Origin of the sequence: Methylobacterium isbiliense (assembly GCF_022179325.1) — a bacterium.
GTDB classification, from domain to species: Bacteria; Pseudomonadota; Alphaproteobacteria; order Rhizobiales; family Beijerinckiaceae; genus Methylobacterium; species Methylobacterium isbiliense.
Genome location: NZ_BPQQ01000081.1, coordinates 1 through 52139 on the forward strand (window position 1 = coordinate 1; position 52139 = coordinate 52139).

Here is a 52139-nt window from a genome sequence, read left to right on the forward strand (position 1 = left end):
ACCGCGGCCAACTTCACCTTCGCCTGATCGTGCGGTCTGGCCCGGAGGCGCAAGCCTTCGGGCCAGAGGCCGGGGTGAACAAGGGTCCCGGCTGTCACCCGGGCGACATGCACTCGTCCCAGAAGCGCGCCGTACGGTTCGTGAGGACATCCATGACGACCTGCCGCCTGCCGCTCATCGCCCTCCTGCTCGCTGCCGCCCCGGCGGCGGTCGCTCAGCAGCCATCCCTGACCTTCCCGGCGGTCCTGGCGGGCCACGCCGTGCTCCCCGCCCAGAGCTTCATCCCGGCGCCGAGCGACGCGCCCGCGGACCTGACGGTCTCCGGCAAGTTCACCTCGGGCCGCCGGGTCGAGGCGCCCGGGACGGTGGAGGCGCAGTCGATGGGCCGGCCGACCTCGCTCAAGCTTCCCTTCCGCGGCCAGCCGCTCCAGGGCCATTCCGGCATCAAGCGTCTGCCCGACGGCACCTTCTGGGTGCTGACCGACAACGGCTTCGGCGCGAAGGCCAACTCGCCCGACGCGATGCTCTATCTCGACCGCTACCGCATCGACTTCGGGAACGGCGGCGTCGAACGGCTGGAGACGGTCTTCCTGCGCGATCCCGACAAGCGCGTGCCGTTCCGCATCGCCAACGAGGGCACGGAGACCCGCTACCTCACCGGCAGCGACTTCGATCCCGAGAGCATCCAGATCGTCGGCGACAGCTTCTGGATCGGCGACGAATTCGGCCCCTACCTGATCCGCGCCGACCGCACCGGGCGGATCCAGGCCGTGGTGGAGACCAGCGTCGGCGGCAAGCCGGCCCGCTCGCCCGACCACATGGCCGTGACCACGCCCGCGACGCCGGCCGGCTCGGTGAGCTTCAACGTTCGCCGCTCCAAGGGCTTCGAGGGCATGGCGGCCTCGCCCGACGGAAGCCGGCTCTACCCGCTGCTCGAAGGCCCGCTCTGGGACGCCGAGGCGAAGGATTGGGAGAAGCGCGACGGCCGCGAGGTGCTCCGCATCCTCGAATTCGACGTGGCCTCCCAGAGCTGGACCGGACGGTTCTGGACCTATCCGCTGGAGGCGAACGGTCACGCCATCGGCGACTTCAACATGATCGATGCCACGACCGGCCTCGTGATCGAGCGTGACGACGGCGAGGGCACCGCCGACAAGGCCTGCCCGGAGGGCCAGAAGCGGCCGGATTGCTTCGCCACGCCGGCCAAGTTCAAGCGCGTTTTCAAGATCGAACTCACGGAGGCCAACCAGGGCGGTCCCGTGCGCAAGATCGGCTCGATCGACCTGATGCGCATCGCCGACCCGAATAAGCGCGCCCGCAAGCCGCTCACCGACGGGGCGCTGGCCTTCCCGTTCTTCACGATCGAGAACGTCGAGGTGGTCGACGACCGGCACATCGTGGTGGGCAACGACAACAACCTGCCGTTCTCCGCCAGCCGCGAGCCGAACACGGTGGACGACAACGAGTTCGTGCTGCTCGACGTCGGCGAGTTCCTGACGGCCAAGTAGCGCCGAACGCCCACCAGGGCGGGCCTGCCGGATCCACGGCGGATGGAGCCGGCGCGCCCGCGCGTCGGTTGCGCGGCGGGGCGCCTTGAGCGATGACCGCGCGTGCCCCGCCGCCCCGGCCGCGATGCGGGGCGGCCACCCTGCGAGCGCTCATGCCCGATCCGCTGAAGCCCGACCCGATCGCCGTCCGCGACCGCCTGATCGTCGCCCTCGACATGGCGAGTCCCGGCGAGGCCGAGCGCCTGATCGAGCGCCTGGGCGATTCCGCCTCGTTCTACAAGATCGGCTATCGGCTGGGCTATGCGGGCGGGCTCGCGCTCGCCGAGCGGCTGGTCGCGGGCGGGGCCAAGGTCTTTCTCGACCTCAAGCTCCACGACATCGGCAACACCGTCGAGGAGGGCGTGCAGTCGCTGGCGCGGCTCGGCGCCCACCTGCTCACCGTCCACGCCTACCCGCAGACCATGCGGGCCGCGGTGCGGGGGCGCGACGCGGTGGCGGGGAGCGCGCTGCGCCTGCTCGCCGTGACGGTGCTCACCTCCTACGACGACGCGGATGCCCGGGAGGCGGGCTACGCGCTGCCGGTCTCCGACCTCGTGGCGGTGCGCACGCTCGCGGCGCGCGAGATCGGCATCGACGGCATCGTCTGCGCGGCGACCGAGGCGGCGCAGGTGCGCGACCTCGTCGGTCCCGACCGCCTCATCGTGACGCCGGGCATCCGCCCGGCAGGGTCGGACACCGGCGACCAGAAGCGCGTGGTGACGCCGGCCGCGGCGATCCGCGCCGGGGTCGACCACATCGTGGTCGGCCGCCCCATCACCGCCGCGTCCGACCCGCGCGGCGTGGCCCAGCGCATCGTCGCCGAGATGGCGGACGCGCTCTGACCGCTCAGGGAGAATGACAATGCCCAAGGGATACTGGATCGGCCGCGTCGACGTGACGAATCCCGACACCTACAAGAACTACGTGGCGGCGAACGGAGCCGCCTTCGCCAAGTTCGGCGGGCGCTTCCTCGTGCGCGGCGGGCCGTTCGAGGCGGTGAGCGGCAGCAGCCGCGCCCGCAACGTGGTGATCGAATTTCCGAGCTACGCCGACGCGATGGCCTGCTGGAACTCGCCCGAATACCAGGCCGCGCGGGCCAAGCAGGAGGGCGGCGCCGAGATCGACCTCATCGTGATCGAGGGCTACGACGGCCCGCAGCCGACCACCTCCGCGCCGCCCCAGCCGGCGAACCCAGCCTCGGAGTAGAGCGATCGGGGCCGGGCGCGCGCGGAGGACGGCCGGGCGCTGACAGCGCGAGGGCCCGCCTCCCGCGCAGGAGCCGGACTCTCGCGATGGAGGCGACGCCGCCCGGCGGCTACGCCACCGCCTTCAGCGGGCCGGTCCGGTCGTGGAAGTCCGGGCCGTTGATGGTCTTGGCCACGTAGCCGGCGCGGATCACGAAGTCGCCGAAGCGCTCGCCCGGCTGCCGGTCCCGCCCGTAGGCGGCGAAGAGCGGGTCGAGCCTGTTGCGGATCTCGCCGGCCGTGACGTCCTCGGCATAGAGCTTCGAGAGGCGCGACCCGTCGAAGGCGGCGCCGAGATAGAGGTTGTAGCGCTCGGGCCCGCGCCCCACGAGGCCGATCTCGGCGATGAAGGGCCGCGCGCAGCCGTTCGGGCAGCCGGTCATCCGGATGGTGATGTCCTCCTCGGCCAAGCCGTGCGCCGCGAGGCTCTCCTCCAGCTCGGTGACGAGGTCGGGCAGGTAGCGCTCGCTCTCCGCGAGCGCGAGGCCGCAGGTCGGCAGGGCCACGCAGGCGAGGCTGTTGCGCCGCAAGGCGGTCGCCCCGGTGGTGAGGCCGTACTCGGCGACCAGCGCGTCGATCTCCGCCTTCCGGTCGGCCGGCACGTTGGCGATGATGACGTTCTGGTTGCCGGTGAGGCGGAAGTCGCCCTGGTGCACCTCGGCGATCCGGCGCAGGCCCGACAGGTATTGCGGCCCGCCCTCGTTGTCGCGGATGCGGCCGGAGGGCACGTAGAGGGTGAGGTGGTGGCGCCCGTCCTCGCCCTCGACCCAGCCGTAACGGTCGCCGTTCGACTCGAACCGGAAGGGCTTGGGGTCCTGGAGCGGCTTGCCGACCCGCCGCTCGACCTCGGCCCGGAAGGCGGCGAGGCCGTAGCGCTCGATCGTGTACTTCAGCCGGGCGTTCTTGCGCACCTTGCGATTGCCCCAGTCGCGCTGGACGGTCATCACCGCCTCCGCGACCTTGAGGGCGTCCTGCGGCTCGCAGAACAGCATCACGTCGGCGGTGCGCGGGAAGGTGTCGGTCTCGCCGTGGGTCATGCCCATGCCGCCGCCGACCGTGACGTTCCAGCCCTTCAGCTTGTTCTTCTTGTCAAGGATGGCGATGAAGCCGAGGTCGTGGGCGAAGATGTCGACCTCGTTGGAGGGCGGCACCGCCACGACGGTCTTGAACTTCCGCGGCAGGTAGGTCTTGCCGTAGATCGGCTCCACCGCGTCGTCCTCGCCCCCGACCACGCGCTCGCCGTCGAGCCAGATCTCGCGCCACGCATTGGTCTTCGGCAGCAGCGAATCCGAGATGTCCTTGGCGAGCGCGTAGGCGGCCTTGTGCGCGCCCGTCTGGGCCGGGTTCGTCGCCGCCATCACGTTGCGGTTGACGTCGCCGCAGGCCGCGATGGTGTCGAGCAGCGCCGAGTCGATCGCCGCCATCGTGCGCTTGAGGTTCGACTTGATGACGCCGTGATACTGGAAGGTCTGGCGCGTCGTCGCCCGCAGCGACCCGTTGGCGTAGGTGCGCGCGATGTCGTCGAGAACGAGCCACTGCCGGGGCGTCACGACCCCGCCCGCGATGCGCAGGCGGATCATGAAGGAGTAGGCCTTTTCCAGCTTCTTCTTGGTGCGCTCGGCCCTCAGGTCGCGGTCGTCCTGCAGGTACATCCCGTGGAATTTCACGAGCTGCCCGTCATCCTCGGAGATCGCGCCGGTGGCGTGCTTGAGCAGGCCGTCGGCGAGCGTGCCGCGCAGGTAGCCGCTGGCGATCTTGATGTGCTCGTTGGCCGAGAGCGCGGCGGCGCGGGCCGCCTCGGCCTCGGTGATCGGGCCTTCCGCCGGCGGGGTCTCGTAGATGCGCTCGCGGGGGGCGGCGGGAGTCTTGTGATCGTCCATGGCGGTGATCCGTGCCAGACGCGAAACCCCTCCCCGCGCGGGAGAGGGGCAGGGATGAGGATGGCGCGCCTCCACCATATGGCGTGAGGCGCCGAGACGGGCAGGGGACGGTTCAGGCCTTCCGGCGGCCCGTCCCCCACCCTCATGCGGGCTCTCCGAGCTCATGCGTGCTCTTGGAGCCCGTGCGGGATCGGAGATCCCGCGCCATCGTGGGAAAGGCGGGTCTCAGTAAACGTCCTGCTGGTAGCGCTTGGCCCGTTCCAGCCCCGCCACCGCGGCCTCGGCGGCCTCGGGCGAGAGGGCCTTCACGTCCGCATAGGCCCGCACCAGCGCGGCCCGCACGTCCTTGGCCATCGCCTTGGCGTCGCCGCAGACGTAGAAGTGGGCGCCGTTCTCCAGCCACTCCACCACCTCGCGGCGCTGGGCATAGAGGCGGTCCTGCACGTAGATCTTCTCCGGCTGGTCGCGCGAGAAGGCGACGTCGATGCGGTGGAGCGAGCCGTCCTCCAGGGCGTCCTGCCATTCGAGCTGGTACAGGAAGTCGTGGGTGAAGTGCCGGTCGCCGAAGAACAGCCAGTTGCGGCCCGGGGCCTCGGCGGCGCGGCGCTCCTGCACGAAGGCCCGGAAGGGCGCGACGCCGGTGCCGGGCCCCACCATGATGATGTCGGTGGCCGGGTCGGCCGGCAGGCGGAAATGCTTGTTGGGCTTCACCCGCACCTTCAGCTTGGCGCCGGTGCGGATCCGGTCGGCCACGTGGACCGAGGCGACGCCGGTGCGCGCGCGGCCGTGGCTGGCGTAGCGCACCGCCGCGATGGTGAGGTGCGCCTCGTCTCCCACTTCCTTGCGCGAGGAGGCGATGGAATAGGCCCGCGGCGGCAGCGGCCGGGTGATCTCGGTGAGATGCGCGGCCGAGAGCTTGGCCGGGTAGGTCTCGATCAGGTCGATGAGGTGGCGGCCCTCGATCCAGGCCCTGGCCTCGCCGCTGTCGAGGAGCCGGCGCGCCTCCGCGTGGCCGGTGGCCTTCACGAAGCGCTCGATCGCGGCTGAGGACAGCGTGGTGATGTCCCGCTCGGCGATGAGGGCTTGGCGCAGCGCCGCGTCGCCCGCGAGGCCCGCCGCCTTCAGGATCTCGTCGACGAGTGCCGGGTCGTTCTCCGGATAGAGTTCGAGCGAGTCGCCGGGCTCGTAGGCCGGCGCCCCGTCCTCGAAGGCGAGCGCGAGGTGGATCGTCTCCTTGTCGGAGCGCGAGGAGTTCAGGTTGACGTGCTCGACCACCTCGACGGTGACCGGCTCGCGGCTGACCTCGGCCTCCTCCGCCTCGCCGCCGGTCGTGCGGGCGAAATCCACCGCCACGACGTTGCCGGCGGGCTCGGCCGGCGCGAGCGCCTTGAGCGCGTCCTTGATCCAGGCCGCGGCCGGCTTGTCGAAGTCGAGGTCGCAATCGACCCGGTCGACCACCCGCTTGGCGCCGAGCGCCTCGAAGCGCGCGTCGAGGCGCTTTCCGATGGCGCAGAACTCCGCGTAGGACGTGTCGCCGAGCGCCAGCACGCCGAACTCGACCCCGTCGAGGCGCGGGGCGCCCTCGCCCATCAGGTCGCCGTAGGCCCGCACCGCGCGGGCCGGCGGCTCGCCCTCGCCCCAGGTCGCCGCCACCACGAGGACGCGCTTCTCCTTCGGCAGCGCCGCGAGGTCGAGGTCGGCGAAGTCGACGACCTTCGGCTTGAAGCCGGTCTTGCGCGCCTGCTTGGCGATGTCGCCCGCGAGCTTTTCCGAGTTGCCCGACTCGCTCGCGAACAGGATCGTCAGCGGCTCGGCCGCCCGCGGCGGGGCGGCGGCCTGCGGCTGTTCGCCGGCGGGCGCGCCGGAGGCCGCGTCGAGACCGGCCAGGAAGCCGGCGAGCCACGCGCGCTGGATCGGGGTCGCCGCACCGAGGGCGGCGTCGAGATGGGCCCGCTCGGCATCGCCGAAGGGGGCCGTGCGGGGGAGCAGGGCGGGACGAGACATTGCGCGCACCATGTGTGCCGCGGAGAGCCGCGAGTCAATGGGGATGTTCTGTTTAAAGAACGGGCCTGAGGGAGATCAACGCTATCGCGGCGCCGCGTTGCGGGAGAATTTTATTTTCCACTCGCGGCGACCAGCACGGGGGTGAAGGGGGCGGTCGGCAGCGGCAGCGCGGTGGTGCTCTTCACCTTCTCCATCGCGAAGCGCGAGGTGACGTTCTTGAGCGGCAGGGAGTCGATCAGGCGCTTGTAGAACGCGTCGTAGGCCTGCATGTCGGAGACCACCACCCGCAGCATGTAGTCGACGTCGCCGGCCATGCGGTAGAATTCGAGCACCTCCGGCATCGCCGCGACCGCCGAGGCGAAGCGGTCCAGCCATTCGCGGGAATGGTCGCTGGTCTCCACCGACACGAACACGGTGAGGCCGAGGCCGAGCTTCACCGGATCGAGCACCGCCACCCGTCGGTCGATCACCCCATCGGCCTCCAGGCGCTGGATGCGCTTCCAGCAGGGCGTCTGCGACAGGCCGACGCGCTCTCCGATCTGGGCGATCGACAGGGTGGCATCCTGCTGGAGCAGGGCCAGAATCTTCAGATCGATGGCATCCAACGGTTAATCTCCGGATTCGGTAGATGGTTTTCCGGCAGTGATGGCCCGGCCATAGAAGAACCTTCTATCTCGGGCGGTGTCCATCCATGACGATCGGTCGTTCGCGGCCACAGATCGACGCTGCGGCGCGAAATTTCCCGCCTGCGCAAGGCTGCCATGCCTTGACAGCGTTCGGTATAGCGAACACCTACCGGGTCGGACAAGCAGCGTTCCCCACGGTCATCGTTCTGTCAGGCCCCATGACGCAGTCACTCGAACGCGCGGCGCAGGCGCTTGCCTCGGCGCTCGCCCCCCTCGACGTCGCGGCGCGCCTCGCCCTCGTCGACCGCTCGGTCGCGGGCCGGCTCGTCTTCACGACGAGCTTCGGCCTGGAGGATCAGGCCCTGACGCATTTCCTGCGCATGGCAAAGTCGCGGGCCGAGATTGTCACCCTCGACACCGGCCGGCTCTTCCCGGAGACCTACGACGTCTGGGCCGAGACCGAGGCGGCCTACGGTTTCCGCATCCGCGCCTACGTGCCCGACCGCGAGGCCGAGGAACGCTTCGTGGCGGAGGCTGGCATCAACGGGTTCCGGCACTCGGTGGAGGCCCGCCAGGCCTGCTGCGGCTTCCGCAAGGTGGTGCCGCTCGGCCGTGCCCTCGAAGGGGCGTCGGCCTGGATCACCGGCCTGCGCGCCGGGCAATCGGCCAACCGCGCCGCGACGCCCCTCGCGGAAGCCGATCCGGCCCGCGGCCTCATCAAGATCAACCCCCTGGCGGATTGGTCGCGCGAGGACGTGGCCCAGGCCGTCCACGACAACTTCGTCCCCTACAACGTGCTGCACGACCGCGGCTTCCCGTCGATCGGCTGCGCCCCCTGCACGCGCGCCGTGAAGGTGGGCGAGCCCGAGCGCGCCGGACGCTGGTGGTGGGAGCAGGCCTCCAAGAAGGAATGCGGCCTGCACGTGGCGGGCGCCCCCGGGGCCCCCGCCACCGCCCCGGCACAATCGGCCGGCAGCCTGTCGCAACCATCCAACCCGGAGCTGGCCGCATGAGCGCCGCCTTGATGTCCATCGCGGAGGCCGCACCGCGCCTGACGCACCTGCAGCGGCTGGAGGCGGAGAGCATCCACATCATGCGGGAGACGGTCGCCGAGACCGAGAACCCGGTGATGCTCTATTCCATCGGCAAGGATTCCTCGGTCCTGCTGCACCTCGCCCTCAAGGCCTTCGCGCCCGGAAGGCTGCCGTTCCCGCTCCTGCACGTCGACACGACGTGGAAGTTCCGGGACATGATCGCCTTCCGCGACCGGCGGGTGAAGGAACTCGGCCTCGACCTCATCGTCCACACCAACCAGGACGGGCTGGCGCGCGGCATCGGGCCGATCAGCCACGGCTCCGAGGTCCACACGGACGTGATGAAGACCCAGGCCCTGCGCCAGGCGCTCGACCAGCACAGGTTCGACGCGGCGTTCGGCGGGGCGCGCCGCGACGAGGAGGCCTCGCGCGCCAAGGAGCGCATCGTCTCGCTGCGCACCGCCCAGCATCGCTGGGACCCCAAGCGCCAGCGTGCCGAGCCCTGGCATCTCTACAACATGCGCAAGAAGCGTGGCGAGAGCTTGCGCGTCTTCCCGCTGTCGAACTGGACCGAACTCGATATCTGGCTCTACATCGAGCAGGAGAAGATCCCGATCGTCCCGCTCTACTACGCGGCCGAGCGCCCCGTGGTGCGGCGCGAGGGGCAGCTCATCATGGTGGACGACGCGCGGTTGCCGCTGGAGCCCGGCGAGACGCCGGAAGTGCGGACGGTCCGGTTCCGGACCCTCGGCTGCTACCCGCTGACCGGCGCGGTGGAGAGCAACGCGGCGACGCTGCCCGAGATCATCGGCGAGACCCTGGCGGCGCGCACATCCGAGCGCCAGGGCCGGGTCATCGACAAGGACGGGGCCGGCGCCATGGAGCGCAAGAAGCAGGAAGGCTACTTCTGATGACGGTGCATCAGTCCACCCGCGCATTCGGCTACGAGGCATTTCTCGCGGTCCACCAGCGCAAGGAGGTGCTGCGCTTCATCGCCTGCGGCTCGGTCGACGACGGCAAGTCGACCCTGATCGGGCGCCTGCTGCACGACACCAAGCAGATCTTCGACGATCAGGTGAGCGCGCTGGAGCGCGACTCGCGCCGCCACGGCACGCGCGGGGGCGAGATCGACCTCGCGCTCCTCGTCGACGGCCTGCAGGCCGAGCGCGAGCAGGGCATCACCATCGACGTCGCCTACCGGTTCTTCTCGACCGAGCGGCGCTCCTTCATCGTCGCCGACACCCCCGGCCACGAGCAGTACACCCGCAACATGGCGACCGGCGCCTCGACGGCCGACGTCGCGGTGCTGCTGGTCGATGCCCGCAAGGGCCTGAGCCGACAGACGCGGCGCCACGCGCTGCTCGTCTCGATGCTGGGCATCCGGCGCGTGCTGCTCGCCGTCAACAAGATGGACCTGATCGGCTGGTCGCAGGACCGGTTCGAGGCGATCGCCGCCGCCTTCTCGGATTTCGCGCAGCCGCTCGGCTTCACCGACGTCACGGCGATCCCGCTCTCGGCGGCCAACGGCGACAACGTCGTGCTGCCCGGCGCGGCCGCGCCCTGGTATGCCGGCCCGCCGCTGCTGCAATACCTCGAAGAGGTGCCGACCCATGTCGAGGAGGAGGCCGCGCCCTTCCGCATGGCGGTGCAGTGGGTGAACCGGCCGAACCCGGATTTCCGCGGCTTCTCCGGGCGGATCGCCTCCGGGCGGGTGGCGCCGGGCGACCCCGTGACGGTGCTCCCCTCCGGCCGCTCCTCCAGCATCGCCCGCATCGTCACGGCGGATGGCGACCTCGACGGCGCGATCGCCGGCCAGTCGGTGACGCTGGTGCTCGCCGACGAGGTCGACGCCTCGCGCGGCAGCGTGATCGCGGCGGCCGGCGCGCCGCCGCGCGTGACCGAGCGGCTCGCCGTGCGCCTGTTCTGGGTGCGCGAGGGCGACCTGACGCCCGGCGCGACGCTGCTCGCCAAGGTCGGCACCGTGACGGCGAACGCCGTCGTCGAGAGCATCCGCAGCCGCATCGATCCCGAGACCGGGCAGTCGGAGGCGGCCGACCGGCTCGCCGTCAACGACATCGGCGAGGTCACGCTCAGCCTCGACCGGGCGGTCGCGGTCGATCCCTACCGCGAGAACCGGGACACCGGCAGCCTGATCCTGATCGACCGGGAGACCACCGACACGGCGGCCCTCGGCCTCGTCCAGGCCCCTGCGGTGAATGCGCCTGCGGCAAGGTCGTCCGACGCCCCGGCGGCCGAGGCGGCGCGTTCCGAGCCGCAGCGCGGCGGCCTCTTGTCCGGGATCCGCCGGCTGTTCGGCGCCAGGAGCCTCGCGCTGCTGGCCGGGGCGGCGCTGCTGGCCGGCGCGGCGCCGTCGCCGGTCCAGGCCCAGAAGGTCCTGCTCAACGTCTCGTACGATCCCACGCGCGAGCTCTACCGGGCCATCGACGCCGCCTTCGCGGCCGAGTGGAAGCAGAAGACCGGCGAGACGCTGACGGTGCGCGCCTCGCACGGCGGCTCGGGCGCGCAGGCCCGCGCGGTGATCGACGGGCTCCCCGCCGACGTCGTGACCCTGGCGCTCGCCAGCGACATCGACGCCATCGCCGCCCGCTCCAAGAAGATCCCGGCCGACTGGCAGACGCGCCTGCCCTACAACTCGACGCCCTACACCTCGACCATCGTCTTCCTGGTCCGCCAGGGCAACCCGAAGGGCATCAAGGACTGGGACGACCTCGTGAAGCCGGGGATCCAGGTGATCACGCCGAACCCGAAGACCTCGGGCGGCGCGCGCTGGAACTACCTCGCGGCCTATGCCTACGGCCTCGCGCAGAACGGCAACGACGACGAGAAGGCGCGCGCCTTCGTGGGCGCCCTGTTCAAGAACGTGCCGGTGCTCGACACCGGCGCGCGCGGCTCGACGACGACGTTCGTCCAGCGCGGCATCGGCGACGTGCTGATCGCCTGGGAGAACGAGGCCTTCCTGGCCGACGAGGAATTCGGCAAGGGCAAGTTCGACATCGTCGTGCCCTCGCTCTCGATCCTGGCCGAGCCGCCGGTGACGATCGTGGACGGCAACGTCGACCAGAAGGGCACCCGCGCGGCCGCCGAGGCCTACCTGCAGTTCCTCTACACGCCGCGCGCTCAGGCGATCATCGCCAAGCACTTCTACCGCCCGCGCGACGAATCGGCCGCCGCCAAGGAGGACCTCGCGCGCTTCCCGAAGCTGAAGCTCGTCACCATCGACGGCGCGTTCGGCGGCTGGGCCAAGGCGCAGAAGACGCATTTCGACGACGGCGGCGTCTTCGATTCGCTCCTGAAGGCACGTCAATGAGCGGGGCCGCGGCCCTCGGCCTGCCGGTCCGGGCCGCCTCGCGCCGGCGCTTCCGCCGGCCGAGCGCCATGCCCGGCTTCCGTCTCACCTTCGGCTTCGCCGTCGCCTATCTCAGCCTCATCGTGCTGATCCCGCTCGCGGTGCTGCTCCTGCGGGCCTCGGCGCTCGGGCCGTCCGGCCTGTGGGACCTCGTCACCGACAGCCGCAACCTCGCGGCGCTCAAGACCTCCTTCGGCCTGTCGCTCGCGGCCGCGGCCATCGACGCGGTGTTCGGCCTGCTGATCGCCTGGGTGCTCACCCGCTACACCTTCCCCGGGCGCCGGCTGATCGACGCGCTGGTCGACCTGCCCTTCGCCCTGCCCACCGCCGTGGCGGGCATCTGCCTCGCCACCCTGTATTCGGGCAACGGCTGGCTCGGCGCGCCGCTGGAGGCGCTCGGCCTCAAGGTCGCCTACACGCCGCTCGGCATCCTGGTGGCGCTGGTCTTCGTCGGCCTGCCCTTCTGCGTGCGCACGGTGCAGCCCCTCATCGCCGAGATCGACCGGTCGAGCGAGGAGGCGGCTGCGATCCTGGGCGCCTCCCGCGCCCGGGCGCTCGCCACCGTGATCCTGCCGCCGCTGATCCCGGCGGTGCTCACGGGCTTCGCGCTCGCCTTCGCGCGCGCGGTCGGCGAGTACGGCTCGGTGATCTTCGTCGCCGGCAACCTGCCCTACGTCTCGGAGATCGCGCCGCTCCTGATCGTGATCAAGCTGGAGGAGTTCAACTACACGGGCGCCACCGCCATCGCGGCCGTGATGCTGCTGATGTCCTTCGGGGCGCTGCTCGCGATCAACCTGATCCAGGATTTCAGCCGCCGCAGGTTCGGCCATGTCTAGTCCGGCCATGTCCAGCCCGTCCCTCCCGGCCGCGCCGCACGCCGCCCTCACGGAGCCGAAGGGGGTGCGCGTCCTGCTCATCGCCACCGCCATCGGCTTCCTGGCGCTCTTCCTGCTGCTGCCGCTCGCGGTGGTGTTCGCGGAGGCGCTAAGCAAGGGCCTCGGCAATTACCTCGCGACCTTCGCGGAGCCCGACGCGCAGGCGGCCATCCGCCTGACGCTCCTCGTGGCCCTAATCTCGGTGCCGCTCAACGTGGTGTTCGGCATCGCGGCCTCCTGGGCCATCGCCAAGTTCGACTTCCGCGGCCGCAACCTCCTCATCACGCTGATCGACCTGCCCTTCTCGGTCTCGCCGGTGGTGGCCGGGCTGATCTACGTGCTGATCTTCGGCTCGCAGGGCGTGCTCGGGCCGTTCCTGCAGCGCCACGGCATCGAGATCATCTTCGCGGTGCCGGGCATCGTGCTGGCGACGGTGTTCGTCACCTTCCCGTTCGTGGCGCGCGAGTTGATCCCCCTGATGCAGGATCAGGGCACCACGGACGAGGAGGCCGCGTTAACCCTCGGGGCGAGCCCCTGGCGGGTCTTCCTCACCGTGACGCTGCCCAACATCAAGTGGGCGCTTCTGTACGGCGTACTCCTGTGCAACGCCCGGGCGATGGGCGAGTTCGGCGCTGTCTCCGTGGTCTCGGGCCGGATCCGGGGCCTCACCAACACCATGCCGCTTCACGTCGAGATTTTGTACAATGAATACAACTACGTCGCGGCTTTCGGGATCGCCTCTCTCCTGGCGCTCCTGGCCCTCGTCACCCTGGCGGGCAAGACCTTCCTCGAATGGCGCCACGCCGACGCCCTCGCCGGGCGGGGCGCGCACTGAGATGGTGGCGGGCTTCGCGCCCTCTGACGCCCTCGCGGCCCCGCGCGGGCGCGCGGAGGCCGAGCCGGTCGCCGCCCGCACGGTGCGTAAGCCCGGCTCCGAGGTGCGGGTCGACGGCATCGTCAAGACCTTCAGCGGCGACGGTCCGGCGGCGCTGGAGGGCGTGAGCCTCGCCATCGCGCCGGGCGAGCTCCTGGCGCTGCTCGGCCCCTCGGGCTCGGGCAAGACCACGCTGCTGCGCGTGATCGCCGGGCTTGAGATCCCGGATGCCGGCCGGGTCTTCTTCGGAGCCACCGACACCACCGACGTGCCGGTGCAGCGCCGCGGCGTCGGCTTCGTGTTCCAGCACTACGCCCTGTTCCGCCATCTGACGGTGTTCGAGAACATCGCCTACGGCCTGCGCTCGCGCGAGCGCAGCCGCCGTCCGGGCGAGGCCGAGATCCGCCGCCGCGTCGGCCAGCTCCTCGACCTCGTGCAGCTGCCGACCCTCGCGTCGCGCTATCCGGGGCAGCTCTCGGGCGGCCAGCGCCAGCGCGTCGCGCTCGCCCGGGCACTCGCCGTCGAGCCCTCGGTCCTCCTCCTCGACGAGCCCTTCGGGGCGCTCGATGCGCAGGTGCGCAAGGACCTGCGCCGCTGGCTGCGCGAGATCCACCGCGAGACCGGCCAGACCACGGTCTTCGTCACCCACGACCAGGACGAGGCGCTCGAACTCGCCGACCGCATCGCGATCCTCAACCGCGGCCGCATCGAGCAGGTGGGTGCGCCGCACGAGGTCCAGGACGATCCGGCCTCGCGCTTCGTGATGTCCTTCGTCGGCGAGACCGCCCGCGTGGCCGCCGACATCGCGGGCGGCCAGGTCTGGGTCGACGGCCGCGCGGCCCTGCGCGCCCGCGAGGACTGGCCCGAGGGGCCGGTCGATCTCTGCCTGCGGCCCTGGCACCTGACGGTGGGCGGCGACGAGGCCGCGCTGCTCGGCACGGTCCGAGAATGGCGCCGCACCGCCCGCGGCACCGTGGCGGAGATCCTGCTCGACGGCTCGGACTCCCCCGTCGAGGTCAAGGTCACGGACGTCCACCGCAAGGGCGACCGCGTCGCCCTGCAGGCGAGCGAGGCGCGGGTCTTCCCGCGCGGCTGAGCGCGCTGCCGGAAGGCCCGCCCCAGGCCGCGTGTCGCCCGGTCAGGCGGCCTCGGCCGCCCAGCGGCCGGCATCCGGCTGCCGGCCGATCAGCGCGAGGCCGTGCGCGATCGACTCGAACTGGTCCGAGGTCGCGACGCGCCCGGCGCCGAAGCGGTCCACGAACAGGGCGCGGATCGCCGGGACGAAGGATGTCCCGCCGGTGAGGAAGACCTGATCGATGGCCCCGGGGGCGAGGCCGGCGGCGGCCAGCGCCTGATCCACCGCCGCTGCGATCCGGGCGATGTCCGGGGCGATCAGGGCGTCGAACGTCGCCCGGGTGAGGGTGCCGGTCACCTCGACGTCGGTCCCCGCGCCCCGGAACGACAGCTCGGCGCTCGGCGCCCCCGAGAGCGCGACCTTGGTGGCCGAGACCGCCTGGTAGAGCGCGAAGCCGAGATCGTGCTCGATCAGCGTGATGAAGCGCTCCAGCGGCGCCGGGTCGAGGGCCACGCCCGCGAGGTCCTGCAGCTCTTTGAGGTCGCCCGACCACTTCATCAGGGCGAGCTGGTGCCAGCGCGACAGGCTGGCGAAGTAATGCGCCGGCAGCGGCAGGATCTTGTCGCCCATCGAGCGGTAGCTGCCGCCCTTGCCGAGATGCGGCGCGACGAGGTGGTCGACGATGCGCGCATCGAAGGTGTCGCCCGCGATCCCGAGGCCGCTATGGCCGAGCGGCGTCGCGCCGAGGCGCCCGTCGGCGCCGCGCGCGAAGCGCATCACCGAGAAATCGCTGGTGCCGCCGCCGAAATCCGCGATCAGCACCGTGGCCTCGGCCTCCAGGCGCCGGGCGTAGAAGAAGGCGGCGCCGACCGGCTCGTAGGCGTAGAGCGCGTCGCGCACGCCGAGCCGCGCGAGGGCCCCGGCGTAGCGGCGCATCGCCAGCGCGTCGTCGGGAGTGCGGCCGACGAACCGCACCGGGCGGCCGACCACCACCCGGCTTCCCGCGAGGTCGAGCCCGCCGGCATCCTGCACCAGCGTGCGCAGGAAGGCGGCGAGCAGGTCCTCGAAGGCGAAGCGGTCGCGGAAGATGCGGGTCTCGCGAAAGGCGCCGCTCGCCGCGAAGCTCTTGAAGGACTGGATGAAGCGCAGCCCGGGATGCCCTTCGAGGAAGGCCTCGACCGCGAAGGGGCCGCCCGCCATGCGGGTGCGGGCGCTCAGGCCCCGGCCCTCCTGCCAGAAGGCGAGGGCCGACAGGTAGACGGCGTGCTGCGCGTCGCGGTGGCGGAACCGCACGGCCTCGACGCGGCCCTCGGCGTCGGCGAGCGCCACCACGGTGTTGGTCGTGCCGAAATCGATCCCGATCGACACGGGAGAGGTCTGCGGGCCGGGCATCGTGACCTTGGCTGTCGGGGAGAGGGAGGGGGCGCTGCTCCTCGGGCCGGAGCGCCGCGCCGTCAAGCCGCCGGGGCCGGTCCGTCGCCGACCACGCGTGCGACCTCCCAGCGCAGCACCGGCAGCAGCTCCGCCTCGAACCAGGGGTGGCGCCGCAGCCAGCCGCCGTTTCGCCAGGACGGGTGGGGCAGCGGCAGCACCCGGGGGCGGCGCGGCTCCGCCAGCAGCGTGCGCCAGCGCGCCACCGTCCCGGTGAGCCCGTCGGGCGAGCGCCCGAGATGCCAGTGCTGCGCGTAGAGGCCGATGACGAGGATCAGGTCCAGGTCCGGCAGCCCGGCGAGGAGCCGCGCCCGCCACGTCTCGGCGCATTCCCGCCGCGGCGGCAGATCCCCGCCCGTGGCATGGTGGCCGGGAAAGCAGGCGCCCATCGGCAGGATGGCGATCCGGGTGGAATCGTAGAAGGTCGCCGCGTCGAGGCCGAGCCATGCGCGCAGCCGGTGGCCGGACGGATCCTGGAACGGGATGCCGCTGCGCCACGCGCGGTGGCCGGGCGCTTGGCTCGCGATGCACAGCCGTGCGGTGGCGCTGCCCTGCACGATCGGCCGCGGCGCGACCGGCAGGGGAGGGCCGTGCCGCGGCGCCTCGGCGCACAGGCGGCAGGCACGGATCGCCGCCGCGCTCTCCGCGAAGTCGCTCATCGCGGCGACCGCATAAAAAAAGAAGCGCGGCGGGGGCCGCGCTCTCGAAGGTGTCGAAACGTCTGGAGTGCCATCGGTGTCGCACGGACCCGGAAGCGTGGCGGTGCGCTGTCACACACCGCGCAGCGCCGCGAGATCGAGCGGCAGCGAGCGCAGCCGCTGGCCGGTCGCCGCGAAGATCGCGTTGGAGATCGCGGGTGCCAGCACCGGCACGCCCGGCTCGCCGATGCCGGTCGGGGCCGCGGTCGAGGGGACGATGTGCACTTCGACCACCGGCATCTCGCTCATCCGGGTCGGCTCGTAGGCGTCGAAGTTCGTCTCCTGCACCGCGCCGTCCTTGAAGGTGATGCGGTTGCGCAGCACCGCCGAGAGGGCGAAGCCGACCGCTCCCTCGACCTGCGCCCGGATCACGTCCGGGTTGACCGCCACGCCGACATCCACCGCCGCGACGATGCGGCTGACCGTCACCTTGCCGGCCTCGGCCGTCACGTCGGCCACCATCGCCACGTAGGAGCCGAAGCTTTCGTGCGCGGCCACGCCGAGCCCCTGCCCGGGCTTGGCCTGCCGCCCGGCCCAGCCCGCCTTGTCGGCCGCCAGCCGCAGGGCCGCCGAGAGCCGCGGCGCCTTCTGCAGCAGGGAGAGCCGGTACTCCACCGGATCCCGGCCGGCCGCGTGGGCGATCTCGTCGATGAACACCTCCATCGCCTGCGCGGTGTGCGAGTGGCCGACCGAGCGCCACCACAGCACCGGCACCGCGTCGCGCACGTTGTGCACCTCGAAGCGATAGACCGGCAGCGCGTAGGGCGTGTCCGCCGCGCCCTCGACGGTGGTCGCGTCGACCCCGTTCCTGACCATCATCGCCTCCATCGGCGTGCCGATCAGGATCGACTTGCCGACGATGCTGTGCTCCCAGCCGGTGATCCCGCCCTGGGCGTCAAGCCCGGCGCGGATGCGGTGGTAGGCCGCCGGCCGGTAGTAGCCGCCGGTGATGTCGTCCTCGCGGGTCCAGACGAGGTGGATCGGGTTCTTCTCCCCCGTGGCCTTCAGCACCGCGGCGGCCTCCGCGATGTAGTCGGCCGAGGAGGTCGCCCGCCGCCCGAAGGAGCCGCCGGCCCACAGGGTGTTGATGCGGATCCTGTCCGGCGTGGTGCCGAGGATCTGCGCCGTCACCGCCTGCTCGATGGTCTGGAACTGCGAGCCGGCATGGATCAGGTAGCCGTCGCCGCTCTTCTCGATCGTGGCGTTGAGGGGCTCCATCGGGGCGTGGGCCAGGAACGGGAAGCTGAACTCGGCCTCCAGCACCTTCGCGGCGTTCTTGATGCCGGCCGCGGCATCGCCCTGGCGGGACGCGACGAGGCCGGGCTTTGCGGCGAGCGCCCTGTAGGCGGCGAGCTGCGCGTCCGAGGAGCGCCTGTCGGCGCCCGCCTCGTCCCAGGCGAGCACCAGCGCCTCGCGGCCCTTCATGGCCGACCACGTGTCGCGGGCGACGACGGCGACGCCGCTCGGGATCCGCACAACGTCGACCACGCCCCGGACCTTGCGGGCCGCCGCGTCGTCCACGCTCCTGAGCGTTGCGCCGAAGCGCGGCGCGCGCGCCACCACGGCGGTGAGCTGGTTCGGCCGGCGCACGTCGAGGGCATAGACGGCGCGGCCCGTGGTCTTGGCTTCTGAGTCGAGACGCGGCAGCGTGGTGCCGATCAGCCGCCACTCGCCCGGCTCCTTCAGGCGCGGATTCTCCGGCACCGGCTGGGCGGCGGCCGCCGCCGCGAAGGGGCCGAAGCGGGATTCCCGGCCCGTCCGGGCGTGGCGCAGCACGCCCTTCTCCACCGTGATCTCGCCGGCCGGCACCGTCCACTCGGCGGCGGCGGCCGCGACCAGCATGGCGCGGGCGGCCGCACCCGCCTTGCGCAGCTGGATCCAGGAATTGGCCACGGCGGTCGAGCCGCCGGTGCCCTGGATCGGCCCGAAGGCGAGGTTCGCGTAGAGCGAGGCGTCGGCGGGCGCGAAGGCGGCGCGCATCTGGCTCCAGTCGGCGTCGAGTTCCTCGGCCACGATGGTGGCGAGCCCGGTCGTGTTGCCCTGGCCCATGTCGAGATGCTTGATCAGCACCGTGACGCTGTCGTCCGGGGCGATGCGCACGAAGGCGTTGGGCTGGGTCGGAACCTTCGAGAAGTCGGGCGCCCCGGCGGCGCGGGCCTTCGTGCCGGGCAGGTCGAGGTGGAAGCCGACCACCAGGGCGCCGCCGACGGTGGCGGCCCCGGCCAGGAAGGCGCGGCGGGAGGGCACGGGCGCAGGCGCGCGCAGGGCGTGGAACATGGGCGGCCTCCGGCTCAGGCGAGAGAACGGGCGGCGTCGTGGACGGCCGCCTTGATGCGTTGATAGGTGCCGCAGCGGCAGATGTTGCCGTCGAGCGCGCCCGCGATGTCGGCGTCGCTCGGCGCCTTGTTTTCGGACAGGAGCCCGATCGCCGACATGATCTGGCCGGACTGGCAATAGCCGCACTGCACCACGTCGAGCTTGCGCCACGCGGCCTGGACCGCCTCCGCGACCCGGCCCGAGACGCCCTCGATGGTGGTGATCTTGGCCTCGGCCACGTCGCCGATGCGCGTCTGGCAGGCGCGGGCGGGCTGGCCGTCGACATGCACCGTGCAGGCGCCGCATTGCGCGATGCCGCAGCCGTACTTGGTGCCGGTCAGGTTGAGGTGATCTCGGATCGCCCAGAGGAGCGGCATGTCGGGGTCGGCATCGACCTCGTGGGTCGTGCCATTGACGGTCAGCTTCGGCATCGCGGTCTCCGACGAGAGGCGGGGCGACAGGCTGGCGCCGCTCCAGCCTGCCAGGGTGTGGCGCCACACCTGCCATCCGCGCAAGCCGGGCCGGTGTGCGCTGCCGCACATCCGGGGCGCGCCCGCCGCGGCTTCGGGGGAGGGCGGGGCGATCGCGCGCAATTCGCGCCTTCGGGGCAGGGCAACCTTAACAATTTTCCGCAACGCTCCGGCTTCCATCCGCCTGTTCAGGCCGCGCGAGACCCGTGCCGGCGTCCAGGGAGCGGCACGACCTCACCCCATGTCCGAACTCACGGCGCAGATGGTGCAGCGGGGGCGTGGCCCGACCGCCGAGGAGGCGGCCCGGCGCCGGCAGCGGGCGCGCGACGTGCGCTCGGCGCGCGAGCGGCTGACCTCCTCGATCGGGCTGGAGCGGGCCTTCGACTACGAACTCCTGCGCACCTTCGCGCAGTACCGCGTCGGCGCGCTCCTGCCGCTCGTCCTCCTGGCGCTGTGCATCGGGGCGGCCTCGGTGTTCTGGTCGCCGGTCCTGTGGAGCGCCCTGTGGTGCGGCGGCGTCATCCTGGCCACCGGCGTGGGGACGGCGCTCTCGCGCGGGTTCCTGCGCCAGGAGCCGGAGGCGGTCTCGCTGCCGGCCGCCCGGCGGCGGGCGGTGGCCGGCGAGGTCCTGCGCAGCGTCGCCTGGGCGATGCTGGTGCTGGTGCTCGTCTCAGTCGACGCGGCGAACGCGCGCGCCTTCGTGCTGTTCGTGCTGGTCATCGTGGCGGCCGTCACCACGATGCTCGCCGCCACGGTGCCGCTCGCGGCCCTGGCCGGCCTCCTGCCGCTCACCCTCGCCACGCTCTGCCTCCTCGTCGAGACGCGGGCGATGGAATCGGTGCTGCTGATCCTGATGGCGGTGGGCGCGCAGCTGTTCTTCCTCGTCCTGTCCCGCCACCTCTTCGCCTCGACGGTGGCCGCCCTGCAGTCGCGGGCGGAGAAGGATGCGATCTTCGGCGAGCTGGAGCAGGCCAAGGCCAATTCCGACGAGGCGCGGCGGCGGGCCGAGGAGGCGAACCTCGCCAAGTCCCGCTTCCTCGCCACCATGAGCCACGAGCTGCGCACGCCGCTCAACGCCATCCTGGGCTTCTCGGAGGTGATGAAGAACGAGGTCTTCGGCCCGCACGCCGCCCCGTCCTACCAGGAATACTCCACCGACATCCACGATAGCGGCCTGCACCTGCTCAACCTCATCAACGAGATCCTCGATCTCTCGCGCATCGAGGCGGGCCGCTACGAGCTGAAAGAGGAGGCGGTGGCGCTCGCCTACGTGGTGGAGGAGTGCCGCCACATGATGGCCCTGCGCGCGCGGGCCAAGAACCAGACCTTCCGGGAGATGGTCGATCCCTCGCTGCCGCGGCTGTGGGCGGACGAGCGGGCGATGCGGCAGGTGGTGCTCAACATCCTGTCGAACGCCATCAAGTTCACGCCGCCGGGGGGCGAGATCACCATCAAGGTCGGCTGGACCTCGTCGGGCGGGCAGTACGTGAGCATCCGCGACACCGGGCCGGGCATCCCGGAGGACGAGATCCCCACCGTGATGTCGTCCTTCGGCCGCGGCTCGCTGGCGATCAAGACCGCCGAGCAGGGCTCGGGGCTGGGGCTGCCGATCGTCAAGGGCCTCGTCGACCTGCACGGCGGCGGCTTCCAGCTCAAGTCGAGGCCCCGCGAGGGCACCGAGGTGATCGTCACCTTCCCGGCCACGCGGGTCATGGATGCGCTGCCGGCCGTCGAGATGGCGGGCGAGGACAAGCCGCCGGGCCGCTCCGTGCGCGCCGCCTGAGCGCCGCGCCCGGCGATCGCCTGCGTTCTCCTGCGGGCCGCTTGCCCGGCCCCGTGCCCGGGACTAGGGTCCGCGCCGCTTGACGAACCGGCCGGCGTCGATCCCGGCCGTCCTGCCGTGCGGCAGGATCATCCTGAAGGTGGAGTGTCCCATGGGCTTTCTGGCCGACGCCCTCTCGCGCGTGAAGCCGTCCGCGACCATCATGATGACCCAGAAGGCGCGGGACCTCAAAGCGCAGGGGCGCGACGTCATCAGCCTGTCGGTGGGCGAGCCGGATTTCGACACGCCCGACCACATCAAGCGGGCGGCCGTGGAGGCGATCGGGCGCGGCGAGACCAAGTATCCGCCGGTCTCCGGCATCGTGCCGCTGCGCGAGGCGATCGCCCGCAAGTTCAAGCGCGAGAACGGCCTCGACTACAAGCCGGCGCAGACCATCGTCGGGACGGGCGGCAAGCAGGTCATCTACAACGCGCTCCTGGCCACCCTGAACCCGGGGGACGAGGTGGTGATCCCGCGGCCCTACTGGGTGTCCTACCCGGAGATGGTGGGCCTGTGCGGCGGCACGCCGGTCTTTGCCGACACCACCATGGAGAACGACTTCAAGCTGCAGCCCGAGGATCTGGAGCGCGCGATCACGCCGCGGACCAAGTGGCTGATCCTGAACTCGCCCTCGAACCCCTCGGGCGCCGCCTACGCGCATGCCGAGATGAAGAAGCTCACCGACGTGCTGATGCGTCATCCGCACGTCTGGGTGCTCACCGACGACATGTACGAGCACCTCTGCTACGGCGACTTCAGCTTCGTGACGCCGGCCCAGGTCGAGCCCGGCCTCTACGAGCGCACGCTGACCATGAACGGCGTGTCGAAGGCCTACGCGATGACGGGCTGGCGCATCGGCTACGCGGCCGGCCCGGAGCCTCTGATCAAGGCGATGGACTTCGTCCAGGGCCAGCAGACCTCGGGCGCCGCGACGATCTCGCAATGGGCGGCGGTGGCGGCCCTCGACGGTCCGCAGGAGCACCTGGCGCGCTTCCGCGCCGCCTTCCAGACCCGTCGCGACCTCGTGGTCTCGATGCTCAACCAGACCAACGGCCTGCGCTGCCCGATGCCCGAGGGCGCCTTCTACGTCTACCCGTCCTGCGCCGAGCTGATCGGGCGCCGCACGCCCGACGGCAAGGTGATCGAGACCGACGAGGACTTCGTCACCGCGCTCCTGGAGAGCGAGGGCGTGGCGGCCGTCCACGGCTCCGCCTTCGGCCTCGGTCCCAACCTGCGCATCTCCTACGCCACCTCGAACCAAGTGCTGGAGGAGGCCTGCACCCGCATCCAGCGCTTCTGCGGCGCCCTGCGCTGAACGCGGACGACCCCGGGCCTCGGCCCTCAAGGAATCCCTTGACCGCCCCGGGGAACCGTCCTATCTGCACCGCACCCGAGCCGACCGCATCACGGTCAGCCCGCCGGTCGGGTCGCCTGCGCGAGCGCGGCGTCCTGGTGGGGGATAGTTTAACGGTAGAACAGCGGACTCTGACTCCGTTAGTCGTGGTTCGAATCCACGTCCCCCAGCCAAATCAGATCAAGCAGCAACTTGAGACCGACGCCGATCCCGTGATTGCCCGGGCGGCGATCTGGATGCCCTGCTGCAGGAGGGCGTCCTGAGAGGCGCTGATGCCGTCGGCTTGGCCGATCCGGCAGCCGGCCCGCACGCGGTCGCGAAGCGCCTCGCCCTCGTCGATGCCGTCCTGGTAAGCCCGAACGCAACCGAGTTCCTGGCGCTGAAGGGCAGATTGCAGCGCAGCAGCGGACGGTACTCCGAGCGGCGCTCGCGGGTCCCGCCTCACCCGAGGGCGATGGGGCCGGCCGCTTCAGGCCTCCAGCCGCCCGCCGCGGTGATTGGCGAACAGATCGCCGATCATGAAGGTCGGCACCGTGGTGTCGGCGCTCGGCAGACTCGACATCACAGAGGCGTCCGCGACGGTGAGCCCCCTTGTCGTCGGTCACCCGCCCGGTCGGATCGACCACCGCCCCGGCCTCGTCCTGGCGGGCGAGGCAGGCCGCGGCCGCGCCCGATGCCGGTTCGGGGGCGTGCGTCCCCTGTGCCCGGGCCAGGGCAGGGCGTGCGGGATTCACGCAGGCGAATGAACCCCGGCCGCCGTGCTGGCAGACCATCGCGATGAGACAGGCGGCCCCTCCCGCGTCCCTGAACGGTCTCGACAGAGCCAATGCCGAGACCCGGTCGCTGATCGTCCAGAACTGGGTGCTGGTTCAGCTCACGCGGGCGTGCCTGAGCCGGTCGCTGGAAGCTCTGGCGATCTCGCGCGAACTGCTGCGCCAGCCCCTCTACGAGGCCCGGACGGGACGGATCCGACCGCGCGCCGGGGCGCCCGATCCGCCGCCGTGAGCGGCCGCATTAGGCTTGGCTGAGTGGCCTGAGGTAGGCTCCGCCATCGTTGGCAGTTCCGAATCCGTAGGCGCCAGCGGCAGAGAGACGCGTGTGCTCCCGCTTACAGCATGCAGGAGCGCCGCCATGGCCAAGCTCGATGGCCGCAATCTGCCTTATCTGCTGTGGTCCGAGAAGGCGCTGGCACACAGCCGGAGGATGATCGACCGCTCGTACGAGGTTCTCAGGCGATCATCCATCGTCCTGAATTCGCTGTCGTACCAGCGCCCCGAGGCGAAGGCGCGGTCGGACGACAAGGCCGATCGCGGCTGATCGCACCTCCGGCGCCTGGAGCAGGAGCCGATCGCGCTGCACGTGCGTCCGGACCCCTTTGCGCGGGGGCCTGCCGCTCGACCACGGGGCGTGGCCCTTCGCCGTGCCGGTCGTCGGGATCGACGCCCGCCGTCGCCTTCAGGGCATCGTAGGGCGGGATGGCCGCCCCTGCAGGTGCTGCTCACGCAGGAACAGGCAGAGGCCGCTGATGACGATGATGGCGGCTCCGGTCAGGGTGAGCGGTCCCACCACTTCGCCGAAGAAGACATAGCCGAAGAGCATGCCCCACAGGATCAGCGTGTATTGGTAGGGGACGACGGCCGTGGCCGGCGCCAGGCGAAGCGAGTGGTTGACGCAGAGATTGCCGGCGAGAGAGCCGATGCCGAGGAGGAGCATGAGCGCGAGATCCACGGCACCGGGCGGCGTCCACCCGTACGCCAGCACCAGCGCGCCGCCGAAGACGAGCGAGGTCAGGAGCTGACCGCTCATCAGGACGGTTCCCGGCACGCCCGCAAGTTTGCGGGTGGTGACCAGGAAGAGCGCGTAGACGAGGCTGCCGCTGAGGGCGCAGAGGGCCCCCGGCGAGAGCGTGCCCGGGGACGGATGCAGGGCGAGCACGACCCCGCCGAAGCCCGCCACGACGGCCGTCCAGCGGCGCCAGCCGACCCGCTCCCCGAGCAGCAGCGGGGAGAGGGCGGTGACGTAGATCGGGCCGGCCATGTAGTAGGTGATGACCTCGGCCAGCGGCAGCGTGCTGACGCCCCAGAAGAACAGCGACGCTTCGAGCGTGGAGAACGCCGCCCGCAGCAGTTGCAGCCGCGGGTGCGGCGCCCGGCGGAACGCCTCGGGTCCGGCACGCCGGATGGCCGGGGCCAGGACGCAGAGGCCGGCGATGCTGCGCACCAGCATCAGCTGACCGACCGTGTAGGCGCCCAGCAGCCACTTGCCGACGGTGTCGTTCATGGCGAACAGCAGCGTGCCGAGCAGCATCATGGCGATGCCGCCGACGGCGCCCGCCGGCAGCACGGCCCGGCTCGCGAGCGCGGGTTCGATCGTCACGCCGCATCCTCCCCCGGCTCTTCACCGCACCGGGGACGAGGCCGTTGCCCGGCGATAGCGCGGGGTGAGCGCTTTGCAAACCGGTCGGATCGCGGCCGCGGGGCGTCCGCACCGCACGGCGCTTGCCTGGGCGGACCGCCTGTCGGACGGTGGCCGGACGCGTGCCGGAGAGCCGAGAGACCATGAGCCGAGACGATGCCGTCGCCCGCGCCACCGCCCTGTTCGATGGCGGCGCCTTCCTGGCAAACCTGCGGGACAAGGTGGCGCTGCGCACCGAGAGCCAGGTCGCGGACCAGGGGCCGGCCCTGCGGGCCTACCTTACGGACGGGCTCGGCCCCGACCTCGCGCGCCTCGGCTTCTCGTCCGGCATCCTCGACAACCCGGATGGTTGCCACGGCCCCTTCCTGATCGCCGAGCGGCGCGAGGATCCGGCGCTGCCCACCGTGCTGATCTACGGCCACGGCGACACCGTGCAGGGCTATCCGGCGCAGTGGCGCGCCGGCCTCGATCCCTGGCGGGTCGTGGTCGAGGGCGAGCGCTGGTACGGGCGGGGCACCGCCGACAACAAGGGCCAGCACCTCGTCAATCTCGCGGCCCTGGAGGCGGTTGCGGCGGCCCGCGGCGGGCGCCTCGGCTTCAACGTGCGGCTGCTGATCGAGACCGGGGAGGAGGTGGGCTCGCCGGGCCTGCGGGCGCTCTGCGCCGCGCAGCGCGCCGCGCTTGCGGCGGACCTCCTGATCGCCTCGGACGGGCCGCGCCTGAGCGCGGAGCGCCCGACACTCTTTCTCGGCTCGCGCGGCGGCATCACAGTCGATCTCGTGGTGGCGCTGCGCGAGGGCGCACACCACTCGGGCAACTGGGGCGGCCTGCTGCGCAATCCCGGCACCATCCTGGCCAACGCCATCGCCTGCCTCGTCGACGGCAACGGGCGCCTGCTGGTCGAGGGGCTGCGCCCGCCGCCGATCCCCGAGGGCGTGCGGGCGGCCCTGCGCGGGATCGCGCCCGCCGGCGGGCCGACCGATCCGGACATCGACCCGGACTGGGGCGAGCCCGGCCTCACCCCGGCCGAGCGCGTCTTCGCCTGAAACACCCTGGAGGTGCTGGCCTTCCTGACCGGCAATCCGGAGGGGCCGCTCAACGCCGTGCCGGCGCACGCCACGGCGACGCTGCAGCTGCGCTTCGTGGTCGGGACCGACTGGGAGAACGCGCCCGCGATCCTGCGTGCGCATCTCGACCGGCACGGCTTCCCGATGGTGGAGGTGCGGCCAGCCCGCGGCGAGGTGTTTCGCGCGACCCGGCTCGCCGTGGACGACCCGTGGGTCGCCTGGGCGATGGACTCGCTCGCCCGCACCACCGGCAAGGCGCCGGCGCTGCTGCCGAACATCGGCGGGTCGCTGCCGAACGACGCCTTCTCGGACATCCTCGGCATGCCGACCCTGTGGGTGCCCCATTCCTACCCGGCCTGCTCGCAGCATGCCCCCGACGAGCACCTGCTCGCGCCGGTGGTGCGGGAGGGGCTCGCCATGATGGCCGGGCTGTTCTGGGACCTCGGCGAGGCCGGGCCGGCCATCCGCGCGGCGCGGCGGCCGGCCGCCGCGTGAGCCGCGGCTCAGCGGCGCGGGCGGGCCGTGCCGGTGTAGCGGGTGGCCGCGCCCGGGGCGACCGCGGGTGCCGCCGCCGGGCCGTTGGCCAGCCCGGCGCGCCGCTCGGCATCCTCGGCCATGAAGCGGTACATCTCCCACTTCGTCGTGCCCTCGCTGAACATGCCGGAGGGCGCCTTGTAGCTGTAGTTCTCCTTGGCGGTCTGGGCGGACGCGGCCGTCGCGGCGAGCGTCATCGCGCCGGCAAGGAGCAGGATCGACTTGGTCATATTGTCACCCATGAAGGTCCATCACAGCGCGTCGTGTCCGCGCCGTCGATGAGCCTCGATTTAGGTGTCTCGCCTGCGATCGCATGTGCGCTGGCGCACATGGGTTGGCCGCAAATCAGTCGAACGGGCGGATGAGTACTGCAAGACCCTTAAAATAGACTTTTGGTGCATGGCTGATCTCCGTCTGACGCATAACGAAAGTGCTGCAGGAAAGAAGGTTTTCTTTCGCTGCAGATCGAGAGAAGGTCCTGCTCCGCCGGAGCGGACAGGCGGCTGCCGCGTGGCGATGGCGCGCGGCCTGCCCCGCAGGCGCCTGCCGCCGCGACGGTGGGCGCCATCGGCCGGCACCCTATGTCCGGGCGCAACGGGAGGCTCACATGAACGCAGTCAGGATCGGCGCCGCGGGCGGACTGGATGGGCTGGAACGCGTCGACCTGCCCGACCCGGGTGCGCCGGGGCCGGGCGACATCCGGGTGCGGATCCACGCCAGCTCCCTCAATTATCACGATTACGGCGTGGTCCGGTCGGGCGACCCGAAGTTCCGCGGTCGTATTCCGATGTCCGATGGAGCGGGCGTCGTCGAAGCCGTCGGCGAGGGCGTGACGGAGTTCGCGGCCGGCGACGCGGTCGTGTCCTGTTTCTTCCCTCTCTGGCTCGATGGTCCCGCGACCACGGGCGACTTCGCGACCGTGCCGGGCGACGGCGTGGACGGCTATGCGCGGGAGATCGTCGTCCGGCCGGCCACGTGGTTCACGCGGGCGCCGCAGCGCTACAGCCACGCGCAGGCCGCGACCCTGACCACCGCCGGCCTGACCGCGTGGCGCGCGCTGGTGGCGGATGGCGGCCTGAAGGCCGGCGACAGCGTCCTGACGCTGGGCACCGGCGGCGTCTCGATCTTCGCCCTGCAGATCGCCAAGGCGATGGGCGCGACCGTGATCGCCACCTCCTCGTCGGAGGCCAAGCTGGAGAAGGCGAAGGCGCTCGGCGCTGACCACACCATCAACTACAAGGCCGAGCCGAACTGGGGTGAGGCCGTGCGGCGCTGGACGGGCGGACGCGGCGTCGACCACGTGGTCGAAGTCGGCGGCCCGGGAACGCTGCCGCAATCCATCACCGCCGTCCGTAACGGCGGCCACATCTCGCTGATCGGGGTGCTGACGGGGCGGGGCGGCGAGGTGCCCACCGCGGCGATGATGGTGAAGCAGGTGCGGCTGCAGGGATTGGTGGTCGGCAGTCGCCGGCAGCAACAGGACTTCGTGCGCGGCCTCGAAGCCACGGGGATCGAGCCGGTCATCGACCGCAGCTTCGGTCTCGACGCGCTCGCTGAAGCGTTCCGCCACGAGGAATCCGGCGCGCATTTCGGAAAGATCTGCGTCGAATTCTAAAGCGGTCTCTTGGCGCGCAGGCCAGCCACAGCGCTCCGCGCCGTCCTGCTCGTCGGTCTCGGAGCGATGACGGGCGCGCTCGTCGGCATCGCGCGGGAGGAGAGTTCGGGTTTCGAGGACTCAGCCGGCCTCCTCGTGGTCTTCACCGTCGGCCCGGTCGAGGCGCTTCCCGGCGCATGGACCGGATGGCACGGCGCCCCGCCATCATGACCAGACCGGGCGAAGTCGCACCGGCCGGGTCGTCACGGAATCGACCGGACGTGCGCTACCGCACGCGTCGTGCGTGCGCGCAGGTCCAAATCGCGTTGCGGCCGCCGCTGCCCCTTCACTTGCGGAAGACTGAGCCGCACCTTCGCATGGTCTGACGGCGCGAAGGGTGCAGATCCCGATGTCCCGCTGGCTTCGATCCGCGGCCCTTGTGGCGATCATCCTGCTGGCGGGCGCGGCGAGCCCTGCCGGTGCGCAATGGGGCAACTGCCCGCCCGGCTACAAGAGTGCGGCGGGCGCTTGCGTCCGCTCGTGCCCGGGAGGGTACGAGGACCGGGGCTCCTACTGCGCCTATCGGAACGAAGGCAATTGATTCGCCCTCCGCTTGGCCAAGGCGGCCCGCCGATTGGCAAGTCCGCGCGGCGAACCTGAAATCTACCATCCCGACGGGATCGACCGACCGATCAGGAGGTCACGTCTCCCCTGGCCGGGAGGCGGACGGGCGGCATCCTTGTGCATGGTCTCGGGAGCCGCTTAGGGCTGGTTCGTGGCCTTGACCTCCTCTCGGACGCCTGGATCCGAAGGCCGATGGCGCCTCGCCTTCGACGTGCGTGCGACCGTTGGTGATGGCGGTCTTGATGAAGACAATAATCCTAAATCTCACCAGCAACATAGGTTAAATGGGAGCTTTATCCCGCGCATCTAAGTAGAACATCTTTATTTCATCAAAAAATTTGAGATCCGTCGGGTTGAAACATCAGGAACAAAGGCAGAGGCGTGTGGTTAGTCGTGGCTCGCAAGGGAGAACGCCATGGCTCAGATCGACGGCACGCAGGGTCCTGATCGCTTCATCGGCACGCCAGTGGCCGATGTGATCAACGGGTTCGCAGGAGACGACATCCTTCTCGGAAATCTCGGCGACGACCAGATCTTTGGTGGCGAGGGCTTCGATCGCATCGATGCGCAGGACGGCAACGACATCATCGATGCCGGCGACGGTACGGATTACGCAGCCGGCGGGCCGGGCAACGACGTGATCTACGGGCGCGGCGGCTTCGATCAGCTGATCGGCGAGGCCGGTGACGATCTGATTTACGGCAATGAAGGCAACGACTACGCCGCCGGCAACCCGGGCAACGACAGCATCTTCGGCGGCAACGGAGACGACTTCTTCGTCGGTGAGGCGGGCAACGATGTCGTCCGAGGCGAGGCGGGGAACGACTTCGTGGCCGGCGGCGACGACAATGACGACGTCTCCGGCGGCGACGGCGACGATCTCGTCGACGGCGACCTCGGCAACGATACGCTCAGCGGCGATGCCGGGCAGGACGTGCTCTACGGCGATGCCGGCGACGACCGTCTGCTGGCCGGCAGCGACAACGACATCGCCGCCGGCGGCCTCGGCAACGACATCATCTTCGGAGAGTTCGGCGACGACCAAGTGCTCGGAGAGGATGGAGCCGACTTCATCGGCGCCGGGGCCGGCAACGATTACGCGTCCGGAGGGGCCGGCGACGACTGGCTTTTCGGAGAGGACGGCTCCGATCTGCTGTTCGGCAACGCCGGCAACGATCGCCTGACGGGCGGCGCCGGCCCCGACACGTTCGCCTTCGGCGCCGGTGACGGGGCGGATTTCGTGGTCGACTTCGTGGTCGGTGGCTCCGAGCGGGACGTGATCGCGTTCAACAACGGCGCCTTCTCGTCGTTCGCCCAGGTCCAGGCCGCGAGCCGGCAGGTCGGAGCCGACACGGTGATCAACTACGGGAACGGCGACAGCATCACCCTCGCCAACACGACCGCGACCAGCCTGACCGCCGACAACTTCACGTTCAGCTGAGCGGCCCGCTCTCCGCAGGCTGGCACCGGGCGGGATCGCGATCCCGCCCGGTGCCGACCCACGCCCAAAAGCCACCCGCCGAAAGCGGTTGCGCACCGATGCAGGGTCCACGACAATGCAGCACGGCCGCGTTCCGAGAACGGGAGTGCACCGGCTGATGGCTGAGAGTTCGCCCGAACTGAAGGCCTTCCTGGTCGAGACACCGTTCTTCGGTGGCCTGTCGGACGCGAGCCTCGATCTCCTGATCGCCATGCTGGTCGAACGCCGCTTCGAGGCCGGCGCCGTCATCATCGCGGAGGGAGAGCCGGGGCGCTCGATGTACATCGTGCACTCCGGAGCGCTTGCGGTGAGCAAGCGCGGAGCGTCCGGGCGCGTCATCGATCTGAACCGCCTCGGACCCGGTGACTTCTTCGGCGAGATGACGCTCATCGCGGTGCAGAACCGCTCGGCCACCCTGGTGGCGGAAGGCCCGGTCATCCTGTACGAGCTCACGGCTCGCAACCTCTACACGTATTACAAGACCGATATTCACGCCTACGTCATGGTGCTGCAGAACATCAACCGCGAGCTGTGCCGTCGTCTCCGCCAAGCCGATATCCGCATCGCCGAACTGGTCAACACGGCCGGCGGCGCGCGTGCATCGTGAGCGCCGGCGCGACAAGCGGAGCGGTCGCGGCCCGCCGATGTGCTCCGTCACACCGTCCGATCGATCCGTCTGCGTAAGCTCTCCCGACCTGCGGAGTGGCTGAGATGAGCGATGACGTTCGGCTGAGATGGGCCTCGTTGGCCTTCGCGGTCCTGTGGACGGGGGGAATGCTGTGGTGGTCGGCCCCGCTCGATGCGGTCGCCGTCGTCATCTGGCTGGCGGCCGGCGCGGTGGCGGGCTGTCTCTGGTACGGGCTGATGAGCCGATGGCAGCGTTGGTCTGGCGGTCCCCGGAAAAATTCGTGATCACGTCGGGCTCGGCGAGCCCGTGCTCTGGCGGTTGCGGCGCGTGTCCCGCCGAAGACGGCCCGTCCTTTCTCCAATCCGAGCCCATGACGGCCGCGGAACTGGAGATGTGAAAGTCGAGGCGGAACAGGACGAGGCCGGTCTCGTTCGTGACCTCCATGCTCCAGTCCTCGCCGAGCTTCACCTGCCGGGCGGTGTCGGCGATGATGGTTCCGGCGCGGCGAACGGCCTCGACCTGCGCCTCGCGCCAGTCGGACAGCTCCGTGCCCTGCGTATCCGGATAATCGGCGCCGTCGTGGATGCGGAAGAAGAAGCGAGGCATGCGCCTGTCCAGCTTGGGAGGCGGGAGCGGGAACGCTCTCACTTGCGGGCATGCCCAGGGGTTGTGACCCGTAATTCCTCTCAGGAATGCGCGTGTGCGGCTCAAGCCGCCCTAACATGGATTAACGCCGCCTCGTAAAACGGCCGCTGGTCCCCGCCGCACAGGCATTCGGACGGACGTCGCGCCGCCGCGGCGCAGGGCAGGGGCGCTTCGCGCTGGCGCGGCGCGAACCAGGAAGGGGGGCGCACCGCTCCGGCCGGTCCGTGCTCCCTGGCGATGCGCGAGGGGAGGGGGCTTCGGGCAGGGACGCAGGCGAGCCCTCCCCGGCCAAGGGCCGCACCGCCTGCACCCTCAGGCGGGCAGGAACCCGGTCTCAGCCCACGCCCGTGGGGCCATCGAGGATCCGCCGCACGCGCCGGGCCAGGTCCATGCGCTTGTAGGGCTTGTTGATGACCTCGTACTCGGTGCCGCCCGCATCCGTGCGCTCCAGCGAGGCCTCCGCGTAGCCCGTGGTCAGCAGCACCTTGATCTTCGGCTGGCGCTCGCGTGCCGCGCGGGCGAGCATCACCCCGTTCATGCCGCCGGGCATGATCAGGTCGGTGAACAGCAGGTCGATGCGCGCCTCCCCGTCCAGCACTGCGAGCGCGGCCTTCGGGCCGTCGACCACCGTGACCCTGTAGCCGAAATCCTCCAGGATGATGCCTGCCGTCGCCGCCACGTCCGGCCGGTCGTCGACGACCAGCACCGACTCAGTCCCGTGCCGGTCCGCGGCCCGCGGCGGCGCCTTGCGGTCGTCCTCCAGCTTCGACTCGCTCGCCGGGAACAGAAGCCGCACCGTGGTGCCCCGGCCGATGCCGGACGAGATCCTGACCGCCCCACCGGACTGCTTGGCGAAGCCGTAGACCATCGCGAGGCCGAGCCCCGTCCCCTTGCCCTCGTCCTTCGTGGTGAAGAACGGTTCCATCACCCGCGCCAGGACCTCGGGCGCCATGCCGGTGCCGGTATCCATCACCGACACGACCGCGTAGGCGCCGGGGCTCACCATTCGGGAGAGCGCCGCGTCCTCGTTCGCGATCAGGAGGTTCTCGGTCTTCACCGTCACCGTGCCCCCGCCCGGCATGGCGTCGCGCGCATTGAGGAGCACGTTGAGCAGCGCCACCTCCGCCTGGGTCGGGTCGATGCGCGTGTTCCAGAGCTCCGGGGCGAGGTCCTGGTTCAGCACCACGTGGTCCCCGAGCGTCCGCTCGGCCATCTCGCTCATGCCCTGGACGAGGCCGTTGAGATTGAGGAGCCGGCCCTCCAGCCGCTGCTTGCGCGAGAAGGCGAGAAGCTGATGCGTCAGCTTGGCGGCCCGGTCGCCGGCCTCGCGCACCGCCTCGCCGGCGCGGCGCATGCGCCCGACATCGAGGGTGGGATGGTCGAGCAGCGCGAGCATCACCTCGTTGTGGCCGCAGATGACCTGCAGCAGGTTGTTGAAGTCGTGCGCGATGCCGCCGGTGAGCTGGCCGAGGCTCTCCATCTTCTGCGCTTGGTGCAGGCTTTCCTCGGCGTCGCGGCGGCGGGAGACGTCGAGCTGCGAGCCGAAGAAATAGACGAGGTCGCCCTGACGGTTGAACACCGGACTGACGAACAGGGCGTTCCAGAACGTGGAGCCGTCCTTGCGGTAGTTCAGGATCTCGGTGGCGAATTCCCGCTGGTCGGCGATCGCGGCGCGCACCTCGGCGACGGTGTCGCGGTCGGTCTCCCGTCCCTGCAGGAAGCGGCAATTGTGCCCGATCAATTCGTCGCGCTCGTAGCCCGTCATGCGGATGAAGGCGCGGTTGGCGAAGATGATCGGGTTGTCGGGCTGGTGGGGGTCGATGACGATCATCGGCATGCGGGTTGTCTCGACCGCCGCGAAGAAGATGTCGTGATGAACGTCCTCGACCCCGGACGGTCCGCTTCCGGTCACGGGCGTCGGCGGTCCCGATGCTTTGGGCTTCTCCGGTGACGACGGCATCGGCGGCAGGCTCCCCCTGGTCCAGGCGGGAAATGCCTCGAACCGCAAAAAATCGAGCCCAATTGAATATAGGCCAGCCGGGTTCTGTTCCCACCCTCCGGCGCCAAGCCCTATGTCGCAGCGGCTTGGCGGCACCGGTGGGCCGGTCGCGCCGTTGTATCGAATTCATCAGGATCCTGCCCTGGCTTTGCAGGACGCCGCCCGCGTCCGGCCGTCAACGGCCGCCCGCTGAACGGAGACGTTCCGACCCTGCGAGCGTCGTCCGGGACGACGCCGTCAGGCCGCGTTCTCCGCCGGCAGATCGAACGCCTTGGCCGAGGCGGTCCGCGCCAGGGTCGCGAGCAGATCCGTCTGCGTGATGACGCCGAGCACCGTGCGGTCGGCGGAGGTGACGAAGATCGCGTGGGTCCGCCCGTCCGTCAGCGCGGGGACCAGGCCGACGGCCGGGTCATCGACGGCCGCCGTCCTCGCCTCGGACATCACCTCGGCGATGCGGCCCGCGTCCCGGAGCGCCAAGTCCCGCAAGCCGAGCGTCCCCACGAGCCGGCCGGCCGCATCGACCACCGGCAGGGTCCTGATGTTGTGGGCCAGGAGAAGCGTGCGCGCCCGCTCGGAACCGTCGTCGAGGCCGATCGTGATCAGATCGCGCGACATGACCTCCCCGCAGGTCAGACCGCCCTGCGTGCGCACGAGAGCCTGCATCTCGACCTGGCGCAGAAGCCTGTCGAGGTCGGACCGGTCGATATCCAGCGTCTCGCCCAGCGTGACGAGCGCCGCATCGACGTCCTCCGGCCTGAACCCGACCCGGAGCGGAGCCGGGAGGTCGGCGGTCCCGTGCGTGTTGGAGGCGACCGCCACCGGCACATGGGGGTAGTTGCGGCGTGCGATCTTGTGGAAGGTGATCCCGAGGGCCACGAGGATCACGGAGTTGATGCAGACGGGAAACAGCGGGAACAGGAAGCCGGCGGAGGTGACGGCGGGCCCGCCGATCAGGGCCGTCAGGGCGGCCGCTCCGCCCGGCGGGTGAAGGGACCGGGTGAGCGACATCGCCGCGATGGCGAGCGAGACGCCGACCCCGATGGCCACCACCGGATCCGCGATGAGATGCGCCGCCAGGACCCCCATGAAGGCGGAGATCGTGTTGCCGCCGATCACCGGCCAGGGTTGGGCAAGCGGACTGGCGGGCACCACGAAGATCAGCACCGCCGATGCGCCCATAGGGGCCACGATGAGCGGGATGTGCGGGCCTTCTCCGAACACCAGACCGCAGATCAGGCCGGTGAGCGTGATGCCGATCAGGGCGCCCACGCAGGCGATCAGGCGCTCCCGAAGCGTGGCACCGGCCAGGATCGGCCTGAAGAGGCGGAAGCCCGGAGCGCGGCTGCTTCGCTGCGGTGACGTGATCGACTTGGGCATGCGACGGCTATCCCAATGTTGCCGGATATCGCTCTGGGGCGGGATGGACGACGGAGTCCTGCGCCTAGCGCCAGGATGGTCTGCCGGGAGCCGTACCGCTGGCGCGGATCGGCGTGCTGGCTCGCCTGCCGATGGCGATCGGTGCTGGCATTCGACCTCCCCTTCAAAGATACATGCTTGGCGCACCTTCTAGCGGATGGGGCGCTGAAGTGCAAATCTGGTATGCAGTATGCCTAACAGGCAGGCAAAGCGCGAGCGATCCGGGGTCCGGTCCGCCGCGCTCCATGCGACCGCCGAAGTGTCGCGTCCTGGTCCGATCTTTGCACGGCTTGGCACGCGGCGACGCTCACGCCGCGTGGCGATCATCGCGGTTGCGGCGATGCAGGCTGGAAGCAGATCGGACGATGATGCCAACGCGCACGCGCAACGACACATTCACGGCAAAGTCGATCGGCTTCGCCGATGCGATGATTTTCAATATTCTGATTATCGTCCTGATCTACGCGGTGGCCGTGCTGGGTTCGCAGCTCATGCTCCTGCATGACCGTGGCGTCTGGGTCGGTTCGGCCTGCGATCTCCACGCGGCCATCACCAGGACGCGGTCGTGCTTCACGTATCTGTCGGTGCGCGACGGCCTCGGCGGCGTGGTCCGGTACGCGGCCACCGAGATCGACGCCTCGCTGGCCTTATGGTCCATGGTCGTCGTTCTGGCTGCCCTGAAGCGGGCGGTTGCATTCCGGTCGGGCGGTTTGGGTCGGAGCGATGCTCCGCCCTCGTTCAAGCCGGCCATCGCCCTGAAGCCCTGACGAGGAGGCGGCCGCTCCTCACGCCCGGACCGGCTCTCCCCGCTGCAGCACCTCGATGCGGACGTTGTCCGGCCCGTCGAAGAAGGCGATGCGCAGTCCGGGCCGCACGTCGGTGATCCCGGAGACGAGGCGGATGCCGCGGGCCTGCAGGTCGGCGACCGTGGCCTCGATGTCGTTCACCCGCAGGCCGATATGCTCGATGCCGAGGTTGGGCGGCATGGCCGCGGGGCCGGTCGCCTCGGGCGCCTGCTCGATGAACAGGGCGAGACCCCCGAGATCGAGCATGATGCGGCTGACCGTGGGGGCGCCGTCCCGGCCGGTCTCGCGGGCGCCGAGCACCTCGACATAGAAGCGCGCGGCCGCCACGGCATCGCGGCTGCGCAGATGGAGGTGGTCACAGCGATAAGTCATGCGGAGCATCCCGGTCGGGCGGCGTGAGCCTGCCACGGTAGGCACCTGCACCGAAAAAGCGACCGGGAATCCTGTGGAGCAGTGCGGAGGTGCGCCCCCGCGTCGTAGCGGCCCGCGGTTTCGCCCGCGCAGCAACGGCGTGCCGCAACCGCAGCCGCGCAGGTCATCGCCCGAATGCCGGCATGCGGCCGGTGTGCCGGACGGAAGGAGGCGCAGCAGCGGCCGAAGAGAGGGCGAGGAACCCGATCTGTCCCGGCGATCTGCCCTTGTGCCCCGCTCCGTCGCACCGCCGGATCAACGCGTCCCGACCGGACCTGACGCAGGGATCCGCCGCGCCTTCATCACGGCCCGTACGCCGGGCAGGCATTCGGGCGGGCGTCCCGCGCCCGACGATTGAGCCCTGCTTGCCCGGTTCGGCCTCGTGCTGCGCCGCATCATGGCAGGCCCCCTCCGGATGCCCCGGCGGCGAGCCGGATTGCACCGACAGCTTCGGATTTTCTCAAATATAGGATCACGTTCGATCAGTGTGTTGAGTGGAAATTCGTACTTACAAACTATAATTATTACAAGAAGCAAACATATCGCTTGCATCACTATCAGTATTGCGGACAAGCAAGGTCATTAAGCGCGGCAGCTCTGGTCGACCCACGGTGAACCGCCTTGTGCCATGCGAGTCTGATCATGCCGAATGCCGCTCCGTCCTGTCCGCCGCACCGCCGCGGCCCTGATCGCAAGCGGGTCGGGCGGGCGGCCGCGGCGGGCCTGCTGCTCGGCTGCGGCAGCATCCTGGCGGCGGCGGCGCAGGAAGCCGGGGAGGTCGCCCTCGACACCATCGATGTCGAGGGTGTCGGCCCGCGGCGGAACGCGGCCGGGACGGCGCCCGGGGGGCCGCGCGGTCCGGTGCCGGGTTACGTCGCCTCCCGCAGCGTGGTGGGCACGAAGACGGACACGCCGATCCTCGAGACGGCCCAGTCGATCTCGGTTATCGGCCGCGAGCAGATCGAGGACCAGAACGCCCTCACGATCAACCAGGCCCTGCGCTACACGCCGAGCGTCACCACCGAGCAGCGGGGCGGGGCCGGCTCGACGCGCCTCGAACAATTCTCGATCCGCGGCTTCACGGCCCCGCTCTATCTCGACGGCATGGCCCTGCCCGGCAGCCGCGACGCTGGTCCCTCCATCGACCCGTTCCGGCTGGAGCGCATCGACATCATCAAGGGCCCGGCCTCCGTCCTGTACGGACAGGCCGGCCCCGGCGGCATCGTCAATCTCGTCTCCAAGGTCCCGCGCTTTCTCCAGCACGGCGAGGTCTTCGTGCAGGGGGGCGGGTTCAGCGAGGTGCGCAGCGGCTTCGACATCGGCGGTCCCGTGCCGACCGACGTGCCCGGAACCGAGCAGTTCGCCTACCGGGTGATCGGGCTCGGCTGGAACGGCGACGGGCCGGCGGTGACCACCAAGGTCGAGCGCGCCTTCATCGCCCCGAGCATCACCTGGCGGCCCTCGGCCGACACCTCGCTCACGGTGCTCGGGCTGTACCAGCGCGACCCGTTCTCAGGATTCTACGGCGGCTTCCCGGCGGTGGGCACGCTGTTTCCGCGCAACTTCGGCAGCGGCCGCACCGGCTTCCTGCCGGTCGACTTCTACGACGGCGACCGCAACTTCGAGCAGTCGGACCGCACGCAGGCCTCCGTCACCTACCTGTTCGACCACCGCTTCAGCGACAGCCTGCGGTTCCACTCGGCCGGGCGCTACCTGAGCACAGACGGGCAGTACCGCAGCGTCTACAGCGCCTTCGAGGCCAGCAACGGACCCTTCGCCAGCGGGCCCCTGCTCAACCGCTCGCGCATCGCCACCGACGTGGCGATCGACGCCTCCACCATCGACAACTATTTCGAGGCCAAGTTCGACACCGGCTTCTTCGCCCACACGGCCCTTCTCGGCGTCGACCATCGCACGATCCGCACGCGCACCCTGTCGGGGCCGTTTCCGTCGGCCCCGGCCCTCAACGTGCTGTTTCCCAACTACGACATGATGATCCCGGTGCCGCCCTTCACCACGGAGGCCCGCATCACCGCCGAGCAGACCGGCGTCTACCTCCAGGACCAGATCAAGTTCGACCGCCTCGTCCTCACCCTCGGCGGGCGCTACGACGTGGCGCGCCAGAAGGGGCCGACGACCACGCTGGCAAACGGCGCCGTGGCGTTCCAGAACGTGCCGGCGGACGCCATGACCTACCGGGCGAGCCTGCTCTACCTCTTCGACAACGGCATTGCGCCCTACGTCTCCTACAGCGAGGCGTTCGAGCCGATCGTCAACGGCCGCATCTTCGACCCGGCCTTCGGGACGACGGGACGCATCCCCGACCCGATCACCAGCCGGCAATACGAGGCCGGCATCAAGGTCCAGCCGCCCGGCACCGACATCCTGCTCACCGCGGCGGCCTTCGACATCAAGCAGGCCAACCGGCTGACGCCGGATCCGGCCAACCGCGGCTTCAGCCTGCAGACGGGCGAAGTCGGGGTGCAGGGCGTCGAATTCGAGGCGCGCGCCAGCCTCGCCGAGGGACTGAACCTGATCGGCGGCTTCTCGCTCCTGGACATCCGCAACACCGGGGGTGCCGGCACCACCGTCAGCGCGCTCACCAACCAGGAGGTGCCGCTGCTCGGCCGCCGTCCTGTCCAGGTCCCCGACACCACCGCCTCGCTCTTTCTCGACTACACCTTCCAGTCGGGTCCGCTCCTCGGCCTCAACATCGGCGGCGGCGTGCGCTATCTTGGCTCGTCCTGGGGCGACCCGGCCAACACCTTCAAGGTGCCGGAGAGCCTTCTCGTCGACGCCCTGGTGCGCTACGACCTCAAGCATCTCGACCCGCGACTCACCGGCTTCGACCTCCAGCTCAACGCCCAGAACCTGCTCGACGAGCGCTACGTGACCGGCTGCTTCGACTACGCGAGCTGCTTCTACGGGCTGCCGCGCACCGTCTACGCGACGCTGCGCTACCGCTGGTAGGACGTGGCCATGACGCTACGGCCCTCCGCCCTGGCGGATCGTCTCGGGCGTGCCGCCGTCCTGGGGCGGATCGTGCTCGCCGCGGGCGGCGGCTACGCGATCGCGGCGCTCGCCACGGCGCTCCTGTCGCTGGTGCTGCCGCTGCCGCGGTCGGAGGCGGTCACGGCCGCGACGCTGGCGAGCTTCGCGATCATGATCGCGGTGGTGGTGGTCGTGTTCGCCGCGCGCAGCCTCGGGCGGGCGCTCGCCGCGATCGCCATCGCAACCCTCCTTCTCGGCGGCGCCCTCTGGCTCGTCGCCGGCCCGCTCACTCCGGTGGTTCCGACATGAGACACGGCTTCCGCCAGAGCATGGCTTGGCTCCACACGTGGTCGGGCCTCATCGTCGGCTGGGTGCTGTTCGCCGTGTTCGTCACCGGCACGGCCAGCTACTACCGGGCCGAGATCTCGCGCTGGATGCAGCCCGAGTTGCGGCGCGAGGCGACGATCGGGCCGGACGCGCTCGCCCGCGCGGCCGAACTCGGCGTCGCCCACCTGCAGCAGCACGCCGCCGGGGCGCGGACGTGGTTCATCGCGCTGCCGCAGCCGGACCGGCCGCTGATCGACCTGTTCTGGCGCACGAAGCCCGGCACCCCGCCGGGCCGGGCCGTGCTCGACGCCCGCACGGGCGAGCCCGCCGCCCTGCGCGAGACGAGGGGCGGCGACTTCTTCTACCGCTTCCATTTCGAGCTGCACCTGCCCCCGCTCTGGGGCCGCTGGATCGTCGGCATCTGCGCGATGATCATGCTGGTGGCCCTGGTGAGCGGCGTCGTCACCCATCGGCGCATCTTCGCCGATTTCTTCACCCTGCGCCGGGACAAGGCGGCGCAGCGCGGCTGGCTCGACGCGCACAACGTCACCGGCGTGCTGGCGCTGCCGTTCCACCTGATGATCACCTACACGGGCGTCGTCACGCTCGCGCTGATATACATGCCCTGGGGCGTCACGGTCGCCTACAAGGGCGACCAGCAGGCCTTCTTCGCCGAATCAGGCCAGATCACGCAGCCGCGCCCGGCGGCCGGGCGCCCCGGCGCGCTGGTCCCGGTCGGGCCGATGGTGCGCGAGGCCCTGGCGACCATCCCCGAGCCGCTCGAAAGGCTGACGATCAGCCACCCGCGCGACGCGCACGCCACCGTGGTGGCGGTGTTCGAGGAGCCGCACGGCCTCTCGCACGAGCATCCCCAGATCGCCTTCGACGGCACGAGCGGCGCGGTCCTCGAAGTGCGCCGGGGCGGGCTCCAGCCGGCCGCCAAGACCTTCACCACGATGGTGGGCCTGCACGAAGCCCATTTCGCCGGGCCCGGCTTGCGGCTCCTGTTCTTCCTCTGCGGGCTGATGGGCAGCGCGATGGTGGCGACCGGGCTCGTGCTCTGGACGGTGGCGCGCCTGCCCAAGGAGGGTCGGGCGCCCGGGCTCGGCTGGCGCCTCGTCCACGCCCTCAACGTCGGCACCGTCGCGGGCCTGCCGGCGGCGGTGGCCATGATGCTGCTCGCCAACCGCCTCCTGCCCGCCGGCCTCGCCGGGCGGGCGGAGTGGGAGGTGTGGGCCTTCTTCGGCACCTGGCTCGCCGTGACGCTGGTTGCCCTGGTCCCGGCGCCGCGCCGGGCCTGGAGCGGGGCGATGGCGTTCGCGGCGATCCTCTTCCTCGCGGTCGCGGTCGCGGACGGGCTGACGACCCGCGCGCTCTGGGACGATCCCGCGTGGTTCCTGGCCTTCGACGCGGCGATGCTGGCCCTGGCGGCGGCCTGCGCGCTCGTCGCGCGCAAGGTCACCCGCTACGTCGCCCCCGCGCGCGGGCGGCGAAGCCCGGCCGAGGGCCGGCCGATGCCGGCGGCCCAGGCCCGCACGGCGCTCCAGCCCGTCCCGGCCGGGCGCGAGGAGGCCGGGCGGCGGTTCGAGCGCGCATGACGCCCCTCGTCCTCGCCCTGAATCTCGGCCTCAGTTTCCTGGGGCTCACCGCGCTCTGCGTCAGCCTGCCCCGGCATCACGGCGCCGTCTCCGCGGCCGTCCTGGCGCTGCGGCGCGTCGTGCTGCTGCGGCTGGCCGGCTGGACGCTCATCGCCCTCTCGCTCCTGGCCGCCGCCGCCCTCGACGGCTGGAACTTCGGGCCGGTGCAATGGCTCGGATCCCTGATCGGCGCCGGCCTCATGCTGATCGTCGCCCTGTCCTACGATCCGGGCGCCATCCGCTGGCTGGTCCTCGCCTCGGTCCTGGGGCTCGTCGCCGCACCGGCGGCCCTGCTCCTCGATCCGTCCTGGCGGACCGAGAGCCCCGAGGCCGGCGAGGAGGTGCCGGCGCCCCGGCACGGCGGGCGCTGACGTCCCGGCAGGTTGCCGTGGAGGCCCGGGCGGCCCACCCTTGCGCGCAACGACCCTGCGAGGAGTGATGCCGATGGACGATTCCGTGGCCCTGGCGCGCGATCTGGTGCGCTTCGACACGATCAGCCCGCCCGGCACGGAGGAGGCCTGCGCGGCGCATCTCGCGGCCCTCCTGCGCGAGGCGGGCCTCGCGGTCGCCGAGCACGCCTTCGCCCCCGGCCGCGTGAGCCTGATCGCCCGGCTCGCGGGCACCGACGCGGCGCTGGCGCCCCTGGTGTTCACCGGCCATCTCGACACGGTGCCGCTCGGCAGCGCGCCCTGGTCCGTCGATCCCCGCGGCGAGATCCGCGACGGACGGCTCTACGGGCGCGGCGCCTCCGACATGAAGGCCGGGGTCGCCGCCTTCGTGGCGGCGGTGACCGATCGGGCGCGCGCCGCCCCGGCGCCGGCCCGCGGCATCACCCTGGTCCTGACGGCCGGCGAGGAGACCGGTTGCCGCGGCGCGGCCGACCTCGCCCGGCAGGGCCTCATGGGCGAGGCGAGCGGGCTCGTGGTGGCCGAGCCGACCGCCAACCGCCTCGCCCTCGCCCACAAGGGCGCGCTGCACCTGCGGGGGCGCACCCGCGGGGCGACGGCGCACGGATCGATGCCCGACCTCGGCGACAACGCGGTGCTCAAGGCGACGCGGGCCGTGGAAGCCCTGCGCGGCTTCGCGATCGAGCGGCCCGCCCATCCGCTGCTCGGCACGCCGACGCTCGCCGTGACGAGCCTGCACGGCGGCGAGGCCGTGAACGTCATCCCGGACAGCTGCACCCTCACCCTCGACCTGCGCACGCTGCCGGGCCAGGACCACGCCGCCACGCTCGCGCGGCTGCAGGAGGCGATGGGGCCGGAGGTCGCGCTCGATCCGCCGCTCGCCGACCTGCCGGCCGTCGGCACCGACCCCTCTGATCCGTTCGCGACCGCCGTGGCCCGCATCGTGCGGGAGGTCGTGCCCGGCGCGGGCCAGGTGATCGGGATGCCGTACTTCACCGACGGGTCGGTGCTGCAGGGGGCGCTCGGCGGCTGCCCGACCGTGATCCTCGGCCCGGGCGAGCCGGGCCAAGCGCATCAGACCGACGAGTGGTGCGCGACCGATGCCATCGCGACCGCCCACCGGATCTACGCCGCACTGATCCGGGACTGGTGCCGCTGAGCCGCCGCGCGGCATCGCTCCGGCCGCGTGCCGGTCGACGCACACCCTTCTCCTGACCTGCCGGGGACCCTGATGCCTTCGACCTCGACCCCGGCCGACGTCGCCGTGATCGGCCTCGGCGCGATGGGCAGCGCGGCGCTCTACCAGCTCGCCCGGCAAGGCCTCCGCGCCGTCGGCATCGACCGCTTCGCGCCGCCCCACGCGCTGGGATCGAGCCACGGCGAGAGCCGCATCACCCGCCAGGGCGTCGGCGAGGGCGCCGCCTACGGACCGTTCGCGGTGGCGGCGCACCGGATCTGGCGCGCGCTGGAGGAGGCGACCGGGGAGACCCTGCTCAGCGCCTGCGGCCTCCTGGTGATGCGGTCGGGCGACAGCGACGCCATCCATCACGGGCAGCCCGACTTCGTCGACCGGTCGATCGCCAGCGCCCGGGCCTGCGCCGTCCCGCACGAGGTGCTGGACGGCGCCGCGATCGCCCGGCGCTTTCCCCAGTTCCTTGGGCTCACCGGTGCGGAGCGGGCCTATTTCGAGCCGGGCGGCGGCTACGTCCGGCCGGAGGCCTGCATCGCCGCGCAGCTGCGCCGGGCCGTCGCGCTCGGAGCGGCGATCCGCTCAGGCGAGGCGGTCCGGGCGATCGTGCCCGAGGCGGGGGCCGTGCGGATCGAGACCGAGACGGAGACGATCCGGGCCGAGCGTGCGGTGGTGGCGGCCGGGGCCTGGACCGCGCCGCTCCTCGGGGCACCGTTCGACCGGCTGCTCACGGTTCGCCGCCAGGTGCTGCACTGGTTCGCCCTCGACGACGCCTCCGCCTACGGCCCGACTGCGCCGGCCTTCATCTGGATGCACGGGCCGCACGCCGCCGACTATCTCTACGGCTTCCCGCCGATGCCGGGCGAGCGCCGCCTCAAGCTCGCGACCGAGCAGTACCGCACCGCGACGCAGGCCGACACGGCCATGCGGGCGGTGGCGCCCGAGGAAGCGCAGGAGTTCCACCGCGCCCACGTGCAGGGGCGCCTCGCCGGCGTGACGGCGCGGGCCGTGGAGGCCGCGGCCTGCCTCTACACGATCACGCCCGATCACCACTTCATCATCGACGAGCACCCGGACTCGGAGCGCATCCTCGTCGTCTCGGCCTGCTCCGGCCACGGCTTCAAGCATTCCGCCGGAGTCGGCGCGGCGGTCGCCGAGCGGATCGCCACCGGCCGCTCCGCGATCGATCTCGCGCCCTTCCGCCTCGCGCGCTTCGCCGTGTGATGCCAAAGGCCCAGGATGCTGACGCATCGCTCTCGATCCCGGGCAAGCCCGGGATCGACGGGGCCGTTGAGGCATCCCGATTGGTCGATGCCGAATCCGAGATTCGACGAAGAATCCAGAACCGAACCAGCAGTCATTGGAAACGACCGCTGGTAAGGGAAACCCGGCCGGCGCAAGCATCCGGACACGACAGGGGTGTCCGTCCGCGATGAACGGCCCTCAATCCCGCTCCTGCACGGCGCGCAGCACGAACACCCGCACCGCCGAGGACAGGTTCTGCTCGCCCCGCCCGGCATCGATCTGGCCGACCAGCGCCTGCACCGAGAGGCCGCGGCCGGCCGCGATCTCCCGCAGGGCGTCCCAGAACGGCGTCTCCAGGGACACGCTCGTGCGATGGCCGGCGATCATCAGCGACCGCTTCAGGACGCCGCCGGCCGCACGGGTCATTCGGAGCGGTCGGGGCCTTCGAGGCGGTGGCCCTCGTGGCGGGACACCTCGATGGCCCGGCGGGCTTCCGCCAGGGTCTTGGCCTTCTTCGGCGCCCCGAAGGCGACCCTGTTCTCGGCCGCCTCGGCGGCCTTCAGGACCCGGGCCTTCGCCTTGCGGGCCTGACGCAGATTGATGATGTCGGCCATGCGGCTACTCCGCGCTGGGGGCAAGCATCGTCTCGGGACGCACCACCGCGTCGAACTGCTCGGCCGTGACGTAGCCGAGCCGCAGCGCCTCTTCCTTGAGGGTGGTGCCGTTCTTGTGGGCGGTCTTGGCGATCTCGGCGGCCTTGTCGTAGCCGATCGTCGGGGCGAGCGCGGTGACCAGCATCAGCGAGCGGCTCATCAGGTCGGCGATGCGGTCGTGGTTCGGCGTGATGCCGACCACGCAATTGTCCGCGAAGCTCACCGCCGCGTCGGCGATCAGCCGCACCGATTGCAGCACCGCGTTGGCGATCACCGGCTTGAACACGTTGAGTTCGAAATGGCCCTGGCTGCCGGCGACCGACACGGTGGTGCCGTTGCCGATCACCTGGGCGCAGACCATCGTCATCGCCTCGGCCTGGGTCGGGTTGACCTTGCCGGGCATGATCGAGGAGCCGGGCTCGTTCTCGGGCAGCGAGATCTCGCCGAGACCCGAGCGAGGCCCCGAGCCCATCAGCCGGATGTCGTTGGCGATCTTGAACAGGCCGCTCGCGAGGCTGGTGAGCGCCCCTTGCGCGAACACGAGGGCGTCGTGGGTCGCCAGCGCCTCGAACTTGTTGTCGGCCGAGGTGAAGGGCAGGCCGGTCAGCTCCGCCACCTTGGCGGCGAAGCGCTCGGCGAATTCGGGATGGGCGTTGAGGCCGGTGCCCACCGCGGTCCCGCCCTGCGCCAGCGCCAGGACGCCCGGCAGGGTCGCGCCGATCCGCGCGCCGCCGAGCGCGATCTGCGTCGCATAGCCGGAGAATTCCTGGCCGAGCGTGACCGGCGTCGCGTCCTGGAGATGCGTGCGGCCGATCTTGACGATGCCCTCGAACTCCCTGGCCTTGGCGTCCAGCGCCCCGTGCAGGTGGTGGAGCGCCGGCATCAGCCGGCCGTTGATCTCGCGCGCCACCGCGATGTGCATCGCGGTCGGGAAGACGTCGTTCGAGGATTGGCCGCGGTTGACGTGGTCGTTGGGGTGCACCGGCGACTTGCCGCCCCGCTTGCCGCCGAGGCGCTCGTTGGCGAGGCTCGCAATCACCTCGTTGGCGTTCATGTTCGACTGCGTGCCCGAGCCGGTCTGCCAGACCACCAGCGGAAACTCGCCGTCGTGCCGGCCCTCGACCACCTCCGCGGCCGCGGCCGCGACGGCGTCCGCGACGCGCGGCTCCAGCACGCCGAGGTCGCGGTTCACCAGGGCGGCCGCCTGCTTCACGAGGCCGAGCGCGTGCACCAGCGGCGCGGGCATGCGCTCGGTGCCGATGCGGAAGTTCTGGATCGAGCGCTGCGTCTGCGCGCCCCAGTAGCGGTCCGCCGGGACCTCGATCGGGCCGAACGTGTCGGATTCCGTGCGGGTGGGCGTCTCGGTGGGCGACATCATGGCCTCTTTGGCGGGTCGGAACCGCGCCTACTTAAGGCAAAGAGCGGCATTGTGCGATGCCGGATCGGCGCCAGCGTGCGTCGCGCATCACAGGAGCCCCATTCTGTCAGACGCCGCGATCCTCCCCGGCGGCAGCCGGTCCCCGTTCCGCCCGGCGGTGCCGCGCCCGCGCACCGAGCCGATGGACCTGTTCGCCTTCCTGCGCGCGGCCCGGGCCAACCCGCTGACCACGTGGTTCCGCGAGCATTTCGAGCACCCGATCGTGGCCGGCGACGGGGCGCTCGGCCGCGTGACGGTGGTGAGCGATCCCGCCGCCATCCGGCACATCCTCGTCGACAACGCCGCCAACTACCGCAAGGACGACCTGCAGCGCCGGGTGCTCGCCCCGGGCCTGGGCAACGGGCTCCTCACCGCGGAGGGTGAGGAATGGCGCCTGCAGCGGCGCACGCTCGCCCCGATTTTTTCGCCCCGCCACGTGGCGGGCTTCCAGGCCCCGATGGGCGAGGCGGCCGAGCGCCTTGCCCGCCGAGTGGCGCGGCGCGACGGCCAGAGCGTGGACGTGGCGCTGGAGATGACCCGCGTCACCCTGGACGTGCTGGAGCGGACGATCTTCACCCACGGCCTGCCGCGCGATCCCGACGCGCTCGGGCGCGCCATCACCCGCTACTTCGAGGCGATCGGCCCCATCGATCCCCTCGACGTGTTCGGAATGCCCGACTGGGTGCCGCGGATCGGCCGCATCCGGGCGCGGCCGGCCCTGCGCTTCTTCGCCGAGGTGGTGGACGAGCTGATCGAGCGCCGCCGCGCGCTGCTGGCCGCCGGCGAGGCGCCGCACGACCTGATGACCCTGCTCCTGCGGGCGCAGGACCCGGAGACCGGCCAGGGCCTCTCGGATCTCGAAGTGAAGGCGAACATCGTCACCTTCATCGGCGCGGGCCACGAGACCACCGCCAACGCGCTCACCTGGACGCTCTACTGCCTGTCGCAGGACGAGGAGGCCCGCGGGCGGGCCGAGGCCGAGATCGACGGGGCCTTCGCGCAAAGCGGCGCGATGCCGCCCGCCGAGGCCTTTCCGTTCACCCGGGCGGCGCTGGAGGAGGCGATCCGGCTGTTTCCGCCGGTGCCGTTCTTGAGCCGGCAGGCGCTGGCCGAGGACCGGCTCGGGCGCATCAAGATCCCGCGCGGCTCCCTCGTCACGGTCGCGCCCTACGTGCTCCACCGACACCGCCGGCTGTGGCAGGACCCGGACGCCTTCCTGCCCGAACGGTTCCTGCCCGAGAACCGCGCCCGCATCGACCGCTTCGCCTACCTGCCGTTCGGGGCGGGGCCGCGGGTGTGCATCGGCCTGAGCTTCTCGCTGATGGAGGCGACGCTGGTTCTGGCCCACCTGCTCCATCGCGTCCGCCTCGACCGCTCGCCGGAGGCCGGCCCGGTGGTGCCCCTGCACCGGGTGACGCTGCGCCCGCGCGATGGGCTGCGCATGCGCGTGACGGCGCGGGGGTGAAGCGGGGGGCCGGTTGCGGGCTGCGCGGCTATGACGATTGAGGCGCGTCGGGATCGCCTCTGCCGAGTGGTCCAGTGGCTGCACACTTCGGCACGTGCGCATCGCCTCTCCCCGCTCGCGGGGAGAGGAGAACCCCGCGCCTTCTCTCGCGAGGTGTGTTGTAGATGCGAGCGCGCGGGAGAGAGGATCCCGCGCCGGCCCCTACCGCCGCGTCCGGTCGAGCCCCGCCCGGCGCAGCGCGTCGGCGAGCGCGCCGTCCGCCGCCGGCCGCGGCTCCGGCTTCGGCATCCGCGGCGCGGGCTCGCGCCGGCCGCCGTCGCGCTCGCGCGGGCCGGCCTGATCGTCGAGCCGCATTGAGAGCGAGATGCGCTTGCGCGGCACGTCCACGTCCATCACCTTGACGCGCACCACGTCGCCCGGCTTCACGACCGTCCGCGGGTCCTTCACGAAGCTGTTGGCCAGCGCCGAGATGTGGACGAGCCCGTCCTGGTGCACGCCGACATCCACGAAGGCCCCGAAGGCGGCGACGTTCGTCACCACGCCCTCCAGCACCATGCCGGGCTTGAGGTCGCCGATCGTCTCGACGCCCTCCTGGAAGGTCGCCGTGCGGAAGGTCGGGCGCGGATCGCGGCCGGGCTTCTCCAGTTCGGCGATGATGTCGGTGACGGTGGGCAGCCCGAAGGTCGCGTCCGTAAAGGTCCTGGGGTCGAGGCTGCGCAGCAGCTTGGCGTTGCCGATCACGCCCGTGATGTCGCTCTTCGTCGCCTGCAGGATGCGGCGCACCACCGGATAGGCCTCGGGATGGACGCCCGAGGCGTCGAGCGGGTCCTCGCCCCCGGTGATGCGCAGGAAGCCCGCCGAGAGCTCGAACGCCTTCGGCCCGAGCCCCGCCACCTTCTTGAGCCCGCCGCGGCTGCGGAACGGCCCGTTCGCGTCGCGGTGGCCGACCACGTTCTGCGCCACCCGCTCCGAGAGGCCCGAGACGCGCGCCAGGAGCGGCGCGGAGGCCGTGTTGACGTCGACCCCGACGCCGTTGACGCAATCCTCCACCACCGCGTCGAGGGAGCGCGACAGCTTCCCCTCCGCGAGGTCGTGCTGGTACTGGCCGACGCCGATCGAGCGCGGCTCGATCTTCACGAGTTCGGCGAGCGGGTCCTGCAGCCGCCTGGCGATCGAGACCGCCCCGCGCAGCGACACGTCGAGATCGGGCAGTTCCTGGCTGGCATAGGCCGAGGCCGAGTAGACGGAGGCGCCGGCCTCCGAGACCATCACCTTGGTGAGCTTCAGCTCGGGGTGCTTGGCCGCGAGTTCCGCCGCCAGCCGGTCGGTCTCCCGCGAGGCGGTGCCGTTGCCGATCGACACCAGCTCCACCGCGTGCGCCCGGCACAGGCGCGCCAGGGTGGCGAGCGCGCGGTCCCAGTCGCGGCGCGGCTCGTGCGGGTAGATCGTGTCGGTGGCCACCACCTTGCCGGTGGCGTCCACCACCGCGACCTTCACGCCCGTGCGGTAGCCGGGGTCGAGCCCGAGCGTCGGGCGGGCGCCCGCGGGCGCCGCCAGCAGCAGGTCGCGCAGGTTGCCGGCGAAGACCCGCACGGCCTCCGTCTCGGCCGCCTCCCACAGGCGCGCCCGCAGGTCGAGTTCCACCGACAGCCGCAGCTTCGTGCGCCATGCCCAGCGCACCGTCTCGGCGAGCCAGCGGTCGCCCGGCCGGCCGGCGTCGCGCAGGCCGAAGCGCAGCGCGATGCGCCCCTCGTAGAGGTTCGGCGCGCCGGGTTCCGCATTCGCCGGGTTCTCGTCGAGGCGCAGGTCCAGCACCTCCTCCTTCTCGCCCCGGAACAGCGCCAGCACACGGTGCGAGGGCAGGCGCGTCAGCGGCTCGGAGAAGTCGAAATAGTCGGAAAACTTGGCGCCCGCCTCGGCCTTGCCGGCGCGGACCGACGAGACGAGGCGGCCCCGGCTCCAGAAGGATTCGCGCAGGGTGCCCACCAGCTCCGCATCCTCCGCGAAGCGCTCGACCAGGATCGCGCGGGCGCCCTCCAGCGCCGCCTCCGGGGTCGCGACGCCCTTGTCGGCATCCACGTAGGCCGCGGCCGCCTCCAGGGGCGTGCGGGAGGGATCGGACAGCAGCGCCTCGGCCAGCGGCCCGAGGCCGGCCTCGCGGGCGATCTGCGCCTTGGTGCGGCGCCTGGGCTTGTAGGGCAGGTAGAGGTCTTCGAGCCGCGCCTTGGTGTCGGCGGCGAGGAGCTGCCCGCGCAAGGCATCGTCGAGCTTGCCCTGCGCCTCCACGCTGTCGAGGATCGCCCGGCGGCGCTCCTCCAGCTCGCGCAGGTAGCGCAGGCGCTCCTCCAGGGTGCGCAGCTGCGCATCGTCGAGCGTGCCGGTCGCCTCCTTGCGGTAGCGGGCGATGAACGGGACGGTCGAGCCGCCGTCCAGGAGGTCCACCGCCGCCTTGACCTGCCACTCCTGCGCGCCGAGTTCGGCCGCGATGCGCTGGTTGATGCTCTGCATGCCTCGATCCTGGCCCCGTGCGAGCCGGATCGGGACTGCAGCCCCGGTGCCTCAGCCCCGCCGGACGCCCCTGACCCGCTCGCGGTGGGCGGTGTAGAGGCCGCTCGCGGCGATCACAAGGACGCCGATCCCGACATAGAGGTCCGGCACCGTGCCGAACGCCGCCGCGCCGATCAGGGCCGCCCAGACGATCTGGCTGTAGGAGAACGGCACCAGCGTCGAGGCCGGGGCGTGCCGGTACGCGATGGTGACGATCCAGTGCCCGGTGGTCGAGATCAGGCCGATCGCCGCGCCGATCGCCACCTCCTTCAGGCTCGGCGCCGTCCAGACGCTCGGCACGAGGCAGGAGAGCAGCACGAAGCCGACGAGCGCCGACCACGTCATGGTGACCTGCGGCGCGTCGTAGCCGTTGATCTTGCGCGTCGCCACGAGCGCCAGCGCCCAGAACAGCGCCGAGGCGACCGGCAGCAGGGCCGTGGCCTGGAACGCGCTCGTGCCGGGGCGCAGGATGATCAGCACGCCGACGAGACCGACGAGCGCGGCGATCCAGCGCCGCCGGCCCACGCTCTCGCCGAGGAAGGGGATCGACAGGGCGGTGACGAAGATCGGCGAGACGAAGCTGATCGCGGTCGCCTCCGCCACCGGCAGGGTGCGCAGGCCCGCCAGGAACAGCAGCGCCGAGCCGACGAGCGCCACCCCCCGCAGCAGCTGAAGCCCGGGCCGCGCGCTGCGGAAGGGCGTGCGCCCGCGCCGCGTCGCCGCGCCGAGGGCGGCGGCCACCAACATCACGGCCAGGAAGCCGCTGTAGCGCAGCCACGCGATCTCGATCGCCGGCAGGGAGCCCGCGAGGTACTTGGCGGTCGCGTCCGAGGTCGAGAGGAAGACCGTCGAGAGCACGACGAGGCCGATGCCGCGCAGCGGCTGGTCCGCCCCGAGAGCGAGGGCGGAACGCGCCGGCAGGGCGGCGGGAAGCGAAGGGGCGAGCGAGGCCACGGAAGATCGCCGAAGACGAGAGGGACCCGCTCAACTTAGCACTGCTGGCCCGAGCGGAGCCGTGACGATCCTGCGCCGCGGCCATGCGGTGCGCTCAGCCCTGGTTAAGGCAGATTTCACGCAAATCTGCCCGGATGCGGCGGCGAGAGGGCACGCCGCCGCGGCGCGGCGTCAGCCCGCCTGCTCGAGGATCCGGATCGACAGGTCCGGCAGTCCCTCGATCCGTCCGAGCAGCACGTCGCCCGGCACCACCGGCCCGACATTCTCCGGCGTTCCCGAATAGATGATGTCGCCCGGCTTCAGCTCGAACGCCTCGGACAGGTTCGCGATCTGCTCGGCCACCGACCAGATCATGTTCGACAGGTCGGAATCCTGCTTCACCTGCCCGTTCACTTGGAGTTGGATGCGCCCCTTGGCGAGGTGGCCGACCGCCTCGACCGGATGGATCGGGCCGATCGGGGCGGAATGGTCGAAGCTCTTGCCGATCTCCCAGGGCTTCTTCTGGTCGCCCATGCCGCGCTGGAGGTCGCGCCGGGTCATGTCGAGGCCCACCGCGTAGCCGTAGACGTGGTCGAGCGCCCGCTCCTTGGCGATCCGGCGGCCCCCCGTCTTCAGCACCGCCACGAGTTCGAGTTCGTAATGGTAGTTCTTGGTGAGCGTCGGATAGGGGTGGTCGCCCACCGTGCCGACCGGCACCACCTGCACGGCGTCGGCCGGCTTCTGGAAGAAGAAGGGCGGTTCGCGGGTGGGGTCGGACCCCATCTCGCGCGCATGGGCCGCGTAGTTGCGGCCGATGCAGTAGATCCGGCGCACCGGAAAGACCTGGTCGCTGCCGACCACCGGCACGACCGACTGGGCCACCGGAAACAGCGTCTTGGGCAGAGCCGTCGTCTGGGCGGCGGCCGGCATCGCCGCCGCGGTCAGGCTTCCGGCCGCGGCCGCGAGTGCGGTCCGCCGATCAAGGGTGCGCATGAACTGGACTCCGAGCCGTCGATCCTGCGGGATATACGGCGAGCGTTCGGGAGACGGCCAGTCCGAAGTCCTGTTCATCCGGTCCGGGTGTCTCAGGCC

At 71.2% G+C, this 52139-nt stretch carries 43 protein-coding genes, 1 tRNA gene and 2 pseudogenes; 27 read left to right on the forward strand and 19 right to left on the reverse strand.

The features are described 5' to 3' along the window. Positions 1–152 precede the first annotated feature (152 nt). The 3 genes from MFF61_RS27545 to MFF61_RS27555 all read left to right on the forward strand — a co-directional run bounded on the left by MFF61_RS27545 (position 153) and on the right by MFF61_RS27555 (position 2753). On the forward strand, positions 153–1508 hold the full coding sequence (locus MFF61_RS27545; RefSeq protein ID WP_238240891.1) for an esterase-like activity of phytase family protein: 1356 nt from the start codon (positions 153–155) through the stop codon (positions 1506–1508). 152 nt (positions 1509–1660) lie between these two features. Further along, a complete protein-coding gene (pyrF, locus tag MFF61_RS27550) occupies positions 1661–2389 on the forward strand; it encodes an orotidine-5'-phosphate decarboxylase (RefSeq protein ID WP_238240892.1) in 729 nt (242 codons plus the stop codon). A gap of 19 nt (positions 2390–2408) precedes the next feature. Continuing rightward, positions 2409–2753: a DUF1330 domain-containing protein gene (locus MFF61_RS27555; protein ID WP_238240893.1), complete on the forward strand. Its 345-nt coding sequence runs from the start codon at positions 2409–2411 to the stop codon at positions 2751–2753. A gap of 109 nt (positions 2754–2862) precedes the next feature. Here the strand turns inward: MFF61_RS27555 and MFF61_RS27560 are convergent, their stop codons facing one another. The 3 genes from MFF61_RS27560 to MFF61_RS27570 all read right to left on the reverse strand — a co-directional run bounded on the left by MFF61_RS27560 (position 2863) and on the right by MFF61_RS27570 (position 7280). After that, complete coding sequence (locus tag MFF61_RS27560) at positions 2863–4671, reverse strand: NADPH-dependent assimilatory sulfite reductase hemoprotein subunit (protein WP_238240894.1); 1809 nt, start codon at positions 4669–4671, stop codon at positions 2863–2865. Between the two features lie 225 nt (positions 4672–4896). Next, a complete protein-coding gene (locus MFF61_RS27565; protein WP_238240895.1) occupies positions 4897–6675 on the reverse strand; it encodes a diflavin oxidoreductase in 1779 nt (592 codons plus the stop codon). A 110-nt stretch (positions 6676–6785) separates the two neighbouring features. Beyond that, a complete protein-coding gene (locus MFF61_RS27570) occupies positions 6786–7280 on the reverse strand; it encodes an Lrp/AsnC family transcriptional regulator (protein WP_238240896.1) in 495 nt (164 codons plus the stop codon). Positions 7281–7519: 239 nt separating this feature from the next. On the opposite strand from MFF61_RS27570, the gene MFF61_RS27575 reads away from it, so the two are divergent. The 7 genes and pseudogenes from MFF61_RS27575 to MFF61_RS27605 all read left to right on the forward strand — a co-directional run bounded on the left by MFF61_RS27575 (position 7520) and on the right by MFF61_RS27605 (position 14547). Next, on the forward strand, positions 7520–8314 hold the full coding sequence (locus MFF61_RS27575; protein WP_238240897.1) for a phosphoadenylyl-sulfate reductase: 795 nt from the start codon (positions 7520–7522) through the stop codon (positions 8312–8314). Then, positions 8311–9246, forward strand: coding sequence for a sulfate adenylyltransferase subunit CysD (cysD, locus tag MFF61_RS27580; protein ID WP_238240898.1), 936 nt, complete (start codon positions 8311–8313; stop codon positions 9244–9246). The genes MFF61_RS27575 and cysD overlap by 4 nt, the downstream gene beginning before the upstream one ends. Next, positions 9246–10652: pseudogene (cysN, locus tag MFF61_RS27585) on the forward strand (sulfate adenylyltransferase subunit CysN); the annotation flags it as partial. The gene cysD and the pseudogene cysN, both read left to right, overlap by 1 nt. Then, complete coding sequence (locus tag MFF61_RS27590; RefSeq protein WP_306423420.1) at positions 10626–11663, forward strand: sulfate ABC transporter substrate-binding protein; 1038 nt, start codon at positions 10626–10628, stop codon at positions 11661–11663. The pseudogene cysN and the gene MFF61_RS27590, both read left to right, overlap by 27 nt. Then, positions 11660–12538, forward strand: coding sequence for a sulfate ABC transporter permease subunit CysT (gene cysT, locus MFF61_RS27595; RefSeq protein WP_238240899.1), 879 nt, complete (start codon positions 11660–11662; stop codon positions 12536–12538). Before MFF61_RS27590 ends, cysT begins: the two co-directional genes overlap by 4 nt. A gap of 7 nt (positions 12539–12545) precedes the next feature. Then, the gene (gene cysW / locus MFF61_RS27600; RefSeq protein ID WP_238240900.1) at positions 12546–13412 is read left to right on the forward strand and encodes a sulfate ABC transporter permease subunit CysW; all 867 of its coding nucleotides are present in this window, start codon (positions 12546–12548) and stop codon (positions 13410–13412) included. Position 13413: 1 nt separating this feature from the next. Continuing rightward, complete coding sequence (locus tag MFF61_RS27605; protein WP_238240901.1) at positions 13414–14547, forward strand: sulfate/molybdate ABC transporter ATP-binding protein; 1134 nt, start codon at positions 13414–13416, stop codon at positions 14545–14547. Positions 14548–14589: 42 nt separating this feature from the next. Here the strand turns inward: MFF61_RS27605 and MFF61_RS27610 are convergent, their stop codons facing one another. From MFF61_RS27610 to MFF61_RS27625, 4 genes are all read right to left on the reverse strand, one after another. Beyond that, positions 14590–15918 (reverse strand): Hsp70 family protein, encoded by a 1329-nt coding sequence (locus tag MFF61_RS27610; RefSeq protein WP_238240902.1) that lies wholly within the window; start codon positions 15916–15918, stop codon positions 14590–14592. A 62-nt stretch (positions 15919–15980) separates the two neighbouring features. Continuing rightward, positions 15981–16616, reverse strand: coding sequence for a uracil-DNA glycosylase family protein (locus tag MFF61_RS27615; protein ID WP_238240903.1), 636 nt, complete (start codon positions 16614–16616; stop codon positions 15981–15983). Positions 16617–16727: 111 nt separating this feature from the next. Next, on the reverse strand, positions 16728–18932 hold the full coding sequence (locus MFF61_RS27620; RefSeq protein WP_238240904.1) for a xanthine dehydrogenase family protein molybdopterin-binding subunit: 2205 nt from the start codon (positions 18930–18932) through the stop codon (positions 16728–16730). Between the two features lie 14 nt (positions 18933–18946). Further along, positions 18947–19402: a (2Fe-2S)-binding protein gene (locus tag MFF61_RS27625; RefSeq protein WP_238240932.1), complete on the reverse strand. Its 456-nt coding sequence runs from the start codon at positions 19400–19402 to the stop codon at positions 18947–18949. A gap of 280 nt (positions 19403–19682) precedes the next feature. Here MFF61_RS27625 and MFF61_RS27630 point away from each other — a divergent pair, with 280 nt between their 5' ends. From MFF61_RS27630 to MFF61_RS27650, 5 genes are all read left to right on the forward strand, one after another. Beyond that, complete coding sequence (locus MFF61_RS27630) at positions 19683–21224, forward strand: sensor histidine kinase (RefSeq protein ID WP_238240905.1); 1542 nt, start codon at positions 19683–19685, stop codon at positions 21222–21224. A 151-nt stretch (positions 21225–21375) separates the two neighbouring features. Beyond that, the gene (locus MFF61_RS27635; RefSeq protein WP_238240906.1) at positions 21376–22578 is read left to right on the forward strand and encodes a pyridoxal phosphate-dependent aminotransferase; all 1203 of its coding nucleotides are present in this window, start codon (positions 21376–21378) and stop codon (positions 22576–22578) included. 138 nt (positions 22579–22716) lie between these two features. Continuing rightward, positions 22717–22790 (forward strand) — tRNA-Gln (locus tag MFF61_RS27640). Positions 22791–23394: 604 nt separating this feature from the next. Further along, on the forward strand, positions 23395–23622 hold the full coding sequence (locus MFF61_RS27645) for a hypothetical protein (protein ID WP_238240907.1): 228 nt from the start codon (positions 23395–23397) through the stop codon (positions 23620–23622). 126 nt (positions 23623–23748) lie between these two features. After that, a complete protein-coding gene (locus MFF61_RS27650) occupies positions 23749–23934 on the forward strand; it encodes a hypothetical protein (RefSeq protein WP_238240908.1) in 186 nt (61 codons plus the stop codon). A gap of 138 nt (positions 23935–24072) precedes the next feature. Here MFF61_RS27650 and MFF61_RS27655 read toward each other — a convergent pair whose 3' ends face one another. Further along, positions 24073–24993: a DMT family transporter gene (locus MFF61_RS27655; RefSeq protein ID WP_238240909.1), complete on the reverse strand. Its 921-nt coding sequence runs from the start codon at positions 24991–24993 to the stop codon at positions 24073–24075. 182 nt (positions 24994–25175) lie between these two features. Between MFF61_RS27655 and MFF61_RS27660 the strand changes: the two are divergent. Beyond that, positions 25176–26594: pseudogene (locus tag MFF61_RS27660) on the forward strand (M20 family metallopeptidase). A gap of 8 nt (positions 26595–26602) precedes the next feature. Here MFF61_RS27660 and MFF61_RS27665 read toward each other — a convergent pair. Beyond that, positions 26603–26875: a hypothetical protein gene (locus tag MFF61_RS27665; RefSeq protein WP_238240910.1), complete on the reverse strand. Its 273-nt coding sequence runs from the start codon at positions 26873–26875 to the stop codon at positions 26603–26605. 365 nt (positions 26876–27240) lie between these two features. Between MFF61_RS27665 and MFF61_RS27670 the strand changes: the two genes are divergently transcribed. The 3 genes from MFF61_RS27670 (at position 27241) to MFF61_RS27680 (ending at position 30938) form a co-directional block, all read left to right on the forward strand. Then, complete coding sequence (locus MFF61_RS27670) at positions 27241–28248, forward strand: zinc-dependent alcohol dehydrogenase family protein (protein ID WP_238240911.1); 1008 nt, start codon at positions 27241–27243, stop codon at positions 28246–28248. A 1018-nt stretch (positions 28249–29266) separates the two neighbouring features. Further along, complete coding sequence (locus tag MFF61_RS27675) at positions 29267–30292, forward strand: calcium-binding protein (RefSeq protein WP_238240912.1); 1026 nt, start codon at positions 29267–29269, stop codon at positions 30290–30292. Between the two features lie 157 nt (positions 30293–30449). Next, complete coding sequence (locus tag MFF61_RS27680) at positions 30450–30938, forward strand: cyclic nucleotide-binding domain-containing protein (protein WP_238240933.1); 489 nt, start codon at positions 30450–30452, stop codon at positions 30936–30938. A gap of 207 nt (positions 30939–31145) precedes the next feature. On the opposite strand, the gene MFF61_RS27685 is transcribed toward MFF61_RS27680, so the two are convergent. The 3 genes from MFF61_RS27685 to MFF61_RS27695 all read right to left on the reverse strand — a co-directional run bounded on the left by MFF61_RS27685 (position 31146) and on the right by MFF61_RS27695 (position 34980). Further along, the gene (locus tag MFF61_RS27685; protein WP_238240913.1) at positions 31146–31565 is read right to left on the reverse strand and encodes a DUF6894 family protein; all 420 of its coding nucleotides are present in this window, start codon (positions 31563–31565) and stop codon (positions 31146–31148) included. 373 nt (positions 31566–31938) lie between these two features. Beyond that, positions 31939–33564 (reverse strand): hybrid sensor histidine kinase/response regulator, encoded by a 1626-nt coding sequence (locus MFF61_RS27690; RefSeq protein ID WP_238240914.1) that lies wholly within the window; start codon positions 33562–33564, stop codon positions 31939–31941. A gap of 276 nt (positions 33565–33840) precedes the next feature. Then, positions 33841–34980: an HPP family protein gene (locus MFF61_RS27695; protein ID WP_238240915.1), complete on the reverse strand. Its 1140-nt coding sequence runs from the start codon at positions 34978–34980 to the stop codon at positions 33841–33843. A gap of 404 nt (positions 34981–35384) precedes the next feature. Between MFF61_RS27695 and MFF61_RS27700 the strand changes: the two genes are divergently transcribed. Continuing rightward, complete coding sequence (locus tag MFF61_RS27700; protein ID WP_238240916.1) at positions 35385–35786, forward strand: hypothetical protein; 402 nt, start codon at positions 35385–35387, stop codon at positions 35784–35786. Positions 35787–35804: 18 nt separating this feature from the next. On the opposite strand, the gene MFF61_RS27705 is transcribed toward MFF61_RS27700, so the two are convergent. Beyond that, positions 35805–36197 (reverse strand): VOC family protein, encoded by a 393-nt coding sequence (locus MFF61_RS27705; protein ID WP_238240917.1) that lies wholly within the window; start codon positions 36195–36197, stop codon positions 35805–35807. Positions 36198–36878: 681 nt separating this feature from the next. Between MFF61_RS27705 and MFF61_RS27710 the strand changes: the two genes are divergently transcribed. The 6 genes from MFF61_RS27710 to solA all read left to right on the forward strand — a co-directional run bounded on the left by MFF61_RS27710 (position 36879) and on the right by solA (position 44011). Next, positions 36879–39206: a TonB-dependent siderophore receptor gene (locus MFF61_RS27710; protein WP_238240918.1), complete on the forward strand. Its 2328-nt coding sequence runs from the start codon at positions 36879–36881 to the stop codon at positions 39204–39206. Between the two features lie 9 nt (positions 39207–39215). Beyond that, a complete protein-coding gene (locus MFF61_RS27715; protein ID WP_238240919.1) occupies positions 39216–39536 on the forward strand; it encodes an iron transporter in 321 nt (106 codons plus the stop codon). After that, the gene (locus MFF61_RS27720; RefSeq protein ID WP_238240920.1) at positions 39533–41152 is read left to right on the forward strand and encodes a PepSY-associated TM helix domain-containing protein; all 1620 of its coding nucleotides are present in this window, start codon (positions 39533–39535) and stop codon (positions 41150–41152) included. The genes MFF61_RS27715 and MFF61_RS27720 overlap by 4 nt, the downstream gene beginning before the upstream one ends. Next, on the forward strand, positions 41149–41562 hold the full coding sequence (locus MFF61_RS27725) for a DUF3325 domain-containing protein (RefSeq protein WP_238240921.1): 414 nt from the start codon (positions 41149–41151) through the stop codon (positions 41560–41562). Before MFF61_RS27720 ends, MFF61_RS27725 begins: the two co-directional genes overlap by 4 nt. A 73-nt stretch (positions 41563–41635) precedes the next feature. Continuing rightward, on the forward strand, positions 41636–42757 hold the full coding sequence (locus MFF61_RS27730) for a M20 family metallopeptidase (protein WP_238240922.1): 1122 nt from the start codon (positions 41636–41638) through the stop codon (positions 42755–42757). Positions 42758–42829: 72 nt separating this feature from the next. After that, positions 42830–44011, forward strand: coding sequence for an N-methyl-L-tryptophan oxidase (gene solA / locus MFF61_RS27735; protein WP_238240923.1), 1182 nt, complete (start codon positions 42830–42832; stop codon positions 44009–44011). A 219-nt stretch (positions 44012–44230) separates the two neighbouring features. Here the strand turns inward: solA and MFF61_RS27740 are convergent, their stop codons facing one another. The 3 genes from MFF61_RS27740 to fumC are packed head-to-tail and all read right to left on the reverse strand — an operon-like array spanning position 44231 to position 46060. After that, complete coding sequence (locus MFF61_RS27740) at positions 44231–44458, reverse strand: ribbon-helix-helix domain-containing protein (RefSeq protein WP_238240924.1); 228 nt, start codon at positions 44456–44458, stop codon at positions 44231–44233. Next, positions 44455–44646 carry a DUF4169 family protein gene (locus tag MFF61_RS27745; RefSeq protein WP_238240925.1) on the reverse strand — a complete coding sequence of 64 codons (192 nt, stop codon included), beginning with the start codon at positions 44644–44646 and terminating at the stop codon, positions 44455–44457. The genes MFF61_RS27740 and MFF61_RS27745 overlap by 4 nt, the downstream gene beginning before the upstream one ends. A gap of 4 nt (positions 44647–44650) precedes the next feature. Then, the gene (fumC, locus tag MFF61_RS27750; RefSeq protein ID WP_238240926.1) at positions 44651–46060 is read right to left on the reverse strand and encodes a class II fumarate hydratase; all 1410 of its coding nucleotides are present in this window, start codon (positions 46058–46060) and stop codon (positions 44651–44653) included. A 184-nt stretch (positions 46061–46244) separates the two neighbouring features. Here fumC and MFF61_RS27755 point away from each other — a divergent pair, with 184 nt between their 5' ends. Beyond that, positions 46245–47567, forward strand: a complete 1323-nt coding sequence (locus MFF61_RS27755; RefSeq protein WP_238240927.1) for a cytochrome P450 — start codon at positions 46245–46247, stop codon at positions 47565–47567. Between the two features lie 201 nt (positions 47568–47768). Here MFF61_RS27755 and MFF61_RS27760 read toward each other — a convergent pair whose 3' ends face one another. The 3 genes from MFF61_RS27760 to MFF61_RS27770 all read right to left on the reverse strand — a co-directional run bounded on the left by MFF61_RS27760 (position 47769) and on the right by MFF61_RS27770 (position 52040). Then, on the reverse strand, positions 47769–50075 hold the full coding sequence (locus MFF61_RS27760) for a Tex family protein (RefSeq protein WP_238240928.1): 2307 nt from the start codon (positions 50073–50075) through the stop codon (positions 47769–47771). A gap of 51 nt (positions 50076–50126) precedes the next feature. Then, positions 50127–51068: a DMT family transporter gene (locus MFF61_RS27765; RefSeq protein ID WP_238240929.1), complete on the reverse strand. Its 942-nt coding sequence runs from the start codon at positions 51066–51068 to the stop codon at positions 50127–50129. Positions 51069–51239: 171 nt separating this feature from the next. Then, on the reverse strand, positions 51240–52040 hold the full coding sequence (locus MFF61_RS27770) for a fumarylacetoacetate hydrolase family protein (protein WP_238240930.1): 801 nt from the start codon (positions 52038–52040) through the stop codon (positions 51240–51242). Positions 52041–52139 lie beyond the last annotated feature (99 nt).

Bases quoted from the DNA above. Each gene is read 5' to 3' on its own strand.
- MFF61_RS27730 (WP_238240922.1), top strand. From the start codon at position 41,636: ATGGACGATTCCGTGGCCCTGGCGCGCGATCTGGTGCGCTTCGACACG.
- MFF61_RS27675 (WP_238240912.1), top strand. From the start codon at position 29,267: ATGGCTCAGATCGACGGCACGCAGGGTCCTGATCGCTTCATCGGCACG.
- MFF61_RS27710 (WP_238240918.1), top strand. From the start codon at position 36,879: ATGCCGAATGCCGCTCCGTCCTGTCCGCCGCACCGCCGCGGCCCTGAT.
- MFF61_RS27770 (WP_238240930.1), bottom strand. From the start codon at position 52,040: ATGCGCACCCTTGATCGGCGGACCGCACTCGCGGCCGCGGCCGGAAGC.
- MFF61_RS27605 (WP_238240901.1), top strand. From the start codon at position 13,414: ATGGTGGCGGGCTTCGCGCCCTCTGACGCCCTCGCGGCCCCGCGCGGG.
- MFF61_RS27690 (WP_238240914.1), bottom strand. From the start codon at position 33,564: ATGCCGTCGTCACCGGAGAAGCCCAAAGCATCGGGACCGCCGACGCCC.
- MFF61_RS27610 (WP_238240902.1), bottom strand. From the start codon at position 15,918: ATGCCCGGCCCGCAGACCTCTCCCGTGTCGATCGGGATCGATTTCGGC.
- MFF61_RS27555 (WP_238240893.1), top strand. From the start codon at position 2,409: ATGCCCAAGGGATACTGGATCGGCCGCGTCGACGTGACGAATCCCGAC.
- MFF61_RS27720 (WP_238240920.1), top strand. From the start codon at position 39,533: ATGAGACACGGCTTCCGCCAGAGCATGGCTTGGCTCCACACGTGGTCG.
- MFF61_RS27665 (WP_238240910.1), bottom strand. From the start codon at position 26,875: ATGGGTGACAATATGACCAAGTCGATCCTGCTCCTTGCCGGCGCGATG.
- MFF61_RS27685 (WP_238240913.1), bottom strand. From the start codon at position 31,565: ATGCCTCGCTTCTTCTTCCGCATCCACGACGGCGCCGATTATCCGGAT.
- MFF61_RS27725 (WP_238240921.1), top strand. From the start codon at position 41,149: ATGACGCCCCTCGTCCTCGCCCTGAATCTCGGCCTCAGTTTCCTGGGG.
- MFF61_RS27575 (WP_238240897.1), top strand. From the start codon at position 7,520: ATGACGCAGTCACTCGAACGCGCGGCGCAGGCGCTTGCCTCGGCGCTC.
- cysT (WP_238240899.1), top strand. From the start codon at position 11,660: ATGAGCGGGGCCGCGGCCCTCGGCCTGCCGGTCCGGGCCGCCTCGCGC.
- MFF61_RS27715 (WP_238240919.1), top strand. From the start codon at position 39,216: ATGACGCTACGGCCCTCCGCCCTGGCGGATCGTCTCGGGCGTGCCGCC.
- MFF61_RS27760 (WP_238240928.1), bottom strand. From the start codon at position 50,075: ATGCAGAGCATCAACCAGCGCATCGCGGCCGAACTCGGCGCGCAGGAG.
- MFF61_RS27635 (WP_238240906.1), top strand. From the start codon at position 21,376: ATGGGCTTTCTGGCCGACGCCCTCTCGCGCGTGAAGCCGTCCGCGACC.
- MFF61_RS27695 (WP_238240915.1), bottom strand. From the start codon at position 34,980: ATGCCCAAGTCGATCACGTCACCGCAGCGAAGCAGCCGCGCTCCGGGC.
- MFF61_RS27545 (WP_238240891.1), top strand. From the start codon at position 153: ATGACGACCTGCCGCCTGCCGCTCATCGCCCTCCTGCTCGCTGCCGCC.
- MFF61_RS27565 (WP_238240895.1), bottom strand. From the start codon at position 6,675: ATGTCTCGTCCCGCCCTGCTCCCCCGCACGGCCCCCTTCGGCGATGCC.
- MFF61_RS27625 (WP_238240932.1), bottom strand. From the start codon at position 19,402: ATGCCGAAGCTGACCGTCAATGGCACGACCCACGAGGTCGATGCCGAC.
- MFF61_RS27615 (WP_238240903.1), bottom strand. From the start codon at position 16,616: ATGAGCGACTTCGCGGAGAGCGCGGCGGCGATCCGTGCCTGCCGCCTG.
- MFF61_RS27745 (WP_238240925.1), bottom strand. From the start codon at position 44,646: ATGGCCGACATCATCAATCTGCGTCAGGCCCGCAAGGCGAAGGCCCGG.
- MFF61_RS27740 (WP_238240924.1), bottom strand. From the start codon at position 44,458: ATGACCCGTGCGGCCGGCGGCGTCCTGAAGCGGTCGCTGATGATCGCC.
- cysW (WP_238240900.1), top strand. From the start codon at position 12,546: ATGTCCAGCCCGTCCCTCCCGGCCGCGCCGCACGCCGCCCTCACGGAG.
- MFF61_RS27630 (WP_238240905.1), top strand. From the start codon at position 19,683: ATGTCCGAACTCACGGCGCAGATGGTGCAGCGGGGGCGTGGCCCGACC.
- pyrF (WP_238240892.1), top strand. From the start codon at position 1,661: ATGCCCGATCCGCTGAAGCCCGACCCGATCGCCGTCCGCGACCGCCTG.
- MFF61_RS27700 (WP_238240916.1), top strand. From the start codon at position 35,385: ATGATGCCAACGCGCACGCGCAACGACACATTCACGGCAAAGTCGATC.
- cysD (WP_238240898.1), top strand. From the start codon at position 8,311: ATGAGCGCCGCCTTGATGTCCATCGCGGAGGCCGCACCGCGCCTGACG.
- fumC (WP_238240926.1), bottom strand. From the start codon at position 46,060: ATGTCGCCCACCGAGACGCCCACCCGCACGGAATCCGACACGTTCGGC.
- MFF61_RS27650 (WP_238240908.1), top strand. From the start codon at position 23,749: ATGGCCAAGCTCGATGGCCGCAATCTGCCTTATCTGCTGTGGTCCGAG.
- MFF61_RS27670 (WP_238240911.1), top strand. From the start codon at position 27,241: ATGAACGCAGTCAGGATCGGCGCCGCGGGCGGACTGGATGGGCTGGAA.
- MFF61_RS27705 (WP_238240917.1), bottom strand. From the start codon at position 36,197: ATGACTTATCGCTGTGACCACCTCCATCTGCGCAGCCGCGATGCCGTG.
- solA (WP_238240923.1), top strand. From the start codon at position 42,830: ATGCCTTCGACCTCGACCCCGGCCGACGTCGCCGTGATCGGCCTCGGC.
- MFF61_RS27560 (WP_238240894.1), bottom strand. From the start codon at position 4,671: ATGGACGATCACAAGACTCCCGCCGCCCCCCGCGAGCGCATCTACGAG.
- MFF61_RS27755 (WP_238240927.1), top strand. From the start codon at position 46,245: ATGGACCTGTTCGCCTTCCTGCGCGCGGCCCGGGCCAACCCGCTGACC.
- MFF61_RS27645 (WP_238240907.1), top strand. From the start codon at position 23,395: ATGAGACAGGCGGCCCCTCCCGCGTCCCTGAACGGTCTCGACAGAGCC.
- MFF61_RS27620 (WP_238240904.1), bottom strand. From the start codon at position 18,932: ATGTTCCACGCCCTGCGCGCGCCTGCGCCCGTGCCCTCCCGCCGCGCC.
- MFF61_RS27680 (WP_238240933.1), top strand. From the start codon at position 30,450: ATGGCTGAGAGTTCGCCCGAACTGAAGGCCTTCCTGGTCGAGACACCG.